This window comes from Aliamphritea ceti, assembly GCF_024347215.1.
GTDB classification, from domain to species: domain Bacteria; phylum Pseudomonadota; class Gammaproteobacteria; order Pseudomonadales; family Balneatricaceae; genus Amphritea; species Amphritea ceti.
Window position 1 is genome coordinate 4,437,404 of sequence record NZ_AP025282.1, and the last position, 57,671, is coordinate 4,495,074.

A 57,671-nucleotide genomic window follows, 5' to 3' on the forward strand; every position below is an offset into this window, starting at 1 on the left:
CCAGTAGCGCCACAGCAATTAAAAGCTTACTTCGTCGTGGCATGGGTATTGGGGTACTTGCGTCATCTACAATTGATGAAAACCTGGTGCCTTGTGACCGGCCATACCTGCCAACCTTACCTATGGTCGATATTGTCCTGGCTGTTGCACCAACTCCACACCCACTGGTGAGTACTGCAATGGCGCAAAAAATCAGTCAGAAAATGCTCAGTCAAACTGCTCCCTGAGGCGCTTCTGTTTCTAGTTGCGGCAGCAATTCACTCAATTGCGACATCACTACCCAAAGTGACGAAGTAAACTGCCGCCGTCACTTGCTCCGCCTAACCCCCTCAGCATAAAGTCCCCAAACCAAAGTCTAATACGTACCTTAAAAAACCTATAAATCACCGACGAGCCTTTGGCGTTTCACCTCGGAAAATGCATTTCACAATGCCGCATAATAATTACATCCCTGCTCAGGAGTAAGCTGATGCCTATACGCAGTCAGTTCATTTTAGCCCTACTAATAAGTATCGTGATTCCAGTCGCCTGTATCACCACACTTGCCATAATTGAATTCAGAAAAAGTGCTGTCGGTAACTTTGAACAGGCCAGTCTCAGCGAAATACGTCAGGTCGATAACGCATTCAGCCTCTACCTGAACGGCTTGGCAGAAGATGTTGCCTACCTCGCCAAAAAGCCTGAACTGCGCCAGTTAGATGGCAGCGCAGCCAAATACGTCGATAAAGCACCGGCACAAATGACGCCTATGCAGAACAGCGAAAAAGAAGTCGCTGTTTTCACCTTATTTGATACTTTTGGTCAGGCCCGCCCTGATCTGACTTATGTTTTTCTCGGCATGAGTGACGGCGCATATATTCAGTGGCCGACCGGTAAAAACGGTCAAAACTACGATCCAAGAAAACGCCCCTGGTATTCTTCCGGAGACTCTGCCAACGGCCGGATTATCCGTGCACCCGCTTACAAAGATATCAACACCGGTGCCCCACTGGTTGATTATCTGGTTAAATTTCAGGGTCAGGATGGACTGACAGGCGTCGTCGGTGTCGATGTTACCCTGGATAAACTGACTGAAATGATCAAGCAGGTTAAGTTCGGTCAATCCGGTTATGTAATGATGATCGAAGACACCGGAACGATCCTGGCAGACCCGGCTAACCCGGATAATAACTTTAAGCCTGTTAGCTCATTGGGAAATGACTTTACCCGTCAAATTGCTGCTGAGGGTATTTCTGAAGTAGAGATAGATGGTCAGAGCTGGTTCGCAACTGTTTATGTTTCGCCTACGCTTGGCTGGAAGTTTGTGGGCCTGGTACCTACCGATGAAGTGTTTGCAGTCATCGACGAACTGGCGGGCATTATTCTGCTGATGAGCCTGGTATTAGTGGCGGTGTTTGTCGTCTTCGCTGGCTGGTTTGGTAACCGTATTACTAAACCTATGCATGTCATCACAACCGGTTTGCAGGAAATAGCAAACGGCGAAGGTGACCTGACCCGCCGCTTAGATATCAAAGGCAAAAATGAATCTGCTCAAATGGCGGCGGCGTTTAACAGTTTTATAGAAACCATCAGCACCCTGATCAGTGAAATAAAATCTAACGCGAATCAGGTGGGTAGCTTTGCGAAAGAAGCGAATGAAGTGTCTACCGAAGTTAGCCAGGTCGCTGTTCAGCAATCACGTTCAATTGAAGGTGTTTCGACTGCATTTTACGAAATGGTAACGGCATCTAATGAAGTTGCGCAGCACTGTACCCTGACTGCAGACGCGGCAGATAACAGCCAGCTACAGGTTGAAGAAGGCCGTAAACTGATACTGAACACTTCAACACTGGTTAATGAGCTGGAAGCTATTATCGTTGATTCAAACGATGCCATGGCAGAACTGGCTGACGAGTCTCGCAACATCACCAGTATACTGGAAACAATTCGGGGCATTGCCGGCCAGACTAACTTACTTGCTCTGAACGCTGCCATTGAGGCTGCCCGGGCCGGCGAGAGTGGTCGCGGATTCGCAGTGGTTGCCGATGAAGTTCGTACGCTGGCACAGCGAACCTCAGAATCTACAGAAGAGATTGATACTCTGATAACCAGTCTGACTAAACGCACACAAGTCGTATCCGAAAAGCTATCAAGCAGTTTGGAAGGTTCGAAACAAACGGTTGAAACGACGGATCAGACCAAGTCTATCTTCGAAGCCATTGAGCAGTCGGTAGACAGTATCCGTGATTTAGCGACTCAGATTGCATCAGCTGCTGAAGAACAAAACCTTGTGACGGAAGAAATCAACAAGAATATTCACGACCTGAATGATGAGGCTAGTCGTGCACAGGGTATTGCTGAGGACTCCCGGCAAACGTCCGATAAAATGAGTGAAATTTCGACAGACCTTAATACTCTGGTAGGACGTTTTAAAACCTGATCAGACCTCATATCCATCACTTGGTAAGGTCACTTATGGGTGACCTTACCACCAATTATCTTGTACGCCGGCACACCCCGAATGAGCGTTTCCCGCGCAAAGTTAATACCGCATCCAGGACATTCGCAGGCTACATTTGTATAGTCTGTGACAATTCGCTCAATAAAACATTTTACCAATGCACCCTTGCCGCCCTTGCGGTAACGAAATAACGGCGCCCGGCATTTAGCACAAAAGATATCTACCGACTTTTCCGGCAGTTTTTTATTCGGCTTTGCCATGTATAACCTGTTATCTCAGTCGCAAAATTGGGCTAATTAATTCAGTCGCTAAACAAAAGGGAACTCACAAGCGAAAGAAAGCTAATAATAAATAGCTGAGTTCACTTTCTGAACGCTGAGATCTGTATTGTTGACCAAATCATACTGTATGCATATTAAGGAATACTCCGATAAATTTCATCGGAGGCCCCCAGCAGTAACAGAGGTGGCTGATACCCCACCAGCTCGGCACTTTTAAGATTCACTGCCATTCTTACCGGTTCAACAAACAACTGCGTTAACTGGTTCGGTCTAGCCCCGTTAAAGACCTTACCCATCGTCATTGCGTGAAAGTTACCCACGGCCCGAAAACCCGCCTGTGAAATACTCATCAACAGCCCCTGACGCACTTCCTTACCGCCGTTTTGGGAAAAGGTTGGAATTTTATGCTTATTCACGATAGAAATCAGCGCAGGTAGGCTATTACTGTTAATCCCCCCCTGAGTTGTTACGTAAATAGCATCGGCAGCTTTAACTAATGTTTTAAAGCACTTAATCACGCTGGATTCAGCCTTTTCTGTATCACTGATATCACTCTGCGTATAACAGGGCACCAGTGTAAACCCCCGTAACTCTGCCAGCTTCTCGGCCTCATCCCAGCCTGCGTAACTCCGTCCCTCAGCGCTATCTTCCAGTGCAATACCTAACCGCTGAAAACCCACCAGATCATGAAATACCCTTAGCTGACGGGTGTATCTATCAGGATCCACTCTGGCATGAATATGCCCGAAACCGGAATCTTCTACACTTTTGACAATGCCTGCAGACAAAGGATTGCTGGCAGAGATAATGAGCGTATTGGTGCTGTGCTGATGATTAGCAAGGTCCTGCCCGGCCCAGGTGCCGGCGGCGATCATTAAATCGATATCTTGTAGCTTATTAAGCCGCTCAAGTAGTTTCAGCTGTACAGCTTCACGTCGGGAATCATCCCAGCCAACCGTATAATGCCCATCTGCAACAAACTCGATATAGCGCCCGCTGGCTTCTTCACTCAGCCAACGCCAGAGTTCAGCGGTTTGCTCCCCTTGCTGTTCAGGTAAAGGCTTAGCATCCAGCCATCCCCGCTGCATCAATGCTTTAACTGTCGCGCTAAAAATCTTCTGATAATAAATATACTCTCCACCTTCCAGATAACCAATACGCCAGGGTTTACCGTCATTAGTGGTAGGTGCAGATGAAAAGTCAGGTGATGTATTAGCCCCTACGGAGCAGGAAAGAAAAAATACGCTGCTTAGCAGCAGGGTCGAAAAAAACCGGATTAACATGGACCTTTCCTCTAAAAAATCGGTATCTCTTGGTCCTTGCGCGGGCATAAAATGCCTGTAAATTGCCGTCCTGATTACTGGCCTTTGATATCAGTCACTGATAACCGGGACAATCGATACTGCAACTCCGGTGGCGGTTGCTTCTGACAACTGGTAAGTACCAGAAGCATCGTGCTCAACTCCAGTATAGGCAAGCATATAGAGACGGCGTAGAATAGCAGCAAAATTAATACCCAAAGCAGTGAATACTCAGAATAATGACTATCGAAAGCTCGATCAGCTTCTTTATTGCGATCTTTATTTTCGGCATTACGCCAGGACCAGGAATTTTTGCCATACTGGCCAAAGCCATGGTTCAGGGCGGCCGTTCTTGCTTCATGCTCTCTCTGGGAATGACGCTCAGTGACATCTGTTATCTGATCCTTGCCTGCATGGGCCTGGCGACTATAGCCGAACACTGGGGTGAAGTTTTCACTGTTATTCGCTGGGTAGGTGCAGGTTATCTGTTGTATCTGGGCTATAAACTTTTCACCAGCCCTGTCAGTGATACTGATACTGCAGAAATCCGCAGTAATCGAAGTGGAGATTTTCTGCAGGGTTTTCTTATCTCTGCTTCAAACCCGAAAGTCATTTTGTTTTATATCGCATTTCTGCCTACGTTCATGGATTTACAAAGTTTACAGACCACAGATATTGCCCTGGCATCTCTGTTAACACTATTTGCCCTGATGGCCGGTCTGATGCTGGTTGCCCACTCTGCTCACTGGGCCAGTGCTAAACTCAAATCCCGTCATGCACAGCAAAACCTCAATCGCAGTGCAGGCAGTATCATGATGGGAGCTGGCGTTTATCTCATCGCCAGCCGCTAATATCCGACTTTCAGATAAAGTTACCCTGCCGCGCATATTTGTATTTCGCTATAATAACGCGGCATTTTTTAACAGGCTCAAACCATGAATCAGCTGCACGTCCCGCAGGGTGAATTTTCCCTGCACCGCTACCCGGTAAGGGCTAAAGAAACCCTGCGTGCCTGGGATGCAGCGGATGAGTTAATTTTGCAACACCTTGCTGACGTCATCACACAAGACAACTCTCTGCAAAATATTCTGATTCTCAACGACGGTTGCGGTGCACTCGCAACAGCCCTGGCACCTTCAAACCCCGTGATTATGAGCGATTCTTTTATATCGCATCAGGCGATACATCAGAACCTTCGCAGTAATCATAGCGATGATTTTCAGATTTCCGTTATCGATTGTCTGAAATCACCGGCAGAATATTTACCAAAACCGGAAGCACCGCTGGATCTGGTTATCCTGAAAATCACTAAAAGCCTTGCCCAGCTGGAAGATCAGTTACACCGTCTACGACCACTTATTACAGAACACACCCAGATTCTGGCAGGAGGAATGGTAAAAGCTATTCATACCTCAACACTGGAATTATTCGGTAAAATTATTGGTCCGACACATACATCCCTGGCTAAGAAAAAAGCCCGGCTGATTCATAGTCAACCAGACCTTACTTTGACACCCGGTATAAACCCGTTTCCCAAAAGCCTGCCACTGCCAGATCACCATTTAGATATTATTAACCACGCCAGTGTTTTCTCCCGCGATAAGCTGGATATCGGCACACGCTTCTTTCTGGACAACATGCCATCCGGTGACCTGCCGTGCAGTATCATTGATCTGGGATGTGGTAATGGCTTACTTGGAATTGCTGCTGCTAAGGCGAACCCAAATGCAAAACTAACATTAGTAGATGAGTCATTTATGGCCGTAGCATCTGCCGAAAAAAACTTTGCAAGTAACCACACTGAAAGACAGGCTGACTTTCACGTTACTGACTGCCTGGCTGGAATTTCAGATAACAGTGCCGATATAATTCTGAATAACCCCCCTTTTCATCAACAAAATACGATAGGCGATTTTATCGCCATACAAATGTTCAAGGATGCTAAACGGGTTCTCAAAACCGGTGGCGAGTTGTTAGTCATTGGTAACCGCCATCTGGGTTATCATGTCCCCCTTAAGCGTCTGTTCGGAAACTGCACAACTCAGGCCAGTAATAAGAAGTTTGTCATTCTTCGCTGTATTAAACGCTGAACCATTCATAAGAAGCACAGACAAAGGCCTGAATCACAAGATCTCTCCTCCTCTATACAGCCTAAAAATCTTGCTGCCATATGCATAAATAGCAGTTATTATGTATATTGAAACACATGATTTACGTAGCTATATGCCGACCCATCTTAGGCCGCAGCTGAAGTATTCAGGTCAGGAAAAGAGTCAGAAAATTCTCTTTCACAGGATATAAACCTGACAAAAAAACACCGGATGTTTAAAACCAATTCTGGATTCTCTCGAGCTGTTTGTGCGGTTAAATATTTAAGGACAGCATTAGCAAACAAGACTCTGATCAGGATACAGAGACTATCTTTTTTGCAATATACAGCCGGACAACTATGTCGTTATCAAAAACACACTGGTCAGACTTTTACCGTTTTTCAGTGCAGAGACCACTACCTATTCAGTTGTCGCTTTTTATTGCATTGCTGAGCAGTACCTGCCTGTCTCAGGCACAGCAGGCAATCACCGCCGTTGATGAATACCTCGCCTATAACGATGAAGATTATGCAATCTCAGAATTAAACTATCTGGCTGATATCCCTCTTATTTCAGCAGCAACACGCCTGCCACAACAACGCCATGAATCACCAGCAGCGATTACAGTTATTGATCGGGCCGTTATCGATGCCTCTTCAGCACTAACCATTCCGGATCTGTTCCGTTTAGTTCCCGGCATGATGGCTTATAACACCTCGGCAAATACCTCAGCAGTTGCCTATCATGGTATGAGCGATAAGTTTCCTTCACAAATGGAAGTAATGGTTGATGGCCGGTCAATATACGTGCCGCTGTTATCCACCGTCATATGGGATACTTTAGGACTTACTGTAGATGACGTCGACCGTATTGAAGTTGTTCGTGGTTCGAACAGCGCTACACATGGTTCAAATGCATTTATCGGCGCCATTAATATTATCACCCGCTCCGGTCTGTCGAAGCCAGGAAGCAGCATAAAATATACACTTGGCAGCCTGAATACACAGAACTTTGAAGCACGCCATAAAGGCAGCTATTCACTGGGTAACTTCGCCCTCTCTGCCGGCAACCTGAGCAATGATGGCACGAGTAAATTCAAAGATGATGCGACACGAAAATACCTAAACTTCAATACCGTGATCACCCCAAATCTCCAAGACACTCTGACGTTTAATCTGGGTGTGAGTGAAGGTTATACCAACATTGGTGATATCGACAGTACACCGGATCTCACACAACGCACCTATCACACCAACAGCCAGCATATTAAATGGCAGCGCATACTTCAGGACGAAGCTGAAGTAGAAATCCAGTATTCACATAATTATTACAATCTGGAAGCACCACTGTTTGATGTAGCAGCGGTACAACGATCTCTCAGCCCGTCTCTCACATCCGCCCAGGCTGAAGCTTTTATTGCTGCAAACCCTGTTCGTCAGACCAGTGAAGTCGGGGATATCGAACAGCACGATATTGAAATGACCTGGCGGAAGCAAATATCCCCAGTCAATCAGTTTGTAATCGGTGGCGGCTATAAGTTTGATCAGGCCCGAAGTCTCGAGCTATTAGATACCACAGACTGGATCAGCGAGGAGCGCACCCGTATTTTCTCCAATTGGGAATACAGTGGTATCAACGACTGGGTTTTTAACGCCGGCGCAATGGTTGAACAGGCTACTGCAGGAAACAGCAAAACACGTATTTCCCCGCGCTTAGCCGCTAACTATCAGCTAACAGACACCAGTGGATTACGCAGTTCGGTCAGCCAAGCGTATAGAATGCCATCTTTGCTGGAAGCTAATATGCAAAACATCATCCGCACTCCCAGCTTTCTCCCGTCATCTTCACCGTCCATTTACACAATAGAAACACTGGCTAATCCTGATATTGAACCTGAGCGATTACGATCACTGGATGTTGGCTATTTTAAAAACTGGCCTGAATATAACAGTCAGGTTGATCTGCGAATATTTTACGAGCGTATAGACAACGGTATCGCCACTGCTTTTCAACCAATAGCGAACCCGGCAAGCACAGCTAGCGGTGATACACGTTACCGCACAGAAACGAATGGTGCAGAATGGAATAACAGGGGCTTTGAAACCCAGATTCGCTATCAACCCAATGTTGAATTCAACCCACTGATATTATTTAACTACAGCTATATTCACGTCCGCGGCTTTCGCAATAAAGGCCACAGCAACGTAGGTGACGCTGACGAGATTGATCGTTTAGAAAACCGTACACCAATGCATACGGCATCGTTGCTGGCCAGCGTGACACTTCCGGAAAACCTGCAATTCAGTATTTCACACTTTTACATGTCTGAAGTTAAATGGCTGGAAGGCAGTGGCAATGTGCCTAACCGTCAGTACAACCGAACGGATATAAAAATCAGCAAAGGCTTTAAATATCAGAGTGGCAGCGAACTGAAAGTAAATTTTCTTGTGCATAATCTGCTAGATGATCCATATCCGGAATTCTATGCCGATAACCTGTTTGACCGACGGGCTTATATGCAAATGGAACTGAGTTTTTAAGCAGTAATGGAATTTTGACCTTAGGTCACCGATCAATGTCAGAGTAAGCATATGGATAGGTGTGTACTGACCAGCTTTAAGCTCCGAAAAGGGCTAAAAATTTTGCAAAGCCTGCTCTGCTGGTTTTGCATTGTTAACCTGTGCGCTGCCAACGCAGCTGCAAAGGCTCTGGTCGTCCTGAGCAATGAACAGCAACCCTATCAAATCGTTAACCGTGAAATCATTTTACAGTCTGAAGGCCCTGCGCCCCAGAGCATTTCTCTGGAAAACTTACGTAAACTCCCCCCTGACTATTTACAGCAGTTCGATCCGCTGATTACTGTTGGCAGTGCCGCAGCAGACTATATCTTCAGTCAGGCCCCTGCCAACAGTAAAATAATCAGCAGCTTTATTCCCAAACCCAGTTTTCTGAGTTTACAAAAGCGCTATTCAGCCCGACAGCAGGCCATCAGCCATACGGCTATTTTTCTTGACCAACCTTATTACCGTCACGTTATCCTGGCACGGGCTATACAACCAAACGCCAAGAGCCTTGGCGTGATCCTCGGACCAACTACAGGCAAAGATCTGCAAGCCATTGAAACCGTCAGTAAGTCGCTTGGCTTTACACTCAACCATGATGAATTAGTCAACAAAGATAATCCTTTGCAAATGCTGCAGCCTATCATGGCTCGCTCCGACATTTTTCTGGCATTACCCGACCAGGCTATTTTTAACCGTACCACGGCCAAATGGATTCTTTTCATGAGCTATCAGCAACATATTCCGCTGGTAGGTTTCTCCCGTAGTTACGTTGATGCCGGCGCGATTGCTGCGGTGATTTCCACACCGGATCAGATAGGTCTGCAGACCGCTGAAATTCTTAATGCTTACAACCGTGAAGGCACCTTGCCACCAGCAAATTACAGTAATTACTTTTCCGTCATTACCAACCCTCAGGTAGCCCGCAACTTGAATATTGAATTGCCTGTTCCCTCTCAGCTCGAAGCCCGTATCAAAGAGGCAGACCTAAGATGAGTCTACTGAAAAACGGCTTTGGAAAAGGCATTCGACTAAAAGTATTCACTATTACTTTGGTGCCGCTGCTGGTAATGACTCTGATACTGGCGGGATATTTTATTTCCACCCGTATTGCAGATAACGAAACTGCATTGGTCGAAAGGGGAGCAACTATGTCTCGCCTGATGGCTGCTGCCGCAGAGTTTGGCATCATCTCAGAGCTGACTCCGCAACTTAAGGCCCTGAGTAAAGGCCCGATACAGGAAGCTGACGTTAAAGACGTAATATTCCTCAATGCTCAGGGACAACTTATCTATCGGTCGACTGATATCGATTTTCAGTTTATTCCGCGACCATCTCCTACGTACAACAGACAAAACGGCTACTGGCTGTTTGCAACACCGGTGATGGCGACTGGCATACTGATAGACGACTCACCAGAATATGCAGAACAGCAGTCACCACAAATCCTCGGCTGGGTTGTCATTGCGATATCCAGTGAACCCATGCGCCAGCGACAACTGGATATCATCGCCAATAGCCTCATATTGTTATTAATAGGCATACTGGTCACCTTCATCGTTGCCGCCCGTGTTGGCCACACGCTGACGGATCCAATAATCGATCTCACCCAGCTGGTTGGCAAATTGCAGCAAGGACAACTATCTGCCCGGGCCACAGAACAATCCAATGCGGAAATCGGTTCGTTAGAACGTGGCATAAACCTGCTCGCCGAAAGGGTACAGGCGTCTAATCAGTTACTGGAAAGCCAGGTAGATAAAGCAACCCAGCGTTTACGTAAAACCATGCAGTATCTGGAAACTCAGAACCATGCTTTACACAGAGCCAGAGAGCGAGCTGATCAGGCCAATATGGCCAAGGACGAATTCCTCGCGCGAATGAGCCATGAATTGCGCACACCGCTTACATCAGTTCTTGGTTTTACGGGTCTGCTCAAACAAACAGAGCTAAGTTTTGAACAGCAGGAACACTGCCGAATTATTAGCCAGACTTCCACCATGTTACTAGCCATCATTGATGACATTCTCGATTTTGCAAAACTGCAATCCAACGCTATCCACCTGGAAAGTATCCCGTTTAACCCGGAAGAATGCATTCATAGCGCGATTGAGATGCAGGCACAGAGTGCTGCAACCAAAGGGTTAGAATTAATTTATCAGGTCAGTGAGGACATTCCGCCAATTGTACTCGGGGATCCAATGCGTTTACGCCAGGTTGCAACAAACCTGATAGGCAACGCCATTAAGTTCACCGAAGAAGGCCATGTAATGGTCAGCCTTAAACGACTGGAAACAAACGACAATACATTACGCATCGAGCTTTCCGTACTCGATAGCGGTATTGGCATTAATCAAGACCAACAAGCGCATCTTTTCAGTGCATTCTCTCAGGCTGATTCATCTATAACACGTCGTTTTGGTGGTTCCGGGTTAGGCCTGGTCATTGTGCGTAAGCTACTGGAACTGATGGAAGGAGAAATTCGTCTTAGCAGTATGGAAGGGCAAGGTACCGAATTTATATGTACTCTTAATTGTCTGCCAGCAACACCTGCTGTGGCAGGCACGCCACCCCGCCCACTTAGCCATACGAAAGAACTGATCATCTTTGATCAGCACCGCAATAGCCTGCAGGTACTTAGCAAACTGGCTCACAGCGTCGTCACACAGATTATCCCGTGTCGAACTCTGCAACATCTGAGCAGCCAGCTGCAGCAAACATCCGGCAGTAACAGCTCTCTCATTTTCGGCTTAAGTGCGGATCCGGATATTGCACACCAGCAAAAACGCAGTATTCCAGAAATATTCAAAGGCGTTAAAGGTAACATTTTGCTTTTGGTGCCCTCACTTAACAATGATGTTACTGAGCTCACACAAATACAGAACCACCACAACATTACCGTGCTGACAAAGCCGTTACGCAAGATTAATCTGAGTAAGTGGCTGAGTCATTCAGGTACTCAGTCCGGCCGTTCACAGCTCACCAGTAAACTGCCAAAACTGACATCCGGCACTAAAGTACTCATCGCTGAAGATAACGACTTTAACCGCCTGCTGCTAAGCAGAATTATGGGTACCGCTGGCGCGTCAGTTATTGAAGCGATGAACGGTATGCAGGCGATACAGCTGGCTACCGAACATCAACCAGACATTATTCTGATGGATGTACATATGCCTCGTATTGACGGTATCGAAGCCACTCTTCAGATTCGTCAAACGTTACCGCAGATACCCATAGTTGCATTGACCGCAAATGTTGTTTCCAGCGAAGAACAGGCTTTAATTCATGCCGGTGTAAACCGTATCGAATACAAGCCTATTAACGATATTCGCCTGCTGAATACTATGCGTTTGTTGCTGAAGCAAGAGCTGGGCAGCTTACCGCCTGCAGCTAAACCTCATGACGAAAAAAGCGCCACAGATCTGAGCAATTACAAGCTCAATGCGGCAGACCTGCATGCCGAGCTTCTGCGTCAGCTGACCTCATTGCAAGAAGGATTTTCTGCTCAGGATATACATAAATTGCGCAATCATGCGCATCAGTTAACAGGACTTGCAGGGCTGTTCGAATTACCGGCACTGGAACTAGCCAGTATCGACCTCACACACGCGGTCAAAAAAGCAGATATTCGCAATAGCTGGCACTGTTTGTGGCGATTACAACGTCTTATTGAGCATCAGCAATATAACGATGAGACAGATGGAAGTTAAAGATAAGATTTAATCAGAAATCCCGGGTTACAGGTGTGTGTTTAATAATGTCCGTCAGCTTCTCTGCCTGCTCATGAATAAACGCCCGTCCGGCCGCATCATATAAACGCCCGTGCAACCCAGGCTTAGCAGGCAGTTCAGTTAGGCCTTCATCAAATTCATAGCAGCCACGACGAATACCTTCTAAAGCTTCATCATGAAAGATTGGTGATCCAAGAAACACCGCCCAGGCTTGCTGGCCTGTCGTGCCATCGTTTATACCCTGCAAAAGTGCAAGCACTGACTTCCTGCTTGGACGATATGTAGGCGTACGACCAAACACCAAAGCCACGATTAGCAGTAACAGAAAAATTAAGGTAACAAAAAAAATCAGAAGAAATTGCATACTTACTTAATGATAACGATCAAAAGGATGTTGCCGCAGCTTACCTGCCGCAATTAAAACAGCGCCTTTGTGGGTATTTTCAACATCATCCATTAGTTGCATATGCGGAAGCTTTTGCTTAGTTTTTAATGCTTTCCATTCCTTTAAGCGGGGAATATGCCGAGTCTTTTCGTACACTTCGCTGAAAACTGCAAAATCGTCGTTCATACAAAGCTGCGGATCTAAGTTATCCAGTAGCATACGACAACGAATTGAGCCTTCAACCACGGACATTTCTTCATTCATCAGTGTTTGCGCAATCACCTGTAAACTTTCAACTAAATATGCACGGTGTTCCTGAGCTTTTTTTGCGACAGTCTCCAGACGACGCTGGTTCTCTTCACGCTGGGATTTTTGCTGACCTAACACTCGCAAAATAAACCACAGCGAACCGGCACTCACCACCAGCCCTAACATTATTAACCCATACACCACAGTCTCAGACATCCACAACCTCTACCCTCTCTTATTCACTATAGAATGTATTATCCCCTAAAACCGACCAGAGCTATAGAGCTCTGGCCTGTTCTGAAAATAAGCGACGATGATTTTTCACAGCTCTGCTGTCAGCTGTAACTGTTGAATAAAACCTGCCCGATACCCATAAATATCCTGGCCTTTCCCCTTTCGGGCTAATTCAGCCAGAGACTGCCAGCTAAATGCCGATAATGACTGATGATTACGCAACTTCTGACCATATCCGGCAACAGCAGCCGCAAAATGGAAATCCTGACTACAGCTCTGTAAAAGCTGGCAATTTCTATCTGCACGAACGGCTAATGCCTGTTCCTGACTGTTACCACCTTGCTGTATTTTATAACGTAATCGAATATAGCCAAGCTCAGTATTATCAACCATGTTATAACGATCATCAGATGACTGATAACGTAATGCATGGGTAGATGGCTGGTCCTGTAAAATCAATTCATACAGCGCAGTAGCAGTCTGGCCCGCGCCAACCTCACCAGCATCAGTTCGCTCATCTAAAAATGCTTCAGCTTCCAACTGGCGGTTTTCATAACCAATTAAGCGGTAACTTTGTACAACGGCCGGATTAAACTCTACCTGTATCCGGGCATCCCATGCCAATGTATGAAAATTAGCCGCCATTTGCTCAATCAGTACTTTACGCGCTTCCTGAAGTGAATCGATATACGCAGCATTACCATCTCCCGCATTACTTAAGGTTTCCATAAGATGATCGTTATAGTTACCCTCACCAAAGCCCAACACACTCAGACTAACGCCTTGGCTCCGCTGCTCACTTATATAACGTTCCAACTCCTTTACACCGGTCATACCTAGATTAAAATCACCATCGGTAGTGAGTAAAACTCTGTTTACGCCCCCTTCAATCAGATGCTCTACTGCAGTGCTATAGGCCAGTTTTAAACCACCTTCACCATAAGTACCACCACCTGCATCCAAAGCATCAATCGCATTTAGAATTTTTCTCCGCTGATTACCGGGTGTAGCATCTAATACTTGTCGTGCGTTACCGGCATAAGTAATCAGGCTTATTTTGTCGTGTTTATTCAATTGTTTGACTAAAAGTTTTAGCGATTGTTTAACCAATGGGAGTTTCTTAGCACTCGACATCGAACCTGATACATCCACCAAAAATACCAGATTAGAACCTCTGTCACTGTTCATATCCCGGGCTTTCATAGCAACTTTCAGCAAGCTTGCTTTTGAACTCCAGGGACTGGCACCCAGCTCATACTCAAGAGATAAAGGTGTTGTTCCTTTAGGTTGTGGATAATCGTAGCTAAAGTAGTTCACCAACTCTTCTGTACGTACGGCATCTACCGGCGGCAAACGTCCCTCATTAATAAAACGTCGTACATTTGCAAAACTGGCAGTATCCACATCCAGGCTAAACGTACTTAATGGACGGGATGCTGGAGAATGCGACTGATTATTTTCGAATCGCTGATAATTTTCTGTAGAGATACCCGGCACCATCACTGGCATATAGGTACTATCAGCCTGCAGGCTGCGCTTCCCCATCTTAGATAGCAGTTGAACCTGCGGCTCTTGCAAAACCTCCGCAGAAGTTTCGATTTTCTTCTCAGATTGTTGGTACTTTTGCTGAGCACAACCAGCAATACCCGTAATAACGACCGCCGAAACCGCCAGTGCCAAATGTTTTGTTTTAACCGACATACTGAATTCCTCACATAAAGTATTTGCACCTATGCTAGGTTTTCAGCAAGCTATGTACTGATACCAGTTCAAGACAAAAACGGGCTTCTGATTCTTATAGTTTTATGTTATGGCAAATTTATACAGTAAAATTCATCGCCTCAAAGCCCAGGGCTGGACCTGGGACGAATTTCTTCAGCAGATAAGTTTAATTTATCCGCCAGGCATCGATGAAAAAACACTCTATGGGCTATATCGTCACCCCCACAGAAAAGCCTCACGCCATATTCGCCAAATATTAGAGCAATTACACGATCAGTGTTTTCCTTCCCCTTTCCCATCATCTGCTGAAGCCCTGATTGGCCTGTATAACCGACAGGTAAATAACCCTAAACAACCAGACCTTACTGCAGACCAGATGGCATTAAGCGCGTACTTAACAGAGGCATGTCAATATGGCCCCCTGCTCTATCGAGCACGCCTTTACTGGCTTTCAGCGAACATCCAGCTGGATCAGCTAAGTGTATTCCGTAAAAATGGTAAGCATGAACAGTTAAATCTGGCACAACAGCAGGGTATTAAAGATTATCAACAGAGCCTTTCCCTATTAGAAGAAGCAATCCTCACAACTAAAACTGGCGCCTCTATAGATGTATTCACGCTCTATAAGTTACGCCAGAATATGCTGGCCTGTTATCTGAATGCTTTATCGCCCGAACAACGAAGTGAAAGTAAAACCTTGCTTGAGTATCTTAAGGTCTGTGATTTTATTAACAGCACCAAACAAGTACTCGAGTCAGAACCCTATCAGTGGCTACTGGCGCGCAACGGTTTACGTTTTAGCTCACTGACGCAGAATGCACAGGATTGCCAGTGGTTTTACAGGGCACTGTGTACAGCGAACAAGGCTTTCAAAAACTTGAATTACAGTCCTGAAAATACTCCGTCTATTGCCAGCAGTGTTGAATTTCATTGGGCAATTGAAAACGCTTTAGACCTTTCAGACTTTTAAAGGGATTACTTATGTCACCTATTCGCCTGCTTATCGCTTTTATCATCAGCTTACTTCTGATCAGCTGTGCCGTTAACTATCAACAAGAAACACCTGTTAGTAAGCAGGAGAGTAGACAGGAGAATAAGCCGGCAGCCAGCAGTATAGAGTCAGAAACCAGGGAAGAAGCACAGGATGCAGTCGAACCTTTATTAAAACGGGCACCAGCTGATGAGGACGATGATATGTTACGTCTTGATTAGAGATTCAGACATCAAATCCAGAAGCGGCCGGGCGGCGCTTCTGAATCTGCTGAAAAATGAGGAGCCTGTCAGTAAGGCTTATAGCTCATCGATACGACGGCGCAGCTCGTCTACTTTACGGGAAACAACTTTCTCAAGGTGATCCAGCTCTTCAATAAGATGCTCTTTCTTATCTTTAGCTTTCTTCTCGCCTGCCACCAGCTGATCCAGCTCAGCAACAGCTTTCAGAAAATATGGAGAAGCTTCGGTTGTGTCGCGAAAAGGTACAAAACCGCTATCTGTAGGCACTGCTTTATGCGCCCGTTTAAACTTAAACTTCTTGCTCTTAGCCATCCACTCGCCCTGATGGCGATGCAGATAAATCTTCAGCACATCGATATCATTCTCGATGCGGGATGAGTAACGCTGGATCTCATACGGATCTTCGATACCCATTTCTTTCAATGTTGGAAATTTCTCAGCAGACATCACACCACTCCTTGTAAAAAATTGACAAACCTGGCTCATTATAGGGCAGTCTTAAATAATTCTTAAGAGAGTATTTCTAACCAATGACCCATAATGAGTTCATCTTTATTCACAATCCCATTACCTATGCCAAAATATCGATAAGTAAATCATCACTTACCCCAAGATACCCTTTATTTATGAGGTTCCGGCAGATAAGTAAGGTATTGCAGAAGTAATGGAAAATCAATTCCCCACTTATCATGAAGCGCTTCTTGCTGATTCTTCAGGCTATCTAAGGATACAAAAGGCATACGCCGGCAAAACAACACAACATTCTCAAACGTATCCATATGAAATACGACTACATGTGAAAAATATTGGCGTATTTCCAGTAAAATCTGTAACAGATGCGCCTGATTATCAGGCATAAGGTTCACTGTCAAAACACCTTCATAGCTGACTTTCTGCTGTAAATCAGCAATGAAAACCGGATCATTAATACATTCAGCCATTTTTTTATATTCAAACAAATCAACCATTACTAAACCGTAACACTGTTGACTATTTGCGACATATTCATCTGCACTCTCAAGACAGACCTTTACACTTTCCGGCAACGAAAAATACTCTTGTACTGACGCCAGCAATTCAGCATTTAACTCAACAGCCGTTAACTGCGAGCCTGGCAGTTTATATGACAAAAATCGTTCAAATGCAGCGCCTCCCATTCCTAAATTAAGAATACTATCAGGTAGTTCCCCCATCACAATTGCCATCAGCATGGCCTGCGAATAAGGAAATACGGGATACCATGGTCGATTCAGATCAACGGCAGCCTGCACGTGCTGATCACTGAAGCGAAGCCAGCGATAGCCTTCCTGCTGATATATCGAATAACCGTGATCTACAGAAACTGAGCGATACAACAACTCACCCGCCGTAAACAGCCTCTTATATTCAACATTTGAAATAAACATTTATCTGAGTAACTCTTTTTCATTCACAGGAATAACACACCGAATACCATTCGAACCATATAAATCAGGATTACCTGTAATCGGTTTAGCAAACCGGTTAGATACTCTGTGAGCGTCAGGCTTCTCATCCCAGGATCCGCCTTTAATCACTTTTCTATTTCCCTCAGGAGGGCCTGTTAACACACCGTTCCCATAATACTGACGATGGGCGTCCGTCTGATACCAATCCATCAGCCATTCGCTGGTTCCACCAATCATATCGTATAAACCATACTGGTTAGGTGGGAAGCTGCCACGGGGCCAGGTCAGATCTCGCCAGCAGCCATCAGTCTCAGTATCAGCTTTACCAGCCACAAAAGGATCAATTACCGCCCTGGAACAATCCACAACCTCACGTCCCCAGGGAAATTCTGTAGTGGCACCATCCCTTGCTGCCCACTCCCATTCAACATCATATGCAAGTCGAGCTCCCTGCCACTGACAATATTGCAAAGCCTGCTTCCAGTTCACACAATTCAGAGGGTAATTATCTCTGCCTGGTGCCCCATAATTACAATAATGGGTGCGCAGATAACTGAATGGTTTCGAACAAACACCCTCTTCAACGCAAGCATGATATTCAGCGACTGATACTTCATGCGAACTCATCCAAAAACTTTCAACCCGTACACTCACACCGCCAGCAGGACCCTCATCGGTATCACAACGAACATCTCCAGCAGAGCAACCAAGTTGATAATGACCTCCCGGAACCAGAACCTTATCGAAAGATGCCCCTGAGCTAACAGGCACTGTAAACAATACGGAAATAGCTAACAAAGCAGTTAAATATTTATAAAGTAACTGATACATAAAGCCCCCGATGATAATCATATACATACTGACATAGCCGATATTGAACAGGCTACAACTGTGGATTAACGGACATAAAAAATGGTGTACTGCACATAGGAATACATGCCCAGCACTTTTATATTCCGGGCATACATTAACTCCGCAGGTAATACGTCATGGAAACCCCAGCACAAGATGGCTTAATCCACTCTTTAAGTAACTACAATCTCGAAACCACTATAAGCCGCCTGGAATCACTGATCGCTGAGAAAGAAATGCAGATTATAGCTAAGCTAGATCATGCCGCATCTGCACAAAAAATAGGTAAAGAACTTCACCCAACAACTTTACTACTCTTTGGCAATCCTTATGCTGGAACACCACTCATGCAAGAGATTCAGACGATAGGAATCGATTTACCGCAGAAATACCTGATCTGGGAAGATCAGGAAAAGAAGGTATGGATAACCCATAATGATCCTGTGTATATGTCTGCGCGACATAATATCGAAGATAATGAAGCCATACTGAAAAAGATAACGGCTGCATTACAAACAATCGCAACGGCAGCAGGAAATTAGCAGGAATTAATTAGCTGGGGATCAGTCTTACCTACAAAGCAGATGAACAAAGATACTTATGACTGATTCTTCAGCATTATTAACAACTCGAACAGTTAGATATACATTCCTGGCAATGATGTGGATTGCACTGTCTGGTTGTAGCAGTTTTAATCAACAACCTTCTGATAACACGACACATGGTGAGATCTATACCGCACTCTATAGCTATCCAGTAAACGATCAAGAATACAGCCCCTTTAAACAGGTACGCGCACATTTCATCGTTAAGAAACCACCGACACTTGTCTTCAGGGTACTTAGCGATCTGCAGCTAACACCTTCATGGTTCAGCTATTTACGCACGCTGGATACGCTTGAAATTTACTCACCAAGAAGCTTTCTAACCCGGGCAACACTTGAAAGCCCATGGCCTTTTTTACCCAGAGACCTGATTAGCTGTGTAACAACTCACTTCGCAGAGCAGCAAATAACCATTAAGCTTAAAGACTGTTACGATAAATACCCACTGCAAGAACGCAGCTTGCGGATAACCGCTTCTGACTCACAATGGATTATCACTAAGCTTGGGGAAGATACACGAATTGAATACCAGGCCTGGACTGACCCAGGTGGTAACGTCCCTGCGTTTGTCTATAATTCTCTGCTTATAGACACAACCCAGGAAACTTTGAACAAATTAAAACAAATAATCAACGCCCGATCATTATCAGACTATAGCTACTGAGAACGACTAGTTCTCAGGCTTAAAACTAAAAAATGGCATCGCCCTGCTGATCAATCATCTGCCGTGCTTTACGCACCATCTCATCCCTACAAGCTTCAGCAGAAGGTAACAAATCGGCCCTAACGAATGTATGCGATTGCTCACCTTTCACAATCTGTCCATAGATACGATACTGACTACCCTCTTCCTGCGGAGTCGGAATGATTGTATAACCTTCATATTCAATAGGCGTAAAGCTTTCAAACTTAGGTTGCTCTGGTACAGAACTACCTGAAAATATTGATTTCAAAGCTGAAAAAAGACTCACACTACTCTCCTAATTATCAATAACAGGCTTTACACCTAAATAATCGTTACCATACTCCGACACTAGATAAATAGTATTTTATGGTTATTTTTTGTCGCTTATAAAACACTGCTACTACTTAAAATACGTATCAATCAAAGAACATGGTGCTTTAAAAACACTATAAAACTTTCACTTTACTGAGAAAGAGTTAAAAAAATTCCGCGACTTAAAAATATCTAAAACTAATGCTACCATTATCCCCAGCAGCAGCCCCGATAAACTACTAAAAAGTAAAACAAGGAACTTTTTAGGTTTCACAGGTCTATCGTCAGAAATAGCAGGATAGACAATTAATGCTGGAATAATTTTTGAAGAATCTATCTCTATACTTAACAATTGTTTTTGCCGCAAACGAAGCTCTAATAACCCTACTACAAATTTCTCGCTTTCACCGCGAGAAGATAACACACTTATTTCAGTTTCTAATGAGTTACTACCTTGTTCATATAGGGATCTTAAATCACTAATTATATTTTCATTCTGTTTATTACCAATAATAAACACACCAGTTTCTAAAGGCTGTACCAATCCAATAGTTTTAGCCACATCAAGAGCCTCTTTTAACCTTATCAACTCCATTTCAAGCAAGCCTAAATAATTCTGTAGGCGAATACTTGCTTCATATGAAACCATTTCATAGCGCAATTTTATTTCTGCATTTAAACTTGAAATCAACCTTTCTCGAGTATAATCTATCGTAAGCTCCGCAAACTCACCAGCCCATTTAGCAGACAAATTTGCATCGCCTGTCTGAAAGACGATATTAACTTTCTGGTTACTTCCATATACTTTTATGGATTTTTCAAATGCAAGCCAAGCATCACTCTCATTCTTATTACTTTCAATAAAGTAGTTATAAACATCGTCTCTTCTAAAAAATTTTCGTTGAAGCTCATTTGAATTAGAAAAACTCAAAAACTTAGAAAAAACATACTCAGAATCCACGCTTTTTATAATAGAGTTTTCATCAACTTTATCAACACCATCATTTAAAATAAAATCAAATCTATTTAACTCAAAAATTTCTTCTTCGTTTGGAGGAGATAAATATACAGATCCATTATAAACAGAAGGTACAAGTAAAATATATAAACCACCAGAAAGAGCACCAACTAACATACAAAGTATAATTATTATTCTTAACTTCCAAAGTTTTTCAGCAAGCTCAAAAAAATCAATCTCATCATCAAATCGTTCAGATTTAACGGTACTCATAAATATTATCCTTTATAGCAAGTCAACGAAACAATAAAATCAACATATTACATCTCAATATTTTTACTGTCTTGAAGCCAATCAACTAAATGAGTAGACGGTGTATAATCCGAAACAATTTGTTGTAATATATTTCTAGTTTTCAATGTATCCCCATTGTCCATGGAGAAAACTAATTGATCTAATAAGCTTTGCAAATAATCATGTGCAAGATAGTCTTCTTCAGCCCGTAATATTTTTTTATGACTAGTACCTGAAACATTATCACCAATTAAAAGTTCTTCATATAACTTTTCACCTGGCCTTAACCCGTTATATATAAGCTCAATGCCGCCGGAAGAAGAATCGGATCTCACTTCAGCTCCCATCAATTTAATCATTCTCTCAGCTAACTCAGTAATCTTTACAGGCAATCCCATATCAAGAACAAAAACATCACCACCACTAGCCATTGAACCCGCTTGTATTACTAAGCTTGCAGCTTCAGGAATTGTCATAAAAAAGCGCGTTATTTCAGGATGTGTGACCGTTACAGGTCCTCCACTCTCAATTTGTTTTCGGAAAAGAGGTACTACAGAGCCAGAAGAACCGAGCACATTACCAAAACGCACCATTGAGAAGATAGTCCCATTTGATCTAACAGCAAGATCTTGCAGTATCAGTTCAGCAAGGCGCTTTGATGCGCCCATTATATTCGTTGGTCGGACAGCTTTATCCGTAGAAATAAGAACAAATCGCTCAACCTTATTATCTCTAGCCGACTCAGCTATGGTTTTCGTACCAAGAGCATTATTAGTAATTCCTTCAAAAATATTATGCTCTACCATAGGCACATGCTTATAAGCTGCAGCATGATAAATAGTGTTTACAGAAAACCTTCTAATCACCTTCGATATACGTACTTTATCAAGTACAGAGCCCAAAACTGGGAATATTAATAAATCAACCTCCTCTTTAGCTAGAAGTTCGATCAACTCCTGCTCAATCTTATAAAGAGAGTATTCATTCATTTCGTATAAAACTAAAACTGAAGGGTTAGCCCTAATTGCCTGACGACATATCTCTGAACCTATTGATCCTCCTGCCCCACTGACCAAAACGACTTTATCAGTGATGCTTTCTTGTAGTAACCCGTCATCTGGTGGAACCTCATCACGCCCTAAAAGATCTTCAATCTCAATTTCTCGCAAGCTATCTAGCGATTCCCCTGAAATAATTTCAGGCATTGATGGCATAGTCTTTACATGTACAGGAAACTCTGCAATTCGCTCTAAGATAAGCTTTCTTTTCGCATGAGTTATTTCAGGTAGTGCAAGGAGTATATGAGTAATTTTATAGTCATCAATTAAATCTGAAAGGCGAGCCGGATTATAGACAATATATCCATTTACAGTCCCTCCCCAAAGAGTTTTATCATCATCTAGAAAACCTACAGGAAAATATTCGGCCCCACTACTTAATGCTGTTGTTAATTGAACTCCCGAGCCTCCTGCACCATAGACTAGAACATTCCGTCTCTCTAGATAATGTTTTAAAAGCCAATGATAATAACTACGAACTAATAAACGTGATCCGCCAACATATACTAAAGCAACCAAAGCAAATATAACCGGAACCGAGCGTGGAAAAGCCTGAATAGTCAACAACTCAGAAGCAGCCCATAATAAAATAGCTAATATTGCCACTCCTTTGGTAACAGCAAAAATAGCCTGCGCACCCATAAAGCGAACAACAGCACGATAAAGCCCAAGCTTCATAAATAATAAAACACCAACAAACGGCATTAAAATAAAAAGCCATACAGCCTGAAATAAATATGCTTCTGGCCACCAATCAGCAAGTCGCAAGGCATAACCAGACCACAACGCAAACGGAAGAGCTATTATATCTGCCAAGACCATTACCGCTTTCTTAAAACTACGCTTTAAGGTTAAAACACGATAATGAGACGGAGATGAATGCTGAGCAGTGAACTTGTCCATAAACTCTATTAATAATAAATAATAAATAATAAATAATAAATAAATTTACATCAAATCAAAAAAAAATTCGCTATCCTTTCACTCTATCACCACTTCCTTTTCCAATAACCGTCAACAGAATATACTTAAAATACTTTTTCAAGGTCATTGTTCTAATCATCTCAGAGTCGATCGCTGCCAACAGTTCAGGCGTAGACATATCAATCTCATTTATCTGCGCAAGTCCTGTTATACCAGGTCGCACAGCATAAACATTGTGCTTATCACGCGATGAAATTAATTCAGTTTGATTAAAAAGCCCCGGGCGAGGTCCTACAAGGCTCATTTCACCAACGAGAACATTCCAAAGCTGTGGTAATTCATCCAGCTTCGTTTTACGCAAGAAACGACCAAACTTAGTTATCGAAGAAATATTTGCTAAATGCGTTGCAACTGAAGCAGTATCTTTTTTCATTGTACGAAATTTAACTAAGGTAAACGGCTTCAAATTTTTTCCTACTCGCTCCTGCCGATAGATCGGTGAACCAGTATCAAACAAACCAACCAACGCAAGCAAAAGTAATATTGGAAAACCACACACCAACCCTATAAGCGAAAGTAAAAAATCAAATAAGCGAATCACATCAACACCTTATCTATGTAAGCTTGTTTTAGGAGAAAAACCTGAACGCAAAGATGATTCGCTAAAACATCTCGCTAACCCTTCCTCTACACTAATCGGCGGCTCCCAACCTAATAAGTTTCTGGCTTTAGAAATATCAACTTGCAGAGAACCTAAAAGCCGCTGTGCTATAGCTTTTTTACCTATTATTGTCGCTATCAGCAGTATTAATAACTCAGGCACCGAGATCAAACGTGGAGACTTGTCCATCGCATTGGCCACTGCCCGGAGTAGCTCAGTAGTAGACATATCATGACCATCTCCCGCCAAAAACACCTGATCAGCCGCTGCTGGATGATCTACACATGCGATAATAAGATCAACCAAGTTATCCAGTGCAACTAATGAGCGCTGATTATGGACAGAACCTAACGGAATCGGCAAACCTTTTGCGACTATCTTTATTAGACTGGCAAAATTACCTTTTACTCCTGGACCATACACTAGTGGAGAACGAATAATCACCACTTCCATTCCCGTCTCAATAGCTAGCTGCCGTAAGCCCTGTTCAGCTTCCCACTTAGAAAGACCATAGGCATCCTCCGGTGCAGGTATATCTTCAGCTGTAAACGGTTTACCGCACTGTGTCTGTTCACCATTGACTTTGATAGAGCTTATAAAAATAAAGCGTTTAACACCCGCTGCGGCAGCCTGACGAGCAAGGCTTATTGTTCCTTCGACATTAACCTTACGGTATTCAGCTAAAGGATCAGTCACCTCGTCTTTCATTATATGAGCACGAGCTGCTGCGTGAATAAGGACTTTTTGACCAGCGAGAGCAGAAGACCAATTGGTACTAATATCTAGCCCCTGTACTTCAAATACGCGCCCCCCACATACTTGGACGGGTTGTCTTACAGCTACGCTCAAATTTAGATCAGCTTTAGATTGCAAAGTTTCTGCAAGTCGACTTCCTAGAAAACCAGTAACTCCTGTTAAAAATACATTCATTAAAACAATCCCAACAGCACTAATAAAAATAGCACGACTTGATCACGAGGCCTGCGACGTAGTTCGCGAATATTAGTCAGCAAAAATTTACGCGTAATACAATAACCAGGTGCCCCCAGCACAACTAACTCAGCAATAGTGGCAACTTGTTCTCGATACCATTTATCTTTAACCTTCAATAATCGTTTTAGATATGCTTTACAATTATTATTTGTTCCAACTTGATTACTAGAATGTTGTCGATATAGCATCAGAGGTTCGTCATCTATAAACCATAAAAATTTTGCTTGCCGACAATACGCATAGAGTAACCAATCATGTAAAGTAACCTCATTACACGATAGATAGTTTTCAGATACAAACCTCTTTACTTCAGAAAATGCATATGCCGAGAACACATAGGTACAACCCGGTCCGGCCGCCTCAAACAAATAGTCATACTTTCGTTGTGGGTAAGATTTTTTAATCAACTCCGTCCGTCCATCTTCCCAAAAGGCAGTGACGTCACTTGAATAAACATCACAGATCCCAGAAGATATCCTAGACCAGGCTGTAACTAACTTATTATCCAGCCAAATGTCGTCCTGATCCGCGAACGCTATAAGATCAAAGGCCTCAGTACTTACGTCTTTAATTAATCGAAAGAAATTTCTCCCCGCCCCTCCGAACCTCTCCCCATAAGGAAGAACTTTGATTCGCTCATCCTTCTCGCTCCGACGCTGAACTATATCTAATGTTGAATCACTGGATAAGTCCACACTGATAAACAGAGTAATTTCAACACTCACTTGGTCAAGTATTGTATCTATTTGTTGGCTTATCCAATATTCGCCATTATAGGCTGCCATCAATACCGCGCAATGAGGGATCTCTCCGGTAAAATCTCGAGATGCTTTCTGAATACTCACCGGGAAAGCATACCTCTCACCAAATCATCAATATTTGTACTCCAGCTACTGGCTTTAATCCTAAAGATTTCAAAGATTTTATCCGATGAAAGCACCGAATTCTTAGGTCTTGTTACTGCTGTAGTATATTCTTCAGAAAACATACTCCAGTAAGAACGTGCGGTTTCCAACAAATGATAAGTGCCTAGAATATTCGTCTGCATAAAATCAGCAAAGCCATCAATCGAACGGCCTACATGACTTTCGGTCACAAGACGCATAATTATATCCGGCCGAAAATCCACAAAAATATCATCCCTCACCTGCTTGCCATAGATATCTGCCTGCACAAACCGATATCGCTCTGAGTCTGCAACGGAAGCAACCGAATCCAGATTACCGGCATAGGTGAGCTTATCCAGATTGAGCACTTGGTAATCAGTGTGATCAATTAAATAACGAATAACTGCCGACCCGATAAAGCCTGCGCCACCGGTAACGATGATGTTTTTCATTTCAACCTCAAAAATATCGAAGGGTTATTTAATTCCGTTCGAAAATAACATAAAGGGCATGTTGCCGGAGGATCTTTCCTAGAACTGGTGTGTTAACAGGCATATAAAAACTATTTACAGGAGAAAACCCAAAAGAAACAAAAACCTCTACTAAATTCTCCCATCTATAAAACACCTTATGATCTGGATCAGAATTAAAACCTTTCAAACACGGTACTCCAACTATCACCGTAGCTCCTTTCGCTGTAATTCGTTCAAATTCTGACAACAGCTGTGATGGTTCATCTATGTGTTCAATTACATTATCCAATATAATCGTTTCAAAAAAACCGTTTTCAAAAGGTATAATTCCATTATTAATAACTGCTGATTTGAAGCCTTTCTGTTGACAAAACTTGACATTATTTTCGTTAATATCGACTCCATGAGCATCAATGCGCCCATCACAGAAAGTTAGAAAATCACCTATTCCACAACCTACATCTAAAACACGACCACTACAGTATTTAATAAGCTTTGGATATAATAATAAATTTCTATATATTTTCCCTAGAAAACTTCTTTTAAGCAAGTACTCGTGGTATTCAGTATAGTTAGTCATTCTTCCCCTCATTTAAATTAAGTAAGCTCAAAAGCCCTTCAACTGATTTTTTTTGGGAAAAAGGCAGTGGTAATAAAGACTCATAACGATTTTGTTTATATTCATTTTTTAAAAAAGAAGACATTGTATCAACTAAATCATCGTCATTATTGAATAATGCACCATTAACTCCAGGAACAATCAAGTCACGAGCACCTGGAATATTTCTCATTATACAAGGGACGCCCAAGAATAAAGCTTCCATAACAGCTCGAGACACTCCCTCCGTCAAAGATGGCAAAACTAGAATATCAGAAGTACTTACAACTTCTAGTGGACTTTCGACAAAACCTAAGAAAGACACTATATCCTCCCCTCCAAGAGATTCAACAAGCTTCTTTAAGTCATTCTCCAAAGGGCCAGCACCAACGAGTATTAATTCTACATTTTTGTGTAATAATGCTAACTCGAGACCAGCTTTAATAAAAACATCAGGCTTTTTCAAAGATATTAATGAGCCAACGAAAACAAATCTAAAACTTTTTCTTTCTGCTAACGGCTGCCTATATTGAACTACTCTTTTTTCATCGAGAAAATTTGGCATATGATATATATCACATGTTAAACCATCTGAAATGGTTTTTTTACGCATATCTTCTGTCATGATAAGAGCAAAATCGAGTCCAGAGATCATTTTATATTGAAGCCAGGCCAAACTTTTCCCTAAAATACCAAATTTACTTCTATAAACGGAAGATAAGTCGCCTCTAATACTACTAATACGAATGTTATTATTTTTGGTTAGAAAATTAACAAAATCCGCCGAAAAACAAAAAGAAATAGAAATCAAAGAAAAATTAAGACTAACAGAAGTTATAAACTTCTTATACGCAAGAGCATACATTAATGGTGATTTAGATGGTCCTAAATTAATGTAATCAACCCCTGCATCTAACAACCAATGCGCTTCTCCCCCCTTCAAGCTCACTACTGTCACATCGAAATGCTTAGAAAGCTCGTTTGCTAACGCACAAGCCCCCCTAACAGGACTTTCAACTACTAACGCAGGAATAACTATCACAAAACGGATTGGTAAGTTAGCTGCTAATAACATTACAAATTGCCCCTGCCCGTTTATCCCACGTATGTTCTGACCTAAGCTGATTAAAAGCATTTTGTGCCAGTTCAAACCGCTGTTGTTCACACCGACGCAACTCTTGCAAGGCATTATTCCATGCTTCGATATTATCAGGAGAAACTAAGAGACAATTCACATTATCTTTTAAAACTTCTCTAAGAACAGGCAAATCAGACGAAATAAAAGGAGTACCACTCCCCATGTATTCAAACATTTTCATTGGAGACATCCAACGCACCGTATCACGTTCACCTGCCCCAACACTTACATTCTTTTGATAGGGCATGAGAAGGCAGTCTGCAACCATTGTGTAACGGGAAGCACGTGAATGAGAAACATGTCCAACAAACTTAAGATTAGGCAAGACAAATGTTGATTTACAAACAATCAAATCCTTTTCAGTTCCCCCAACAACAAAAAAACCTATATCTGGATTAAGCTCAGCAAGTTTAGCTACAACGTCTATACCTCTACCCGAGTAGAGATGGCCTACATAACCGACTAAAAAACGCCTGTCTGTTTGCGCTCCAAACAGCTCTTTCCGCAAGTCTAAGCTCTCTTCTTCACTACAATAATCTTCAAAAATATCTGCAGCGTCGTGCAATACCGTAACCTTATTCGCTGCAACGTTATAAATATCACAAATCACACTTTTTAATGCTTTAGATATTGCTACAAGATGAGCTTTTGAGGAGCAAACAGCTAACTTTTGTATACCCCCTCTAAATCCTTTTTCAATATCATGTAGTTCATATGCAACACGCTTTCGGCCCAAGATCGCTAGCAGAAAAGCAGCATAAAGATTTCTAGTATAGACCCGCTTCACCTCCCTCCTTCTAAATAATCCTTCAAAGAATACACAGAAAAACGAATAAAGAGCTATTTGGAGAGTAGCACCACGCACACTACCTAGCCAAACTCTCCTAAGCCGAAGGTTTTTACCAAAACTACCATAATGTTCACAAAGATGCTGTAGAAGGTCTTCCGTACTTAACGGGCTGCAAACATACAACTCCACAGACTCATTTTTTTGAGATAATGCAGCGGCCTGCCTTGCCACATGGACTGAATTTGCAGACACACTCGGATAAACCGAAGCTGATATATAAACAATAGAATTTCCTGACATTTACCAGATCCCGTATGGCTGAAGCCTATCTAAAACAACAAAATTAACATAACCAAAAAACAGCGAAAAACCAAAAACAAGAAGTGAACTAACTCCCCCTTTCCCTCTTAAAGCCATAATAAGATAAACTAATAAGATGGCCTCCAAAGGAGAAAAGACTGCTAAGCTTCGATATGAAAATATACCAAAATCTCTCAATAAAAAGCCTACCGACAAACCAAATACATACAGATCAAAAAACAGTCTTGAGAAACCAAACTGGCTAAAAATAAACTCCCGTCGCATCCAGACAGCTAAGACAAGAAAAAACCCGTATACAAAACGTAAATAATCTACACCTTCCAGTGCTGATGCGTAATTAGACCTTAAATATGACTCAACAATTCCAGTCGTAAAATTTTCTAAGACCCAAGCAGGAAGGCCAGTTAAACTTAAAGTAAAGAAAAACAACAAGAAAAAAACAGGCCAATTCGTAAAACATCTGCGTAAAACAACAGCAACGAGGCCTAAGATAGCAACGTAATGTACTGCTACCGCTGCAACCAATCCCCACCAACCTCCAACTTTCGATCCCGAATATAATCTTACCGCACTCAAAAGAACAATCGCTGTTGATAAGTTCATTCTCAAACCAGACATTGACGTAATAAATATACTATTTGCAAACAAGAGCAATAAAACCCAATTACGGGGCACATCCAATTTCTTCAATAATATAAATATACATATCCATGTCACAGCAGTCGTTATAAACAAAACAGACCTTTCAGGCAAAGAGAATTCATTAACAAACGTGTTAATGGCCCACATATACGGGCCTTTCTCACCAAAAGTTCCAAATTGATGGAAAAAACTATACACACCATCACTAAATGGTGGATATTGCTGGACCAATCTAGAGTACTCATCTTCATTAGAGCGTACGGCTAACATAATCGCGACAACGAAAAGAACCACTCCTCCTGATCTTTTAACTAAAATAAGAATAAGACCAATAAAGACGATAGCTAAAAAATATTCCGAATTTAGCATAAACTAATTGGTATATCCTACACCAGGAAATGTTTGACACCCCCACTCGTCAGCATCTGTGTAACCCAGAAAAATTGAAGATTTTTGAATAGTCAGCATTCTAAACCAACTATCCCATAGATCAGATTCATCCCAATCACGCTGATAGATAGTCCAATGTGTCTTAATCGTTTTGTGCTTCGGGTTTAATAGAAAAATGAAATATTTTGCCCGCTCAAAAAAAACCCCCACCTCACGAGCAGATAAAACATGAGAAATCCGGCGAAACAATCCATTAAAATTGAAGTTATTATAAACAGACTCACCAAAACCGCCGTCATTATTTTGTTCATTGAGCAGTGTGGTCAAAAGGCGATTCAACGCGACTTCCTTAATATTAAAATTTAATTTAGAGAAACAAAGCATAAAAGTAGCATCATAGTCATAACAGCCTCCTCCTCCAGGATAAGGAGCAAAATGTCCTTTATTATCCATACAAGCCAAAATACTTTTAGACCTTATTAAATCATCACCAAGATCATAACCAGCCCATTGATAAATCTCGTATTGATGATAACCATTTTGAAACTCTAAATAAGGACGGATAGCCTTCGACCAAAACCCCCTTTCATTGAGGTGCGCAGCATGGAAGGAAAACCACTTATCAAGAGCATATGAAGTCTCTTTACTAGAGTTGCCGCTAGCAAGTAAAACCGCTTGAAACATAGCTAAATTGCCGCTGCCCGCCACTCCTTCATGCACACCCATCCTGCATAGATGTGTATCAAGGTCATCCACTTGAAGATCACTAACAACGGATAACAACCGCTTAAGATACTCTTTATCCAGAATGTTCAAAACTGAAAGAGAAAAACACAATAATTGAAGAAACGGCTTCCCAGAAGTATTAGTTTGCTCGTTTTCATAATGACTAACCGCAACCTCAAAAACCCTTTCAGCAACCCCATCAATATCGACTAAGTCAAGACGTTGAATAGTATTCGCCGCAAAAACATAAAAACAACGGGCATAATCACTACACTCAGATTTTTGTGTTAACTTAACGTTAAGCCCTTTATCTTTAGTTACCGACCGAAGAAAAAACGCTAACTTCTCTCTAGCGTTAAAAATCTGTTTCTGAATTAAAACTTTATTTTCTGAAGACATTAAATAAAGGCCTCTCAATATATAAAACATATAAATAAGCTAGTAATAACAATAATAGCCATGATAAAGCCAGTACCGGATACGTAAACGGCTCTGCAGTAGAAAGTCTTGAAACGCCCAATAGCAAAACAGCCACGTATGCGCATACCCAATGCAACAAATAGATTGGATAAGCCATATCACCAATAGTTTTAAGCCAATAAGACCTCAAAGGAGTTGTCGAATCAATCGAGAAAGCGACAAAAACAATCCCTCCCATTAAAGGAGCGGAGAGTAAGGTTCCAAGAGTAGCACTCACCTCATAAACAACAAAAAGTATAGAAGCAGAAACAAATACGCAGCAACCAAACATCATATAAAGCCACCGTATTCCTACCTTTATCGCTGGTAAATAAGAAAGAAACGCACCAATAGCATAAGGAAAAAGGCTAACCAATAAAAAACTATATAGAAACTGACTTGCAAGAATAACATCAACGTCTAATACAACCCTTACCAGCAAATAAACCAATACTATCAAAACAGATAAAAACGCTATAACTAAGACGCATCTAAGCTTAGATGTAAGTAAAAAGAAACCTACAATCCACATCAAAAACTCTACTTCAAGAGCCCAAGAGGAAGGGCTAAGCGAGCTATCGATACGACCAACACCAAAAGTAGTAGTACCTATAAGAAAAATATTAGAAAATATTTCTCGAAACGTTTCGGGTATGCTGAGTGATTGATTTATAAATTCTGGATTTGCTTTAGAGCCAAATAGATAGATAACAATCATGGCAAAAAAAATGCTAGCAATGTATGAAGGATAAATTCGCATTACACGCCGTTTTATAAATACTAGAAAGCTAGCATCATATTGAGACCTTTTGTTTATGCTCTTAGTTATCAAAAAACCTGACAATACAAAAAAGCCCCAAACGGCAGGAGCAGCAATAAACTCTACTTTATGTAGATGACCTAACACTACAAAACAAGCAAGGAAAAATCTTAAAGAATCTAACATTGAAAGATACTGACCTTTTTAAGAAACAAATCTTTAAAAAATAGGAGAAAGCCAAATAAAAAGTAAAAAAACAATAAAAACAATTTAACTAATAATTTTTCACCAAAAAAACCATTTATGAAAAAGAAAAAAATCATAAAACTAAAACCGAACAAAAGTATGATTTTTTTATAAGAAAGATCTCTAAAAAAATCCCAAGACCCCAGCTTGGACGATTGCGCAACAAATAATAACTGTAACAACAAACGAACAATAGTAAAAAAACCTAGCACAAGAACATTCAACTTAGGATCATCAAAAGCGGTCACAATTAAAAATATGGCTGCTGAGGATATAGCTAAAGACAATAAATCAAAGCGGACAGCAAGCCAGTGCTTTCCTTCACCTAACAAAGCACTTCTTAATATTAAACTTGGAGAGCCTAAAAAAAATAGAGCAAAGAGGATCACTAAGCTCCAATACATATCTAAAATAGTTTTTCCGTCAAGATTACTATACGAAAGCCAAAGGTTTAAAATGTCAGAACCAAACAGAAGCACAAATGAATATACAAGTCCTGCAATAAAAACACAGCTTTCAATGGCTTTATTATAAAATGACAATTTCTTCTCTTTTGACTGATCACGAAGTGAAGCTGAAGCAGGTACAACCACTCTAGCAATCGAGCCTATAAAAGGAGTCAAGGCCAAAAAAATAAGAACCGGTATGCCTATAGCAGCCACGTTCTCCAGACCAAAATAAAATAATGTAAGATATACAGGTATTTGACGTGCAACCAGTGTAATATTTGATATAACAAATGATGCAGATGTTGTCGATAAAAGTACTGACAAATAGTTTTGAAAGTTGGACATTGATATTTCAATGCTTATGCCAGATTTTTTTAATGCATATATCAACTGAGCTATTGAAATCACAAGAGGTGGTAAAAAATATCCTATAACAAGCCAGACAAAACTATCTGTAATAGACAAAGCTATAAATACAAAAGCTAAACGTGATGCATAAACTAAAATATTAAACTTAGCTAACAGATCAAATCTGTGTATACCTGAAAAAATACCATTTGCAAGTTGAAAAGGTAATGCAGCTAGAACTAACACAGCCATTACAATGAAAGAATCAAGGTCCTCAAAATGATCATTATTTCCTTCCAGTACAACTTTATAATCGAAGCTCAGCAATAACAGAATAACTATAATTGCCAAGCACGATATACCAATAGATATAATAAAGCTTGATGACACAAAGAGTCTTTGTCTATAGATCGAAGTCGTTGCAGGAAGTAATCGAGCTAATCCTGACGAAAACCCAAGATCTAATGAACCAAGCAACTGTGAAACTTGCAGAATTAATACCCAGAGACCAACTTGCTCAAGTGTAAACTTTGCCATGAGTACTGGATAAAGAACCCCCATCATTAACAGCAATAGGATTCGTCCTATCCAAAGAGCAGCAACGTTATGAACCGAACGACGAGAATATTGGGCCGAGTTACCCACCTAACTGCAACCTTTTATCGACACCAAGTTCAATTGCTCTTTTTAATAAATAATCCGCTAGTAAGCTATACTGTTTATCTACATCTACTTTCACACCGTCATTTAATGAAACTCTACCTGGTTTAGCCAACAAATCAGTATATAAATTAACAGGAACAGAAGACTCAACAACGCTTGACATATATTGCATTAGTTTAGAATTATCACAGACAGGATTTTTCAAGACGGAAGTAATAACTTTCGATAAATTACTGTAGTTCTCTACTAGTTCAATACCCATAGAATCAAATGAAGCATAGGCAGGCGTTCCTAGCACAAGTGATTTTTTCCCCAAAATTGCCGCCTCTAAACAGGTACTACCAGATACTCCAATCACCAACTCTGATTTCTGTACAATAAAGTTCGTTGGCATATTAATCGGAGCCATCTTTACATTAGGTAACTCGAAAAGGCTCTTGTAATATGATACAGGCCTCATCCCCTTACTCCGAGGATGTTCTTTAAAAATCAATGAATAACCTATAGGCAAAGATTGAGATATGTAACGAACTAACTCGATTTGATTCTGGAATGCACGGCCAAAAACCTGAAGCGACACTTCAGGTTCATAATGCATTGGGTAAAAAATAAATTTACCATCTGAGTTTTCAATATCTACAAGCTTATCATTAAAAGTCTTCAGAGTTTTATTCCAACGAAGTGGATTTATAATACGCTGGTACACATTGAGTGCAAAAGAATCGATAGCTTGTGGATCGTATTCTTGATTAGTTATGAGTATTTTCATTTTCTGAACGAATGCGCGAATTATAAAATACAAGTTACTTACGTAGGCACTCTGCCCTGAAGAATCACTCAGCACCCCTTCATAAATAAGACCACTTTCATTCACTTTTTGTTTATAACTTTCCGCTACTTTACGACTTTCTTCACTTATCGTTTCGGGGGTATTAAATCTATCAACTAGGTGTGTTGATGGTTGAATCATATCATCATTAAGCGATATATAATTTTCAATTTTCGTAGCCTTCAACAACAAATACGATATAGATCTAGCTTTAGCGAATCGATATGCCAAGTAATCACTTATCGTTGATGACCCAAAGCCAAGCACTAGGTCTGGTTGAAACTCTATAATTAGTTTATCAATTGACTTCAAGTGCTCTTGTAGAATAATTTTCTTCTCAGTGTTGCTAAATTTTGAAGAATAATCCTGCGTATATTTACAATGTTTTCCCATAAAAACTCTACGATCTGCAATTACTGCATTCCACAGAGTAGGGTCACCAATTTCTAACTCATATTCATTAAGTAATTTTTCATCTATCTTTTTTAAATTAATATCTTTATATAAGTCCCACTCTTTCACAATAAACTTTTGATTTATAAATTCAGGAGGAGACCAGGATGCAAAAACTCGAGAGTCACAAATAAATGCGCCAACTTCAAGCTTTTCAGTTAAAAACTGCATGGCCTGAAGAATTTTAGTAGCTACTTTTAAATTATTTCCCTGAGTGACTATTAATACTTTCAAGGTAATATGCCTAATCGATCTAGATCTAATTTATTTTCTGTGTATATTCTTCGAGCTGCATCAAGGTCATCTACTTCATCAATATCGACTTCAAAATTTGGGTGTGATATTTTTAGCCCCCATGCATCATTTAGCTTTATAGTTCTCTGAGCTAAAAACTCTTTCGTTTTAAGTATATAAAATGCACCAGTATTAATAAGCTGAGGGTTACCATCAAAACGAACAAAAACTTCACTGCTATCATTTTCATCTTGGGACGTTATCGCATAACAAACATTCACGTTTGAATCAGATGCAGTAATACAATTAAGTGCTAACTCTAAATCTGCAGGTACTCGAAAAGGATGCGATGGCTGAAGCAACACCACATAATCAGGAAGAGATTCACCAACATATGTAGTCGTCAGGAAATGATATATCACATCTATATTTTTCACATCAGGATGCGACAGTTCCAACGGACGCTTAAGCGCTCGCCGCCCACCGCATTTTGTCACATGTGACAAAATACGGTCCGATTCTGAACTTACGTATACATTCCGGAATGATTTAACACATTTAGCAGTATTCATCGCGTAATCTATTAAACGGTGTTCACCAACAAACGCGAAATTTTTCTCCAAAATACGCTGAGAAGTCATTTTTGCAGGTATTAAAGCATCTACAATCATTCAGCCCACTCAAAACCAAATGATATTAAACTTCTTTTCAATTTATATTTCTCGCTATCAGATAAAGTACGATAAAGAGAATTAACATATTCATCACATACGCCACGAAGCATTAACATATACTTCTCTTCAGCACTGTGCTCTCCATTATCAGTTCTTGGCATTGACCTAGACAACTCTATTAATCGATGTTGTAACGTCAATGCAGCGTCAGAGCTTCCTTCTTTAAATAAACGATATAATTCAATAAAAGGCTCTGGAAAAACTGATGCTTCGCTTGTCGTATGAGCTTCGGCTCCCATTGATAGCATCTGAAATAACTGGCCACCTCCTGCGCCAATCACATCAAAAGATTCTGATTTATGCAGTAAAGCACCTGTTAACTCAGACAAGTTGTAGCCTCCGATTTTCATTCCACCAACATTCGAATGCTCTTTTACAACGGATATTACATTATCGCTGAATGGCTTTCCCCGCTTCGGGTTATGATATAACCAGACTGGCCAAGGAAGCTCATCTGCGAGTGTCTCTATAAGATTAATTAAGCGACTATCCCCCATCTTAACGTCATAAGGCAAAACATGAAGTCCATGAAAATTACAACCGTCCAGCTGAGACGCATACTCAAGAATATCAGGAATAGAAGTCAAACCTGTTCCCATAATTACCGGAACCCGGCCATTCACCGACCGATCTATTTCACGCGCAACTTCAACTTTCTGACGAAAAGACATATTTATATCTTCACTTGCAGACCCCAATGACCAAAAACCGCCTACACCGCGATCGATCAAAAAATCAGATAAGTTATGTATTCCATCAACATCAGGCTCTGACTTAGCCGTCATAGGTACAACTGTGACAGGGATTATTCCTTTTAGCATTAACTAAGGCCTCTTACTTACATTTATGATGGTTGACTAATATGATTAATTAATTTATCAACAACGAAATCCTCAGCATTCGCCATTGATTCGAAGGTAGCACCTCCGATATGTGGGGTAACAATTAACCGATCAGTTGCAGCCGCTAATTGAATTAACCGATTATCAGAATAGCAAGTCAAACTAGCCTCCCCACTCAAAACATCAATCGCGGCCCCAGCAATCTCATGATTAACTATCGCCCTCTCCAAAGCTTCTTCATCAACAAGTTCACCTCTCGATGTATTTAAAAATACAGCAGTATCTTTCATCATAGAGAACTCTGCATCGCTAAACATACACTCGTTGCTGACGTTATAATCGACATGAACGGTCACTACGTCAGAATCCTTTAAAAGAAGCTCTAATGGGATGCTTTCTACATCATCTCTTACATCATTGACTATCACTCGCATGCGAAAAGCTTTCGCATACTCAGCTATAATACTTCCAAGTCGTCCATAACCAATAATACCTATTGTTTTACCGGCTAACTGAGTTCCCTTAAACGCATCCCTACACCATCGGCCTTCAGTTACATCCTCTGCAGCACTTATAAGATTACGGGACACCGCTACTAATAGCCCCCATGTTAGTTCAGCTGTTGCTGTCACTGTCCTTAAAAATTCAGTTTCACCCTTGAGAGATATTACATCAATACACTTTTTTTCAGCGGCAGATAAATCAATATGATTTAGCCCCGTTGTAGCTGAAACAATTACTTTTAGTGATTCAAACTCATCCAAAAAGCGCTCATCAAGCATAAACCCAAGACGGACAATTAAGATATCAACTTGACCTTTAAGGCTAAAAAACTCATTACTACTGGGGTCAAGCTCTAAATAGCTGCCTAACTCTTTTAGTTTTTCTTTCGAATATTGAGAAAAATTTTCCGGTTCAAGATTTACGATTAACATATTTATATTTAGCTTTTTTGAAATGCAACTAAAAAGGCCTGACCATTCTTTTCATCACATATCCATCCATGTTTGCCGTATAACCTATTACGGATTGCAACAGCACCACCAAAAACTTTTGTCAAAAACACTTCAGCTGGTTTTGGAAGTAATGAAAATGGAAACTCAGGACTATGACTAACCATCGGCATTGGATACATACCAAATACAGTAATATTCTTTACTGACAAGCCTTCTAATGCTCGTAAATAAAACTCTGAACTGAAATCGCTACGATAAATATCAGGCTTCTCGACTTGAGAACCTTTCCTGGACCCTACAAGCTTAGACATTAACTTTAAGCCCGAGTTAATCCAATTAAAGTAGCGCTGAACATTGTCTGGCCGCTCTGGAACGACATAACCCAAAAACCAGCCATCTTTTTTTAGAACCCTAACTTGCTCACTCATAACCCTAGAAACATCTTCGAAGTGCTCAAGTAACCCAATACTTGAAGTCACATCAAAAGTCTCATCTTCAAATGGCAGCTCATTCGCATCGCCAGTTATAAACTCAGCAGAATGACCATTAGTTTCGAATACATCTTTCGCAGTCTCTATAACCGAAGGACTATAATCTAAAAGTGTGCACTCCCAACCATCTTCGGCAAAAAAGCTAGATAGACTTCCACGGCCACACCCGACCTCCAAACTCTTACCTTTAGTTTTTGAAAGCTCACCGATTAAAGAAGAAAAGACTTCGAAGTGATTCTTAAAGGCGAATTGAATCTGATTCGCTGGATTACCTCTTGACCAATGATTATATTTAGCCTCTTTCCTTGTTCGCCAACTTTGATCAAAATTGGAAGTATCACCTGATATTTTGTTTTTCAACCTAGCACCTTTTTCAAATAGCCTAATAAGTCAAAGTCTTTTGTATTGGGGGATCTATTAACACCAGCTTTTCCGCAATTCTCTCTCCACTTTCCCCATCCCCATATAGATAAGAGGGCTCATATCGCCCATGGAGTTGCTGCTTTCTAACTGCCGCTAATATTTCAGCCGAATCATATCCCACATCATGAACGTTAGCCGCCCTTTCACGAGCATTTTGCCGAGTACCAATATTAACTGCAGGTACACCCAAAAACGCAGATTCTCGAATTCCGCTAGAAGAATTGCCAATAATGCATTCGCTACCATTTATTAGTCGAGCGTAGTCTTCAACGGAGAAATTACGATAAAACCTTACACAAACATCTGGGTTTTTCTCCCGGAAAACCCGTAGACCTTTAGATATATCATCAGATCCAGCATCAACATTTGGCCATAACCACACAACTTGTGTCCCAAGGGCAGCAATAGCATTTAATGTTTGATTTATCTGAGAAAAACCGTCGCCAAACTCTGTAGTTACTGGATGCTGAAGGACAACGACATAAGGCTTTGTCTGATCAATAACATGTCCGCTACCACCGTTAGCCTCAAAAAAGCCCTCTGGCAAGCCTAGATTAAGAGATGCTATCGCATCAATCGCAGGACATCCTGTATTGAATACGTAGTCTTTATCTTCTCCCATCCTAACAACCCGTTCACGCGACAAATCAGTAGCTACAAAATGATAGTGCGATAGCTTTGTTATCGCATGCCTCACACTCTCATCAATCGAGCCCGTCAACTCCCCACCCTGAGTATGCGCAACTCTTATATTCATATAAGAAGCAGCCAAAGCTGTAGCCATCGTCTCAAATCTATCAGCTACTGTCAGTACGATATCAGGCTCAAGATTTTCAAAGTGAGTAGATAGCTCAAGCACCCCCAAACCAACAGACTTCGCCATAGTAGTGAGGTTTTCCCCCTCTACTATCGTGTAGATTTTAGCTGAAACTTCAAACCCATCCGCTTCAATTACATCAACAACCTGCCCAAACCTATATAATAAAGCGGATGCACTGACAATTAATTGCAACTGTAGATCAGGATGCGCTTGAATCGCACTTAAAACTGACTTTATTCGCCCATAATTCGCTCGACTTGCAACAACAACACATACCTTTTTCATACTAAACATTCCTCAGTGATAAAGCCGCCCTTTTCCACATCACATGCCATTTCCTTACCTACAAGCTCATCTAATTGAGTAGGTGGAAGACCAAAGCCTGAGGGCTTAACGGCTTCCAAATCTTCTATTGTCAAAACACTTCCTGCCATCAATTCTCTTCGAGCGACCAAAGAACGTCCAAAAATTATTCTCATACGCTGATTTGACTCAGCAAACTGCTCTTTATCAAAATCAGAAGTAAATGCTTCAGAAATTGCTGCAGCCCCCTCAACCAACATCTTCAATTCTCTAAGCTCTAATGAAGCTAACGCATCCGGGCCAAACATCTTCTTACTAAATGTAATATGCACTTCTACCGCTGAAGCACCAATTGAAACGGCAGCAAGCCCAGCATAAGCCGTACCAGAATGATCCGACAAACCAACCTTGCAAGATAACTTCTCTTTCAAAACAAGCATCTGCTTTAAACCCCAGCGACTAGGAGGCACCGGATACTCAGAAGTACACTGTAAAACCATATAATCTGTACACCCGTACATTTCTATAATTCGAACAGCGCTTTCCACTTCCTGAAGTGTACTAAGACCACTCGACAGGATTATTGGTTTTTTTGTTTCAGCCAAACGACGCAGAAACAACTCATTTGTTACATCGCCAGAACCTACTTTGTACCTTGGGCACCCAATACGCTCTAACATTTCGATAGCTTCAACAGAAAAAGGAGTCGCCAAAAAACCACACCCTTTCTCTTCACATCGAGCTTTGACAACTGCCCACTGCTCTTCAGTCAGCTCCATTCTTTTCCAATAATCTTTACGAGTATCATCAGCTGGTGAAAACTTCACTCGAAACTCATCATGAACCGAGCTTTCACACTCAGCAATATGAACCTGGAATTTCACCGTATCTACGCCACTATCTGCTGCTGCATCAATTAGAGACAAAAGAATGCCTAAACTGCCATCATGAGCCTGGCCAATCTCCGCAATAATCTCACACTTACTCACGACTCCTCCTCAATCACAGCTCTATCGCGCTCTAAATACCACTTAATTGTTAAATCCAAACCTTCATTGAGAGATGAAGGTGGAGCATAGCCCAATTCATAAACAGCTTTATCAATTGCAGCTAATGAATGCCGGACATCACCGTTTCTAAAGCTTTGATACTCAAAACGTGACAGACACTTACGACCTGTAAAGAACTCTATTTTATTCTTTATCAAACCTGCCAGCACATTAAGTGAATTCTGTTCTCCGAACGCAACATTATAAATACGCGAACCAGGCTCAGTACTTAGTGCAGAAACAATATTCACTTGGATAACATTTTCGATGAAACAAAAATCTCTGCTGGTTTCCCCATCCCCATTAATTGTTACAGCAACGCCTTCCATCATTGCAGTTATCCATCTAGGAATAACCGCAGCATAAGCTCCATTGGGATCCTGACGTTTACCAAACACATTAAAGTAACGAAGACCAATAGAATTAAAATTATAAGTGCGCTCATATACCCCAGCATAAAGTTCATTAACATATTTGGTTACCGCATAAGGCGATAATGGATTACCAATAGTTTCTTCTACTTTGGGCAGAGCGGGATGATCACCATATGTTGAGCTACTTGCTGCGTAAACAAAGTTTTTAACATTTTCTTCTTTTGCAGCCTGAATCATATTCAGGAAGCCAGTAACATTCACAGCATTTGTCGTAATCGGATCACCAATCGACCGAGGTACTGAACCAAGTGCAGCCTGATGTAACACATAATCAACACCTACAACCGCCTCACTACAGACATCATAGTGTCGAATATCGCCCTCGATAAGCCGAAACCTGCTCCACTGAATATCACTAACTAAACTTTTGACTTCATCTAAGTTTCGTTGATGACCTGTAGAAAAGTTATCAAGGCCTATAACAGTTTGTTCAAGCTTAAGCAAAGCCTCTAACAAATTGGAGCCGATAAAACCCGCGACACCAGTAATAAGCCAAATCTTCGGATCTTGCTTTAACTGTGCTTTCACATCATCGTAACGAGACATATTTAACCTTGTTTACTAGAATTAGAGACGCATATCCACTTCTTGCTTTGGCAATACATATTTCAAATCGTAAAGAACATGGGCTGATTTACCTAATTTGCGAATGCCCTGCCCTCCCATCTTTTTGAAGTCATCATGACCTACAGCCAAGATAACTGCGTCGTAGTAATCACACTTATGCTCGGTTACCAGCTCTAAACCATATTCCTTCACCGCTTCTTCAGCTGAGCACCAAGGATCCACAACATCAACATCAATGTTGTAGTCTTTTAGTTCATTAATAATATCGACGACTTTGGTATTACGCAGATCAGGGCAGTTTTCTTTAAAGGTAAGCCCCATCACCAACACTTTAGCCCCCTCTACATGGATACGTTCTTTTACCATCCGCTTAACCAACTGAGAAACAACGTACTTACCCATACCGTCATTAAGCCTCCTTCCAGCAAGTATCATTTCTGGATGATAACCTGCGGCCTGAGCTTTATGAGTCAAATAATATGGATCTACACCGATACAGTGACCACCAACCAAACCTGGACGAAAAGGCAAAAAATTCCATTTAGTACCCGCTGCCTCCAACACCTCTAACGTATCAATGTTTAATTTATTAAAGATAACTGACAGCTCATTTATTAAGGCAATATTTACATCTCGCTGAGTGTTTTCGATTACCTTTGCAGCTTCAGCTACTCTAATAGAGTTGGCTTTATGGGTACCCGCCTTAATAATTTTGGCGTACAGAGCATCTACAAAGTCGGCAACTTCTGGAGTGGAGCCGCTTGTAACTTTAAGAATATTAGTCACCCGATGCTCTTTATCACCGGGGTTAATTCGTTCAGGGCTATAACCGGCAAAAAAATCTTTATTAAACGCCAGGCCTGACACTCTCTCAACAACAGGAATACAGTCTTCTTCAGTTGCACCAGGATACACTGTCGACTCATAAATAATGACATCTCCAGCACCAATGATGCCGCCAAGCATCTCACTAGCTTTTATCAAAGGTCTTAAGTCAGGCTGTTTGTACTTATCAATCGGCGTTGGTACCGTAACAATGTAAACGTTGCAGGGTTTTAAATCTTGTAGCGAACAGGTGTAAGTTAAACGTTCAGCATTTACCAACTCTTCATTAGTTACTTCCAATGTTGAGTCTGTTCCTGCTTGAAGCTCATCAACCCGTGCCCGATTAACATCAAATCCAAATACATCAAATTTTTTACTAAACTCGACAGCCAACGGTAACCCGACATACCCCAAACCAATTACCGCGATTTTTGCATTTTCCAACGCCAGCATATGACCTTATTACTCCATTAAAACCTGACAACTCACCGGCCAGCGATACTAGCACAGCGGACACTTAAGAGTAAGCTCAAGAAACCTACTCATTCGATTTACTTGACCCGCAACAACGCTCTAGAGACAATCATCTTAATAGCATATTACAATGTGCTTAAAAGTCTTCTAAGAATTGATATACATTGCCACTTATCCCACGAGACTAACTCTCTATGCTAAAAATCTGGTCACTTACCTTTGCATTATTGTTATCAGTCTTATCCTCCGCCTTCGCTGCTGAAAGCTCTGGTGATGACGAGTATCTTTATTCTTCTGAAAAAATGGCGTCATTTCTTTTCATGCAGCACGCTATTGATAGGAAAGACCAGTTAGCGCAAAGCGCTGGTACATGGTCTAAGCAGCTCGACACCATGTGGCATAACATGACCAAAGGTCAGGGCGGGGATGGCTTTACAGAATTATTGTTAACCTTCGCAGCAATGATGATCGTGGCTCTGTTTGTAGAAGCTATAGTGGGTTACAAACTCAAGAGATTGTGTGAGCGGATTACTGAACAAAACTCTCTCGACTGGCGTCAAAGCTTAGGGTTGTTATTACTGCGTTGCGGATTCAGCTATATAGCGTTGGGGGTATTTAGCCTCGTTGCTTACATCATTCCACTTATTTTATATGACACTGAAGATATTTATCGGTTATCCCTGGTCGCCATTCTGAACATGGTTATCACCATTAGAGCATTTGCAATTATTGCGCAGCTAGTTTGGGCGCCGCATGCATCTGGCTTGCGACTGATGAATATGGAGTGTCATTTAGCAAAACGCTTCTACCTATGGTCTATAGGCTTCGTTGCTGCCTACTCTATTTCCACAACTTCCTGGCAACTGCTTTATCAATTTGGCGTTGATGCAATCATGTTTGCTCTGATCGTGCCGATAAACGGCTTGATAATGAACTGTATAGCCATACTATTTGTGCTTCTAAATCGCGAAACAATTACGAATTCTTTTACTGAAGGGCGTGAAGCATCATCGCTTTTCACCCAAAACGTTCGTCATATGTGGCCGACACTTATAAGTATCTGGCTATTAATCATATGGGTGATCTGGGCTGCTAACGAATTTCTTGGTTATTACAGCCAGGCAGATCAAATCACTCCAGCATGGTGGATTACGATTAGCTTTCCTATTCTTGATCGTATTATTTATGTATTACTAAACAAGCTAAAAGATATTTCCTGGTTACAGAGCCACTCATTCGAGCGCCGCTGCGATACTTTCATCAAACGTACACTAATTGCTATTCGGACAATTCTTATTTCTGCCGTGCTATACCACATTATTAATAGCTTTGGTTACGACACCTGGGAAATGTTGGCAGCATCTCTCGGTAACATGATCGATAAGTCTGTCGATGTAATTATTGTTCTGGTCATTGGCTATGCAATCTGGGAAGTAATTCAGTCAGCCATTGAACGCCACCTACCAGCAGATGCCTTTGTAGAAGATAACGGCATGGCCAGCCTCGAAGGTGAAGGCGGCGGTGCAGGTGCGACCCGCTCTGAAACATTACTACCACTAGTACGCTCCTTCCTACTGGTATTCCTATTGGTGTGTGTGCTGCTAACAGTACTGAGCATTGCCGGAGTTGAGATTGCGCCGTTATTAGCAGGTGCCGGTATCGTAGGCATAGCAGTGGGTTTCGGCGCTCAAAAGCTGGTTCAGGATGTTATCTCCGGTATTTTCTTCCTCTTAGATGATGCATTCCGCCGCGGTGAATATATCGAAGCTGCTGGCCTGCGGGGCACGGTAGAAAGAATATCCATTCGTTCTATTCGTCTGCGTCATCATCTGGGTGCCGTACAGACAATCCCCTTCAGCGAAATGGCGACAGTAACGAACCTTTCTCGTGACTGGATTACCATGAAGTTAGAATTCCGTCTTGCATACGATACCAATGTTGAACAGGTGCGAAAGCTGATCAAGAAAGTTGGTCAAAAAATGCTGGAGCATGAAGAGTATGGCCCGCACTTTTTGCTGCCGCTTAAGTCCCAGGGAGTTATCAGAGTTGAGGAATCAGCGCTGATCTTCCGGATGAAGTTTACCTGCGTACCCGGCGAGCAGTGGATTATCCGCCGTGAAGCGTACCGTTTAGTGAAGGAAGCACTTAGTGCGAATGACATACATTTTGCGCACCGTTCTGTACATGTTCTTCTGCCTGAGCAGCCAGAAGAGCTGGATAAATCGACGGACGCCGCAGCCCTTCAGCACCAGGCTATTGCTAAAGCAGGCGCAGCAGCACTGACCGCCAGCCCGGAGATTCGACGCCAGGACAAAATCGACGATGACAAAGCGAATGTCATAGGCGCCGATAATGACGCCTGATCAGGTAAAAGCTTCACATCACAAGCTTCTTGTGGTGTGAAGTACACAAAGCATCAATATATAGATTCAACGCAGTAAATTTTCATCTGGTATTAACATCCACCTCATCTAAGACTATCAATTACCATCTAGTCGATTGTAAGATAGCCCTTTTCATTGACCAACGAGCCAAATTCGTGCGCAATAAACTCGATAATTGTCGGTTACTTATTTATAGCCATGACTCATTTGGCCTCGGCCACCTGCGTCGTTGCCGCGCGCTTGCTCATGCACTGGTAGATCAATACAAAGGCCTGTCCATCCTGATTCTCACAGGCTCACCGATTATCGGGCGTTTTGACTTCAAGGCCCGAGTAGATTTCGTACGTATTCCCGGCGTCATCAAATTGCACAATGGTGACTACACCTCTTTGGGACTGCACATCGATCTTGCTGATACGATGGCACTGCGCGAATCAATTATTCTCCACACTGCAAAAACCTTCGCGCCTGATATTTTCCTGGTTGATAAAGAACCCTCCGGCTTGAAAGGAGAAGTTAAAAGCACCCTTGAAATGCTTAAAGAGACTAAGACTCAGTGCGTACTTGGCCTGCGTGATGTTATGGACGATCCTGAATTACTCGAAATCGAATGGCAGAAGAAGCAGGTCTGGCCTGTACTTGAAAACCTTTATGACGAGTTATGGGTATATGGTCCTCAACGCATGGGCAATCCTTTAGAAGGCTTGAGCGGCAATAACCAACACATCAATGACAAGATGAAGTATTCCGGCTACCTGCCACGCCATTTACCTGAAAACATTGATCCACAAAGCATCAATATTCCGGAACAACCGTATATTCTGGTTACCCCTGGTGGCGGCGGGGACGGCATTGAAATGGTTGACTGGGTTATGCGTGCATACGAGGCAGCAAAGCAGCCTATGCCAGCCTTGTTTGTACTTGGACCTTTCATGGCAACTGCAGAGCGCAATAACTTTCTGCAACGGGCAGAAGCTCTGGAACAAGTCGAAGCTGTCACTTTCAGCTCCCATTTAGAACATCTGATGGCCAGTGCTCATGCTGTTATTGCTATGGGTGGCTACAATACCTTCTGTGAAATTCTGTCGTTTGACCGCCCAGCACTGATTTTACCTCGCAGTAAACCGCGCCGCGAACAGCTCATCCGTGCAACTAAGGCTCAGAATCTTGGCCTCCTAACTTCACTGGATTTGGCGGGTACTCGCGACGTAAACAGCATGCATAAAGCTATTGCGAATCTGGTAACTCAACCCCCTCCTTCTCAGCAATCCTGCGCGACTATGCTGGAGGGCCTGAATTTTGTCGCACGTCGTTTCGGTGAACTAATCGATAACGAACAGGTTCCAAGTTAATAACTTTTACATAATCCACCCTGACGGAATTCCTATGGCTGCTTCAACTCCCCGTGTGTTGTTCTATGTACAATATCTGTTGGGGATAGGTCATGTCCGTCGCTCAGCCCTGATTGTTCAGGCACTAGCTAAATCAGGTATTCAGGTTGATGTGATATTTGGAGGCCGACCTGTTCCGCATATCAGTTTTGCGCCTGCCACTATGCATTTCCTCGATCCGGTCAAAAGTGCTGACAACGGATTTTCCGGCTTAGTAAAAGCTGATAGCTCTGAGTTTACCGATGCAGACAAACTCAGTCGCGTTACTAAACTCCTGCAAATATGTGAGCAACTTCAGCCCGATGTAATCATCACAGAAACCTATCCTTTTGGCCGGCGTCAAATGCGCTTTGAACTCACTCCTTTATTAGAGTGGGCCAGAAAACAACCTGAACCACCGTTAGTGGTTAGTTCAATACGCGATATCCTTCAGGCACGCAGTCCAAAGCGCGAAAACGAATGCATTAATTTAATTCAGCAGCAGTACGACAAAGTACTGGTACATGGCGATTCTGACTTCACACCGTTGCAAAAAAGCTTTGCTAAAGCGATTCAAATTCAAAGTCATTTACACTATAGCGGCTACGTTTGCCCACCTAAGCCAGCAGAAAAACCGCGGGAAGACTTAATTGTGGTTTCAATAGGCGGCGGAGCTGTCGGCAAAGAAATTCTGCAGGCCGCACTTCAACTGCATGCCAGTGGCTACGCGACGGACTGCCAATGGCTCCTTATTACCGGCCCGAATATGGCACCTGAAGATAAGCATGCTCTAGGTACATATAACAATAACAACCTGCAAGTTGTTGATCTCGCTGATGACTTCATCGACAGCCTGAGCCGTGCCCGCGTATCTGTTTCAATGGCTGGTTACAACACCGTTATGGATCTACTACAGACTGAAACACCTGCTGTCGTGGTGCCTTTCGAAGCCGAAAGTGAAACCGAACAGCTCGCCCGTAGCCAACTGCTTGAAAGCAAAGGCCTGCTAACCATTGTGCGGGAAAAAACCTTAACGGCAGAGACTCTCCAGCACGCCATCGAGCAGGCTCTTCGGCAGCAACACCAGCGACCCACGATTAATATGCAGGGCGCAGAACACTCAGCAAATCTGCTCAAAGAGTGGGCTGAACAACATATGCAAGCTTGCCAAAGAGAGACGTCAGCATGATTTGGTCAGCACTTGAAGAAGAATTACAGCACTGGCAAACGCCTGCTGAGCTCTGGTGGCGGGACGATGATGCCACCAGTGACACAACAGCATTGCAGCAGCTGCTGGCTCTGGCGCAACAGTTTCAGGTACCTGTACACCTGGCGGTTATTCCACAACAGCTACAGTCCAGCCTCGACTGTATCCGCGAGCCTGCTAACCAACCTTATAGCTACGTATTGCAGCACGGTATCAATCACCAAAGCCATGCAACAGAAGGTATGCGAAAAATTGAGCTCGGCGGTAGCTATCCTCTGAATACACTATGTAACGACCTGTCAGCCGGCAGGCAACGACTCGCCCAACATTTTGAAACTCAGTATCTGGATATGCTTGTGCCGCCCTGGAATCGGTTATCAGAGGACTTAGTTTCCCAACTGAATGTACTTGGTTATGAAAAACTGTCCGTATTAGGTCCTCGCCCGACCGTCAATACAAAACAACAAATTAGCCAACTGAATGTACATCTGGATATCATCAACTGGAAAAACCGCCAGTTTGCTGGCGATGACTCGGTAATCGGCAAACTGACCGAACACTTGAAGCTGAAACGTACTGGCCAGATTGATATTACTGAACCCTGCGGCCTGATGACTCATCATCTGGACCACGATCCGGCATGCTGGGATTTTTTGCAGCGCTTTTTTACCTGGTGCCATGAACATGAGAAAGCTCAGTGGCTTGCAGGCCCAGACCTGCTTAACCGTTAACCCGAATATCCCCAACCAATAAGGATTGACGTGAAAAAAATCGCCCTGATTCTGAAAGGCTACCCCCGCCTGTCTGAAACATTCATTGCCCAGGAAATAAGGGCTTTAGAAAAGCGTGGCATGGATATCACCCTGGTTTCACTCAGGCACCCAACTGATAAACAAATCCATCCTATTCATCGACAAATTCAGGCACAGGTTATTTACCTGCCTGAATACCTGCACCAGGAACCTCTCAGAGTATTAAAAGCGTTAGGACACAGCCTAAAACAACGTTCATTCGGAAAAGCCTTAACAGCTTTCTGGAAAGATCTCAGACGGGATACCAGCCGTAATCGTATCCGTCGTTTTGGCCAGGCACTGGTATTAACAGCAGAAATGCCGACTAATGTTCAGCAAATGTATGCTCACTTTCTGCACACACCCGCATCTGTTACCCGTTACTCCGCACTCTTAAACGGGCTTCCATGGAGCTGTTCTGCGCACGCAAAGGATATCTGGACGTCAGAAGAATGGGAGTTACGTGAAAAGCTTCATGAGCTGGAATGGCTGGCAACCTGCACCCAGGCTAACCATACCTATCTTCAGGGCCTCAGTGATAACCCGAATAAAGTACAGCTGGTCTATCACGGTCTCGATTTTGAGCGTTTTAATTATCCACAGGCATCCGTGTCTGAAGCAACTGCCGAAACAGTTAAAATCATCAGTGTTGGCAGAGCCGTACCCAAAAAAGGCTATGATGACCTGCTAAAAGCCTTCGCCATGCTCCCTGCTGACCTGAACTGGCACTTCACACATATTGGCGGCGGCTCTCTGCTTAAACCTCTGCAAGCGCAAGCTGAAGAACTGGGGCTTTCTCAGCGAATAAGCTGGTTAGGAGCCCTACCTCAGGAAGACGTACTCGAAGCCTACCGCAACAGTGATTTGTTCGTACTTGCCAGTAAAATTATTGCCGATGGTGACAGAGATGGATTGCCCAATGTATTAATGGAAGCGCAGAGTCAGGCACTGTGCTGTCTGGCAACCAATATATCCGGTATCCCTGAGTTAATTAGTAGCGGTAAAAATGGCTTGTTAGTTGATTCAGAGTCCCCAACACAACTTGCCGAAGCTTTACAAACATTGATCCGACAACCACAACTACGGGATACTCTTGGTAAAGCGGGACAGACATACCTGAGAGAAAATTTCGATGTTGAACAAGGTATCGATCAACTTGTAGATCTGTTCCAGAATCAGCAGAACAGCTAACCAGTAGGCTATAGTATGCAACGCATCGCTTTTTATGCACCGCTAAAATCGCCGCGTCATAAAAACCCTTCCGGAGATCGTCAAATTGCTCGTTTGCTGCTGCAAGCGTTAGCGCTCTCCGGATTTGATGCAGAACTCGTCAGCCAGTTTCGCAGTTTTGATAAACCTGGCAACCCAGCCCGGCAACAACGTATGGTTCAACTGGCAGAAAAGTTAGCCCAGAGAATCATTAATCAGTGGCATTCACGTGGCTATAGTCCAGATGCCTGGTTTACTTACCATCTATATTATAAAGCCCCGGATTTATTGGGCCCCTATATAAGCAAAACCCTGAACATCCCCTACATTGTGTGCGAAGCGTCCTGGGCAGCTAAACGCAACAATGGCCCCTGGCATAAATATCATCAGCAACTGGATTTAGCACTCAATACAGCCAGTAAAGTCTGCTCTATTAATCCTATCGATCAAATTGCGCTTGAAACCTATTACAGCCAACGAGTGCCATCACCACTTCACCGACTCGCACCTTTCGTCAATACGCTTTGTACCGAACCAACCCACAGTAAGCTGCAGGTAAGCAAGACCTATAATCTGGACATTACCAAACCATGGCTGATAACTGTTGCGATGATGCGCGACGGTGACAAGTTTCATTCATATCAGCTGCTAGCTGAAACGCTGCAACAGACTCAGGCTGACTTTCAGCTATTAATTATCGGCGATGGCAAACGCCGATCGGAAGTGCAGGAACTATTTAATAACAATTCCAGAGTCCAGTTTGGCGAACAGCTGGATAATAAGGAGTTGCTTGATATACTGCCGCATTTTGCAATCAATCTGTGGCCAGCAGTAAACGAAGCTCTTGGGATGAGTTTTCTGGAGTCACAGGCCAGAGGCTGTGCAGTCATAGCCGGCGATGAAGGCGGGGTGCATTCTGTTATCCGGGATAAAGAAACCGGCATACTCTGTCCACCGCGTGATCCTTCTGCTTTAGCAAAAGCTGTTGAACAGCTACTTGACCAACCTGAACGATTACAACGCTATCAGGAAAATGCCAAACGTTATGTAGCTGAACAGCATAGTTTGCAATACGCATCTACAGAACTTCACAAGATTATTACGCAAAGCATTACTGCGCATACCGATTACTCTCAGGAATTCTGAATATGACTGATTTCTACTTTCTGCGACACGCAACAACCGAATGGAACTTACAGAAGCGCCTACAGGGGCGAACCAATATTCCACTCGCGGATGAAGGTATCTCACAACTCAGTCAACGGACAATCCCAGCATCACTCAGGGATTTACGCTGGTTCTGCAGCCCACTGGAAAGGGCACGCCAAACAGCTTCCCTGCTAGACATCAACGCAGCTAGCGAGCAGGCTCTGATAGAAATGAACTGGGGTGACTGGGAAGGTCAGACATTGTCTGAGTTACGCAGCAGCCAAGCTGACCTCCTTGCACACGAAGAAGCTCGTGGATTAGACCTGACACCTCCAGCAGGTGAATCACCCCGGGACGTTCAGACACGTTTAACTGCCTGGGCAGAACTCATGAGCAATCAGGACAGCGAGAAACGTTTTGGCTGTGTTTGTCATAAAGGCATCATCCGCGCTGTATATGCCGCGGCAAGTCATTGGAACATGCTTGATAAACCGCCCCACAAACTAAACTTTAATGCCATTCAGGGCTTCAGTTTCAGTAATGGTGAATGGCGAATACTTGAGCTAAACATCGATATTTCTACTTAATACACTGCCATAAAAAATGCCGGCTACCTTACGGTGGCCGGCATTTATAATATCTGTCAGTTATGATCCATTAATTCTGATAATACTCACGATACCAATTAACAAAATGCTGCATACCTTCATCAATTGGCATTGCAGGCTTAAAGCCCACCAGCGCCATCAGCTTATCAACATTAGCGTAGGTACGCGGAACGTCACCAGGCTGCATTGGCAGGTATTCTTTAACAGCTTCTTTGCCTGCGGCTTTTTCGATCGCCGTTATGAACTCGCTTAGCTGGACAGGCTCATTGTTCCCAATGTTATATATTTTATAAGGTGCCCAGCTTGTTGCCGGGCTGTCTTTAGCATCTTCGGGATTAGCGTCTGGCACATTCGCTAAAACACGCACAACACCTTCGACAATATCATCTATATAGGTGAAATCTCGCTGCATTTTACCGTGATTAAACACTTTAATCGGGCGGTCATTGACGATAGCATCTGTAAATAAAAATGGTGCCATATCCGGACGACCCCAAGGCCCATAAACGGTAAAGAAACGCAAACCAGTCGTCGGCAACTTATACAAATGCGAATAACTGTGCGCCATCATCTCATTAGATTTTTTGGTTGCAGCGTATAAAGATACCGGATGATCAACGCCATGATCTTCTGAAAATGGTACCTCGTCATTCATCCCGTAAACTGAACTGGATGATGCGTAGACTAAATGCTCAACATTATTATGCCGGCAACCTTCAAGAATAGTCGCCATACCGACCAGATTTGAATCTACATAAGCCATCGGATTTTCCAGTGAATAGCGAACCCCCGCCTGAGCAGCTAAATGAACGACCCGATTAAATCTTTGCTCAGTAAACAGCTTAGCAATGGCCTCACGATCAGAGATATCCATTTCGATAAAACTGAAGTTTTCTATATCGGCTAAACGCTCTAACCTTGCATGTTTCAGAGCAGGATCATAGTAGTCATTCAGATTATCAATACCGATAACCTGATGACCCTGTTCACATAAGCACAAAGCCGTTGCAGAACCGATAAAGCCAGCCGCTCCCGTTACTAATATTTTCATATTCATCTTATCCATGTAAGTGCCTGATCCCGCTAATAACGGAAATTTCATCTATGGCATCTATTCTAGCTGCTGTGTTCCCTGGCTAACAGCTTAAAAATATTCCGCTTTGTTATAAATACCCCCAAGGCTAACCTTTACAGTGCAGGGAAAAGACTGTCATTATCAGGTAGCTGTTTTTTCCTTATCCTTAGGTCGCAGGGTGGAACCTCAACGAATGTATGCAGAACAACAGACTATGCAAGACCCAGCAATTGAAGAGCCGTTATTAGAAGTTCAGAATCTTGCTGTCAGTTTTATGGTTCATGGCAGTGAAATCCCCGCGGTTAAAGATGTTAGTTTCACTATCCCCAAAGGTAAGACAGTTGCGATTGTAGGTGAATCAGGTTCGGGAAAATCTGTTACATCACAAGCGATTCTGGGCATTCTGCCCAGTAATGGCCGTATCAGCCGCGGCAGCATTCAATATCACTGCAAACCAAAAAACAAACCTGCACAAACTGTCGATATAGCAACTCTGGCCCCAACCAGTGATGCAATGCGACACCTTCGCGGCGACGAAATCAGCATTATCTTTCAGGAACCTATGGTGTCCCTATCTCCGGTTCACACACTGTTAGATCAGATCGGCGAAGCATTGAAGCTTCATAAACAGGTTAGCAAAGCGGAAGTACGCACAGCAGTACTCAACATGCTGGAAAAAACCGGTTTTCCTGATCCGGAAAAAGCGCTTAACCAATACCCCTTCGAACTATCCGGCGGTTTAAGGCAGCGGGCAATGATTTCTATGGCGTTGATCTGCCAACCTGCTCTGTTAATTGCAGACGAACCAACGACTGCACTGGATGTTACGGTTCAGGCACAAATTCTCCAACTTATTAAGTCACTACAGTCCGAGTTCGGCATGTCTGTTTTGCTGATTACGCATGATCTGGGCGTTGTTGCTAATATGGCTGACGATGTAGTAGTCATGTTTCATGGCGAAGTTGTTGAACGGGGGCCGATCGATGCACTGTTCAATAATCCGCAACACCCCTACCTAAAAGCCCTTTTTTCAGCTATTCCAACATTCGATATGGCTGACGGTGCCCGCCTTACGTCTTTACGCCCTGTTGAACTTGATAGTCACTTTTTACAACAACAGCGTGACCCCTGGAGTCAACAAGAACGTGAGCAGGCCCCACATTTAAGTATTCAGCAACTGGGCAAAGACTATTACAGCCGCCACGGTAGCTGGCAGGGGAAGAACTCTGTTGTACATGCAGTACGGGATTTCAATCTTGATATCCCGGTAGGTGAAAGTTTTGGGTTGGTAGGTGAGAGTGGTTGCGGAAAAACAACACTCAGTAAAATGCTCATGCGTGCTATATCGCCGACACATGGAAGCATAGTCTATAACGACCGTGGTACTTCCCGTAATTTGCTGGAACTCGACGATTCTTCTTTAAGAGACTTCCGCCAAAAAATGCAGTTTGTATTCCAGGACCCGTTCAGCTCACTAAGCCCTCGTATGACGGTATTAGATATACTCTGCGAGCCTTTTGTAATACATGGCATTGGCGACTCAACTTTTCACAAACAGCGCGCAAAAGAACTGATGGCACTGGTTGGGTTGGATGCACGTTTCCTGAACAGATATCCACACAGTTTTTCCGGCGGCCAACGGCAACGAATCAGTATTGCACGGGCGCTTGCATTACAGCCGGACCTGCTGATTCTGGATGAACCTGTATCCGCACTGGATGTTTCTGTTCAGGCACAGATTCTCAATTTACTCAAAGATTTACAGCGCGACCTGAATCTGACCTATTTATTTATCTCACATAACCTGGCCGTGGTAGACTATATAGCAGACAGAATAGGCGTCATGTGCCGCGGCCAGTTAGTTGAAATTGCTCCCCGCCATAGCCTGTTCCAAAACCCTCAACACCCCTATACTCATGCATTATTAGCTGCAATTCCTTATCCCGAACTGGAACGGCCGCTAGATTACAGCCAACTTGATCGCCGTCACATGGAACCGACACACTGGCCTTGCCCTTATCGCCTGAGCGAAGAAGACGCAGGCATTCTGAAAGAAGTTGGTCCGCAGCACTTTGTCAGAGAGGCGACGCAGTAATGTTCCAGAATTTTCTTCCATATCTCCTCTTGATTGCCAGCTGCGCGGTAAGCCCTGCTTTTGCCCAGTTAAAACCGGTTCCTTTTCTGGCTGATCAGGTAGCGAATGGCAGTTTGCAGCCAATGCAGGAACGCTTGCCTTATTCACCCGCAAAACCTTCTTTTTTTGATAAAGAAGTCGGTCAGTATGGCGGAAAAATTCGTATGCTGATGGCTAAAGCGAAAGACATTCGACTAATGGTCGCTTTCGGCTATTCCCGGTTAGTCGGCTATGACGAGCAATTACAACTGAAAGCCGATATTCTGAAACAAGTTGATATTGAAGAAGGACGAATATTCACTTTACACCTTCGTCCGGGACTTCGCTGGTCTGACGGGGCTCCCTTTACTGCTGAAGACTTCCGGTTTTACTGGGAAGATATGGCTACTAACGAAACACTTTCTCCGTTTGGCCCGTCAAAAGATCTGTTATCGCAAAAAGAAAAACCTGTCTTCGAAGTAATTGATGAATACACCGTACGTTATTCATGGGCATCACCTAATCCATACTTTCTGCCAGCACTGGCAGGACCGCGTCCACTATTTATTTATATGCCCGCACATTATATGAAACAATTCCATGCAGATTATCAAAGTGCGGAAAAACTCACTCTTCTGACAGAAGAAGCACATAAACGTAACTGGCGGGGACTATTTGTCAGCAAAGGGCGCCAGTACAAACTGACTAATCCGGACCTGCCAAGCCTTCAGCCATGGATCAATACAACACGCCCACCAGCCGAACGCTTCATATTCAAGCGTAATCCCTACTTCCATCGTGTCGACCCTAATGGCCAGCAACTCCCTTATATTGACGAAATTGAGATAAACCTGGCCTCAACAGGTTTGATTCCGGCAAAAGCCGGCTCAGGTGACGTTGATTTGCAAGCGCGTTACTTGCGTCTGGATAACTACACCTTCCTTAAAGAAGGCGAAGAAAACGGCAACTATAAGGTTAATCTCTGGGAAACAGGCCGAGGCGCACAAATTGCCCTATATCCAAATATGAATGCGAAAGACCCTCAATGGCGCCAACTAATGCAGGATGTTCGTTTTCGCCGTGCAATATCCATGGCGGTAGATCGTAACGAAATTAATCAGGTCGTATATTTTGGCCTGGCAAAAGACATGGCGAATACCGTATTACCCAGTTGCCCATTATTTAAATCTGAGTACGCGACAGCCTGGAGTGACTTTAATGTCGAAGCAGCCAATCAGTTACTCGACGAGATAGGATTAACCAAACGAGATGCCCGTGGCATTCGCTTATTGCCCGACGGTAAACCGATGGAAATTCTGGTTCAGACCGCCGGAGAAAGCACCGAAGAAACCGACGTATTATCCCTGGTTGAAGACAGTTGGAAACGTATTGGCGTACAGATGTACGTAAAACCTACACAGCGCGAAGTTTTACGTAACCGTGTATTTTCAGGTGAGGCTATTATGTCTGCCTGGTATGGACTGCCAAACGGCGTACCTGTTGCCAGTATGAGCCCCTGGCAAATGGCGCCAACCAAGCAGGACCAGTACCAATGGCCTCAGTGGGGTCGCTATTACGAAACAGGTAAAGGCAAGCCTTCAACAATGCCTGAAGTCCAGGAACTTGTGACACTAAATAATGCTTGGGGTATGGCGTCCTCTGTCGAAGAACAGGCACAGATATGGAACCGTATGTTAGAGATCCATGCTGATCAGGTATTTTCTATTGGCCTGGTAAGCGGCGTTTTACAGCCAATAGTCGTCAATAAGAACTTAATGAATATTCCCGAAAATGCATTTTATAACTGGGATCCTGGTGCTTATTTCGGTATTCACAACATGACTGGCTTCTTTTATAAGGACGCTGAATGAATCGCTTCATATTGCTCTCACATAATCAGCGGAAAACGGAAGTATGCTGAAGTATCTGCTAAAACGTTTTCTGGTAATGATCCCAACACTGTTAGTCATCAGTGCGCTGGTTTTTATCATTATTCAACTACCGCCGGGCGACTATCTGGAAAGTCATATTGCCGAACTGGAAAGTCAGGGCGAAAGTATTGATCCGCAAAAAATTGAATTCCTGCGCCATGAATATGGATTAGATAAACCTTTATGGGAGCAATATTTAGTCTGGATAACCGGTTTTGTTCAGGGCGATCTGGGATATTCATTTGAATATAACTTACCGGTAGCAGAAGTCATCGGCGATAAAATGTGGCTTACTATTATCGTTTCCTTCTTTACCATACTTGTTACCTGGCTGATTGCGTTTCCTATTGGTATGTACTCTGCCACACATCCCTATAGCTGGAGTGATTACAGTCTGACACTGGTCGGATTTCTGGGACTGGCTACACCAAACTTCCTGTTAGCACTGGTGATGCTTTACCTGGCTAACAGATACTTCGGAACCTCTATCGGCGGCCTGATAGACCCGGAATTCATG

The 57,671-nt window shown here is 42.7% G+C and carries 53 protein-coding genes (2 of these 53 running past the window's edge); 21 read left to right on the plus strand and 32 right to left on the minus strand.

Translation table 11 applies throughout. The annotated features are described in order from the left end of the window. Window positions 1-227, plus strand: partial view of a LysR family transcriptional regulator gene (locus OCU49_RS20065; protein ID WP_261842323.1) — the 3' end only. It extends 658 nt beyond the left edge of the window; the window shows 227 of its 885 coding nt (coding positions 659-885); the start codon falls outside the window, past its left edge; its stop codon occupies window positions 225-227. A gap of 242 nt (window positions 228-469) precedes the next feature. Then, complete coding sequence (locus OCU49_RS20070) at window positions 470-2,419, plus strand: methyl-accepting chemotaxis protein (RefSeq protein ID WP_261842324.1); 1,950 nt, start codon at window positions 470-472, stop codon at window positions 2,417-2,419. 29 nt (window positions 2,420-2,448) lie between these two features. Here the strand turns inward: OCU49_RS20070 and OCU49_RS20075 are convergent, their stop codons facing one another. Both OCU49_RS20075 and OCU49_RS20080 read right to left on the minus strand, forming a co-directional pair. Further along, on the minus strand, window positions 2,449-2,700 hold the full coding sequence (locus OCU49_RS20075; RefSeq protein ID WP_261842325.1) for a hypothetical protein: 252 nt from the start codon (window positions 2,698-2,700) through the stop codon (window positions 2,449-2,451). 155 nt (window positions 2,701-2,855) lie between these two features. After that, a complete protein-coding gene (locus OCU49_RS20080; RefSeq protein ID WP_261842326.1) occupies window positions 2,856-4,004 on the minus strand; it encodes an ABC transporter substrate-binding protein in 1,149 nt (382 codons plus the stop codon). Between the two features lie 257 nt (window positions 4,005-4,261). On the opposite strand from OCU49_RS20080, the gene OCU49_RS20085 reads away from it, so the two are divergent. From OCU49_RS20085 to OCU49_RS20105, 5 genes are all read left to right on the plus strand, one after another. Further along, entirely contained in the window at window positions 4,262-4,873 is a 612-nt protein-coding gene (locus tag OCU49_RS20085; RefSeq protein WP_261842327.1) for a LysE family translocator, read from the plus strand. Between the two features lie 84 nt (window positions 4,874-4,957). Next, window positions 4,958-6,112: a methyltransferase gene (locus OCU49_RS20090; RefSeq protein ID WP_261842328.1), complete on the plus strand. Its 1,155-nt coding sequence runs from the start codon at window positions 4,958-4,960 to the stop codon at window positions 6,110-6,112. A gap of 359 nt (window positions 6,113-6,471) precedes the next feature. Beyond that, on the plus strand, window positions 6,472-8,652 hold the full coding sequence (locus OCU49_RS20095) for a TonB-dependent receptor plug domain-containing protein (RefSeq protein WP_261842329.1): 2,181 nt from the start codon (window positions 6,472-6,474) through the stop codon (window positions 8,650-8,652). 51 nt (window positions 8,653-8,703) lie between these two features. Beyond that, window positions 8,704-9,669 carry an ABC transporter substrate-binding protein gene (locus OCU49_RS20100; protein WP_261842330.1) on the plus strand — a complete coding sequence of 322 codons (966 nt, stop codon included), beginning with the start codon at window positions 8,704-8,706 and terminating at the stop codon, window positions 9,667-9,669. After that, a complete protein-coding gene (locus tag OCU49_RS20105) occupies window positions 9,666-12,380 on the plus strand; it encodes an ATP-binding protein (RefSeq protein ID WP_261842331.1) in 2,715 nt (904 codons plus the stop codon). The genes OCU49_RS20100 and OCU49_RS20105 overlap by 4 nt, the downstream gene beginning before the upstream one ends. Window positions 12,381-12,393: 13 nt before the next feature. Here OCU49_RS20105 and OCU49_RS20110 read toward each other — a convergent pair whose 3' ends face one another. The 3 genes from OCU49_RS20110 to OCU49_RS20120 form a co-directional block, all read right to left on the minus strand. Continuing rightward, window positions 12,394-12,660 carry a hypothetical protein gene (locus OCU49_RS20110; RefSeq protein ID WP_261842332.1) on the minus strand — a complete coding sequence of 89 codons (267 nt, stop codon included), beginning with the start codon at window positions 12,658-12,660 and terminating at the stop codon, window positions 12,394-12,396. A gap of 111 nt (window positions 12,661-12,771) precedes the next feature. Next, the gene (locus tag OCU49_RS20115) at window positions 12,772-13,251 is read right to left on the minus strand and encodes a DUF2489 domain-containing protein (RefSeq protein ID WP_261842333.1); all 480 of its coding nucleotides are present in this window, start codon (window positions 13,249-13,251) and stop codon (window positions 12,772-12,774) included. A gap of 105 nt (window positions 13,252-13,356) precedes the next feature. Next, window positions 13,357-14,970, minus strand: a complete 1,614-nt coding sequence (locus OCU49_RS20120; RefSeq protein ID WP_261842334.1) for a vWA domain-containing protein — start codon at window positions 14,968-14,970, stop codon at window positions 13,357-13,359. A gap of 109 nt (window positions 14,971-15,079) precedes the next feature. Here OCU49_RS20120 and OCU49_RS20125 point away from each other — a divergent pair, with 109 nt between their 5' ends. Next, window positions 15,080-15,961, plus strand: coding sequence for a hypothetical protein (locus OCU49_RS20125; protein WP_261842335.1), 882 nt, complete (start codon window positions 15,080-15,082; stop codon window positions 15,959-15,961). Window positions 15,962-15,972: 11 nt separating this feature from the next. After that, a complete protein-coding gene (locus OCU49_RS20130) occupies window positions 15,973-16,203 on the plus strand; it encodes a hypothetical protein (RefSeq protein WP_261842336.1) in 231 nt (76 codons plus the stop codon). Between the two features lie 78 nt (window positions 16,204-16,281). Here the strand turns inward: OCU49_RS20130 and OCU49_RS20135 are convergent, their stop codons facing one another. From OCU49_RS20135 to OCU49_RS20145, 3 genes are all read right to left on the minus strand, one after another. Then, on the minus strand, window positions 16,282-16,671 hold the full coding sequence (locus tag OCU49_RS20135; protein ID WP_261842337.1) for a DUF3461 family protein: 390 nt from the start codon (window positions 16,669-16,671) through the stop codon (window positions 16,282-16,284). A 173-nt stretch (window positions 16,672-16,844) separates the two neighbouring features. Continuing rightward, on the minus strand, window positions 16,845-17,630 hold the full coding sequence (locus OCU49_RS20140) for a class I SAM-dependent methyltransferase (protein ID WP_261842338.1): 786 nt from the start codon (window positions 17,628-17,630) through the stop codon (window positions 16,845-16,847). Continuing rightward, window positions 17,631-18,482: a formylglycine-generating enzyme family protein gene (locus OCU49_RS20145; protein WP_261842339.1), complete on the minus strand. Its 852-nt coding sequence runs from the start codon at window positions 18,480-18,482 to the stop codon at window positions 17,631-17,633. A gap of 158 nt (window positions 18,483-18,640) precedes the next feature. On the opposite strand from OCU49_RS20145, the gene OCU49_RS20150 reads away from it, so the two are divergent. Beyond that, complete coding sequence (locus tag OCU49_RS20150; protein WP_261842340.1) at window positions 18,641-19,045, plus strand: DUF302 domain-containing protein; 405 nt, start codon at window positions 18,641-18,643, stop codon at window positions 19,043-19,045. Between the two features lie 58 nt (window positions 19,046-19,103). Next, window positions 19,104-19,772 (plus strand): START domain-containing protein, encoded by a 669-nt coding sequence (locus OCU49_RS20155; protein ID WP_261842341.1) that lies wholly within the window; start codon window positions 19,104-19,106, stop codon window positions 19,770-19,772. A 25-nt stretch (window positions 19,773-19,797) separates the two neighbouring features. On the opposite strand, the gene OCU49_RS20160 is transcribed toward OCU49_RS20155, so the two are convergent. From OCU49_RS20160 to tviB, 23 genes are all read right to left on the minus strand, one after another. After that, complete coding sequence (locus tag OCU49_RS20160; RefSeq protein WP_261842342.1) at window positions 19,798-20,079, minus strand: HlyU family transcriptional regulator; 282 nt, start codon at window positions 20,077-20,079, stop codon at window positions 19,798-19,800. Window positions 20,080-20,250: 171 nt separating this feature from the next. Continuing rightward, complete coding sequence (locus OCU49_RS20165; RefSeq protein WP_261842343.1) at window positions 20,251-21,336, minus strand: Wzz/FepE/Etk N-terminal domain-containing protein; 1,086 nt, start codon at window positions 21,334-21,336, stop codon at window positions 20,251-20,253. Between the two features lie 47 nt (window positions 21,337-21,383). Then, window positions 21,384-23,318, minus strand: a complete 1,935-nt coding sequence (locus OCU49_RS20170; RefSeq protein ID WP_261842344.1) for a polysaccharide biosynthesis protein — start codon at window positions 23,316-23,318, stop codon at window positions 21,384-21,386. Between the two features lie 70 nt (window positions 23,319-23,388). Next, on the minus strand, window positions 23,389-23,940 hold the full coding sequence (locus OCU49_RS20175; protein ID WP_261842345.1) for a sugar transferase: 552 nt from the start codon (window positions 23,938-23,940) through the stop codon (window positions 23,389-23,391). Window positions 23,941-23,949: 9 nt separating this feature from the next. After that, a complete protein-coding gene (locus OCU49_RS20180) occupies window positions 23,950-24,930 on the minus strand; it encodes a UDP-glucose 4-epimerase family protein (RefSeq protein WP_261842346.1) in 981 nt (326 codons plus the stop codon). Continuing rightward, complete coding sequence (locus tag OCU49_RS20185; protein WP_261842347.1) at window positions 24,930-25,838, minus strand: glycosyltransferase; 909 nt, start codon at window positions 25,836-25,838, stop codon at window positions 24,930-24,932. The genes OCU49_RS20180 and OCU49_RS20185 overlap by 1 nt, the downstream gene beginning before the upstream one ends. Then, complete coding sequence (locus tag OCU49_RS20190; protein WP_336605350.1) at window positions 25,835-26,332, minus strand: GDP-mannose 4,6-dehydratase; 498 nt, start codon at window positions 26,330-26,332, stop codon at window positions 25,835-25,837. The genes OCU49_RS20185 and OCU49_RS20190 overlap by 4 nt, the downstream gene beginning before the upstream one ends. 28 nt (window positions 26,333-26,360) lie before the next feature. Next, on the minus strand, window positions 26,361-26,933 hold the full coding sequence (locus OCU49_RS20195) for a class I SAM-dependent methyltransferase (RefSeq protein ID WP_261842348.1): 573 nt from the start codon (window positions 26,931-26,933) through the stop codon (window positions 26,361-26,363). After that, window positions 26,926-28,026, minus strand: coding sequence for a glycosyltransferase (locus tag OCU49_RS20200; RefSeq protein ID WP_261842349.1), 1,101 nt, complete (start codon window positions 28,024-28,026; stop codon window positions 26,926-26,928). The genes OCU49_RS20195 and OCU49_RS20200 overlap by 8 nt, the downstream gene beginning before the upstream one ends. Continuing rightward, window positions 28,010-29,179 (minus strand): glycosyltransferase family 4 protein, encoded by a 1,170-nt coding sequence (locus OCU49_RS20205; protein WP_261842350.1) that lies wholly within the window; start codon window positions 29,177-29,179, stop codon window positions 28,010-28,012. Before OCU49_RS20205 ends, OCU49_RS20200 begins: the two co-directional genes overlap by 17 nt. Continuing rightward, on the minus strand, window positions 29,180-30,211 hold the full coding sequence (locus OCU49_RS20210) for an EpsG family protein (protein ID WP_261842351.1): 1,032 nt from the start codon (window positions 30,209-30,211) through the stop codon (window positions 29,180-29,182). A 3-nt stretch (window positions 30,212-30,214) separates the two neighbouring features. Beyond that, entirely contained in the window at window positions 30,215-31,357 is a 1,143-nt protein-coding gene (locus OCU49_RS20215) for a hypothetical protein (protein WP_261842352.1), read from the minus strand. Continuing rightward, window positions 31,341-32,363, minus strand: coding sequence for an acyltransferase family protein (locus OCU49_RS20220; protein ID WP_261842353.1), 1,023 nt, complete (start codon window positions 32,361-32,363; stop codon window positions 31,341-31,343). The genes OCU49_RS20215 and OCU49_RS20220 overlap by 17 nt, the downstream gene beginning before the upstream one ends. Continuing rightward, complete coding sequence (locus OCU49_RS20225; protein ID WP_261842354.1) at window positions 32,357-33,865, minus strand: MATE family efflux transporter; 1,509 nt, start codon at window positions 33,863-33,865, stop codon at window positions 32,357-32,359. Before OCU49_RS20225 ends, OCU49_RS20220 begins: the two co-directional genes overlap by 7 nt. After that, a complete protein-coding gene (locus OCU49_RS20230) occupies window positions 33,858-35,399 on the minus strand; it encodes a hypothetical protein (RefSeq protein ID WP_261842355.1) in 1,542 nt (513 codons plus the stop codon). Before OCU49_RS20230 ends, OCU49_RS20225 begins: the two co-directional genes overlap by 8 nt. Continuing rightward, a complete protein-coding gene (locus tag OCU49_RS20235; RefSeq protein ID WP_261842356.1) occupies window positions 35,396-36,070 on the minus strand; it encodes a cytidylyltransferase domain-containing protein in 675 nt (224 codons plus the stop codon). Before OCU49_RS20235 ends, OCU49_RS20230 begins: the two co-directional genes overlap by 4 nt. Beyond that, window positions 36,067-36,954, minus strand: coding sequence for a dihydrodipicolinate synthase family protein (locus OCU49_RS20240; RefSeq protein WP_261842357.1), 888 nt, complete (start codon window positions 36,952-36,954; stop codon window positions 36,067-36,069). Before OCU49_RS20240 ends, OCU49_RS20235 begins: the two co-directional genes overlap by 4 nt. A gap of 23 nt (window positions 36,955-36,977) precedes the next feature. Beyond that, window positions 36,978-37,910, minus strand: a complete 933-nt coding sequence (locus tag OCU49_RS20245) for an NAD(P)-dependent oxidoreductase (protein ID WP_261842358.1) — start codon at window positions 37,908-37,910, stop codon at window positions 36,978-36,980. Between the two features lie 8 nt (window positions 37,911-37,918). Next, window positions 37,919-38,782 (minus strand): class I SAM-dependent methyltransferase, encoded by an 864-nt coding sequence (locus OCU49_RS20250; RefSeq protein ID WP_261842359.1) that lies wholly within the window; start codon window positions 38,780-38,782, stop codon window positions 37,919-37,921. Window positions 38,783-38,804: 22 nt separating this feature from the next. After that, window positions 38,805-39,950, minus strand: a complete 1,146-nt coding sequence (gene neuC, locus OCU49_RS20255) for a UDP-N-acetylglucosamine 2-epimerase (RefSeq protein ID WP_261842360.1) — start codon at window positions 39,948-39,950, stop codon at window positions 38,805-38,807. After that, window positions 39,947-40,957, minus strand: a complete 1,011-nt coding sequence (locus OCU49_RS20260) for an N-acetylneuraminate synthase family protein (protein WP_261842361.1) — start codon at window positions 40,955-40,957, stop codon at window positions 39,947-39,949. The genes neuC and OCU49_RS20260 overlap by 4 nt, the downstream gene beginning before the upstream one ends. Continuing rightward, window positions 40,954-41,997 carry an NAD-dependent epimerase/dehydratase family protein gene (locus tag OCU49_RS20265; RefSeq protein ID WP_261842362.1) on the minus strand — a complete coding sequence of 348 codons (1,044 nt, stop codon included), beginning with the start codon at window positions 41,995-41,997 and terminating at the stop codon, window positions 40,954-40,956. The genes OCU49_RS20260 and OCU49_RS20265 overlap by 4 nt, the downstream gene beginning before the upstream one ends. A 21-nt stretch (window positions 41,998-42,018) precedes the next feature. Then, window positions 42,019-43,296, minus strand: coding sequence for a Vi polysaccharide biosynthesis UDP-N-acetylglucosamine C-6 dehydrogenase TviB (gene tviB, locus OCU49_RS20270; protein ID WP_261842363.1), 1,278 nt, complete (start codon window positions 43,294-43,296; stop codon window positions 42,019-42,021). Between the two features lie 215 nt (window positions 43,297-43,511). On the opposite strand from tviB, the gene OCU49_RS20275 reads away from it, so the two are divergent. The 7 genes from OCU49_RS20275 to OCU49_RS20305 all read left to right on the plus strand — a co-directional run bounded on the left by OCU49_RS20275 (window position 43,512) and on the right by OCU49_RS20305 (window position 52,014). Further along, window positions 43,512-45,680: a mechanosensitive ion channel family protein gene (locus OCU49_RS20275; protein ID WP_261842364.1), complete on the plus strand. Its 2,169-nt coding sequence runs from the start codon at window positions 43,512-43,514 to the stop codon at window positions 45,678-45,680. 176 nt (window positions 45,681-45,856) lie between these two features. Then, window positions 45,857-47,053, plus strand: a complete 1,197-nt coding sequence (locus tag OCU49_RS20280) for a glycosyltransferase family protein (protein ID WP_261842365.1) — start codon at window positions 45,857-45,859, stop codon at window positions 47,051-47,053. A gap of 34 nt (window positions 47,054-47,087) precedes the next feature. Continuing rightward, entirely contained in the window at window positions 47,088-48,260 is a 1,173-nt protein-coding gene (locus tag OCU49_RS20285) for a glycosyltransferase family protein (RefSeq protein WP_261842366.1), read from the plus strand. Next, entirely contained in the window at window positions 48,257-49,009 is a 753-nt protein-coding gene (locus tag OCU49_RS20290; protein ID WP_261842367.1) for a polysaccharide deacetylase family protein, read from the plus strand. The genes OCU49_RS20285 and OCU49_RS20290 overlap by 4 nt, the downstream gene beginning before the upstream one ends. 30 nt (window positions 49,010-49,039) lie before the next feature. Further along, window positions 49,040-50,260: a glycosyltransferase family 4 protein gene (locus OCU49_RS20295; RefSeq protein WP_261842368.1), complete on the plus strand. Its 1,221-nt coding sequence runs from the start codon at window positions 49,040-49,042 to the stop codon at window positions 50,258-50,260. Window positions 50,261-50,275: 15 nt separating this feature from the next. Then, window positions 50,276-51,424 (plus strand): glycosyltransferase family 4 protein, encoded by a 1,149-nt coding sequence (locus tag OCU49_RS20300; RefSeq protein ID WP_261842369.1) that lies wholly within the window; start codon window positions 50,276-50,278, stop codon window positions 51,422-51,424. Window positions 51,425-51,426: 2 nt separating this feature from the next. Next, window positions 51,427-52,014: a histidine phosphatase family protein gene (locus OCU49_RS20305; protein ID WP_261842370.1), complete on the plus strand. Its 588-nt coding sequence runs from the start codon at window positions 51,427-51,429 to the stop codon at window positions 52,012-52,014. A 70-nt stretch (window positions 52,015-52,084) separates the two neighbouring features. Here OCU49_RS20305 and OCU49_RS20310 read toward each other — a convergent pair whose 3' ends face one another. Next, window positions 52,085-53,086 carry an NAD-dependent epimerase gene (locus OCU49_RS20310; RefSeq protein WP_261845269.1) on the minus strand — a complete coding sequence of 334 codons (1,002 nt, stop codon included), beginning with the start codon at window positions 53,084-53,086 and terminating at the stop codon, window positions 52,085-52,087. A gap of 217 nt (window positions 53,087-53,303) precedes the next feature. Between OCU49_RS20310 and OCU49_RS20315 the strand changes: the two genes are divergently transcribed. The 3 genes in view from OCU49_RS20315 to OCU49_RS20325 are tightly spaced (at most 43 nt apart) and all read left to right on the plus strand, a layout consistent with a single transcriptional unit that may run on beyond the window. Further along, the gene (locus OCU49_RS20315; protein WP_261842371.1) at window positions 53,304-55,205 is read left to right on the plus strand and encodes an ABC transporter ATP-binding protein; all 1,902 of its coding nucleotides are present in this window, start codon (window positions 53,304-53,306) and stop codon (window positions 55,203-55,205) included. Then, window positions 55,205-57,094, plus strand: a complete 1,890-nt coding sequence (locus OCU49_RS20320) for an ABC transporter substrate-binding protein (RefSeq protein WP_261842372.1) — start codon at window positions 55,205-55,207, stop codon at window positions 57,092-57,094. The genes OCU49_RS20315 and OCU49_RS20320 overlap by 1 nt, the downstream gene beginning before the upstream one ends. A gap of 43 nt (window positions 57,095-57,137) precedes the next feature. After that, on the plus strand, window positions 57,138-57,671 hold the 5' portion of the coding sequence (locus tag OCU49_RS20325; protein ID WP_261842373.1) for an ABC transporter permease. 465 nt of this gene lie beyond the right edge of the window; only the first 534 of its 999 coding nucleotides appear in the window; the start codon lies at window positions 57,138-57,140; the stop codon falls past the right edge of the window.

What these genes read in the sequence shown, in the direction of transcription:
- OCU49_RS20220 (WP_261842353.1), bottom strand. Translation starts at nt 32,363, where the DNA reads ATGTTAGATTCTTTAAGATTTTTCCTTGCTTGTTTTGTAGTGTTAGGT.
- OCU49_RS20125 (WP_261842335.1), top strand. Translation starts at nt 15,080, where the DNA reads ATGGCAAATTTATACAGTAAAATTCATCGCCTCAAAGCCCAGGGCTGG.
- OCU49_RS20245 (WP_261842358.1), bottom strand. Translation starts at nt 37,910, where the DNA reads ATGTTAATCGTAAATCTTGAACCGGAAAATTTTTCTCAATATTCGAAA.
- OCU49_RS20290 (WP_261842367.1), top strand. Translation starts at nt 48,257, where the DNA reads ATGATTTGGTCAGCACTTGAAGAAGAATTACAGCACTGGCAAACGCCT.
- OCU49_RS20090 (WP_261842328.1), top strand. Translation starts at nt 4,958, where the DNA reads ATGAATCAGCTGCACGTCCCGCAGGGTGAATTTTCCCTGCACCGCTAC.
- OCU49_RS20075 (WP_261842325.1), bottom strand. Translation starts at nt 2,700, where the DNA reads ATGGCAAAGCCGAATAAAAAACTGCCGGAAAAGTCGGTAGATATCTTT.
- OCU49_RS20150 (WP_261842340.1), top strand. Translation starts at nt 18,641, where the DNA reads ATGGAAACCCCAGCACAAGATGGCTTAATCCACTCTTTAAGTAACTAC.
- OCU49_RS20200 (WP_261842349.1), bottom strand. Translation starts at nt 28,026, where the DNA reads ATGTTATTAGCAGCTAACTTACCAATCCGTTTTGTGATAGTTATTCCT.
- OCU49_RS20070 (WP_261842324.1), top strand. Translation starts at nt 470, where the DNA reads ATGCCTATACGCAGTCAGTTCATTTTAGCCCTACTAATAAGTATCGTG.
- OCU49_RS20285 (WP_261842366.1), top strand. Translation starts at nt 47,088, where the DNA reads ATGGCTGCTTCAACTCCCCGTGTGTTGTTCTATGTACAATATCTGTTG.
- OCU49_RS20155 (WP_261842341.1), top strand. Translation starts at nt 19,104, where the DNA reads ATGACTGATTCTTCAGCATTATTAACAACTCGAACAGTTAGATATACA.
- OCU49_RS20130 (WP_261842336.1), top strand. Translation starts at nt 15,973, where the DNA reads ATGTCACCTATTCGCCTGCTTATCGCTTTTATCATCAGCTTACTTCTG.
- OCU49_RS20165 (WP_261842343.1), bottom strand. Translation starts at nt 21,336, where the DNA reads ATGAGTACCGTTAAATCTGAACGATTTGATGATGAGATTGATTTTTTT.
- OCU49_RS20205 (WP_261842350.1), bottom strand. Translation starts at nt 29,179, where the DNA reads ATGTCAGGAAATTCTATTGTTTATATATCAGCTTCGGTTTATCCGAGT.
- OCU49_RS20235 (WP_261842356.1), bottom strand. Translation starts at nt 36,070, where the DNA reads ATGATTGTAGATGCTTTAATACCTGCAAAAATGACTTCTCAGCGTATT.
- OCU49_RS20240 (WP_261842357.1), bottom strand. Translation starts at nt 36,954, where the DNA reads ATGCTAAAAGGAATAATCCCTGTCACAGTTGTACCTATGACGGCTAAG.
- tviB (WP_261842363.1), bottom strand. Translation starts at nt 43,296, where the DNA reads ATGCTGGCGTTGGAAAATGCAAAAATCGCGGTAATTGGTTTGGGGTAT.
- OCU49_RS20170 (WP_261842344.1), bottom strand. Translation starts at nt 23,318, where the DNA reads ATGGACAAGTTCACTGCTCAGCATTCATCTCCGTCTCATTATCGTGTT.
- OCU49_RS20300 (WP_261842369.1), top strand. Translation starts at nt 50,276, where the DNA reads ATGCAACGCATCGCTTTTTATGCACCGCTAAAATCGCCGCGTCATAAA.
- OCU49_RS20210 (WP_261842351.1), bottom strand. Translation starts at nt 30,211, where the DNA reads ATGCTAAATTCGGAATATTTTTTAGCTATCGTCTTTATTGGTCTTATT.
- OCU49_RS20275 (WP_261842364.1), top strand. Translation starts at nt 43,512, where the DNA reads ATGCTAAAAATCTGGTCACTTACCTTTGCATTATTGTTATCAGTCTTA.
- OCU49_RS20315 (WP_261842371.1), top strand. Translation starts at nt 53,304, where the DNA reads ATGTATGCAGAACAACAGACTATGCAAGACCCAGCAATTGAAGAGCCG.
- OCU49_RS20135 (WP_261842337.1), bottom strand. Translation starts at nt 16,671, where the DNA reads ATGTCTGCTGAGAAATTTCCAACATTGAAAGAAATGGGTATCGAAGAT.
- OCU49_RS20310 (WP_261845269.1), bottom strand. Translation starts at nt 53,086, where the DNA reads ATGAAAATATTAGTAACGGGAGCGGCTGGCTTTATCGGTTCTGCAACG.
- OCU49_RS20140 (WP_261842338.1), bottom strand. Translation starts at nt 17,630, where the DNA reads ATGTTTATTTCAAATGTTGAATATAAGAGGCTGTTTACGGCGGGTGAG.
- OCU49_RS20105 (WP_261842331.1), top strand. Translation starts at nt 9,666, where the DNA reads ATGAGTCTACTGAAAAACGGCTTTGGAAAAGGCATTCGACTAAAAGTA.
- OCU49_RS20115 (WP_261842333.1), bottom strand. Translation starts at nt 13,251, where the DNA reads ATGTCTGAGACTGTGGTGTATGGGTTAATAATGTTAGGGCTGGTGGTG.
- OCU49_RS20100 (WP_261842330.1), top strand. Translation starts at nt 8,704, where the DNA reads ATGGATAGGTGTGTACTGACCAGCTTTAAGCTCCGAAAAGGGCTAAAA.
- neuC (WP_261842360.1), bottom strand. Translation starts at nt 39,950, where the DNA reads ATGAAAAAGGTATGTGTTGTTGTTGCAAGTCGAGCGAATTATGGGCGA.
- OCU49_RS20180 (WP_261842346.1), bottom strand. Translation starts at nt 24,930, where the DNA reads ATGAATGTATTTTTAACAGGAGTTACTGGTTTTCTAGGAAGTCGACTT.
- OCU49_RS20265 (WP_261842362.1), bottom strand. Translation starts at nt 41,997, where the DNA reads ATGTCTCGTTACGATGATGTGAAAGCACAGTTAAAGCAAGATCCGAAG.
- OCU49_RS20095 (WP_261842329.1), top strand. Translation starts at nt 6,472, where the DNA reads ATGTCGTTATCAAAAACACACTGGTCAGACTTTTACCGTTTTTCAGTG.
- OCU49_RS20215 (WP_261842352.1), bottom strand. Translation starts at nt 31,357, where the DNA reads ATGTCTTCAGAAAATAAAGTTTTAATTCAGAAACAGATTTTTAACGCT.
- OCU49_RS20195 (WP_261842348.1), bottom strand. Translation starts at nt 26,933, where the DNA reads ATGACTAACTATACTGAATACCACGAGTACTTGCTTAAAAGAAGTTTT.
- OCU49_RS20145 (WP_261842339.1), bottom strand. Translation starts at nt 18,482, where the DNA reads ATGTATCAGTTACTTTATAAATATTTAACTGCTTTGTTAGCTATTTCC.
- OCU49_RS20080 (WP_261842326.1), bottom strand. Translation starts at nt 4,004, where the DNA reads ATGTTAATCCGGTTTTTTTCGACCCTGCTGCTAAGCAGCGTATTTTTT.
- OCU49_RS20120 (WP_261842334.1), bottom strand. Translation starts at nt 14,970, where the DNA reads ATGTCGGTTAAAACAAAACATTTGGCACTGGCGGTTTCGGCGGTCGTT.
- OCU49_RS20190 (WP_336605350.1), bottom strand. Translation starts at nt 26,332, where the DNA reads ATGAAAAACATCATCGTTACCGGTGGCGCAGGCTTTATCGGGTCGGCA.
- OCU49_RS20320 (WP_261842372.1), top strand. Translation starts at nt 55,205, where the DNA reads ATGTTCCAGAATTTTCTTCCATATCTCCTCTTGATTGCCAGCTGCGCG.
- OCU49_RS20085 (WP_261842327.1), top strand. Translation starts at nt 4,262, where the DNA reads ATGACTATCGAAAGCTCGATCAGCTTCTTTATTGCGATCTTTATTTTC.
- OCU49_RS20305 (WP_261842370.1), top strand. Translation starts at nt 51,427, where the DNA reads ATGACTGATTTCTACTTTCTGCGACACGCAACAACCGAATGGAACTTA.